The sequence below is a fragment of the Streptomyces sp. NPDC031466 genome, assembly GCF_055581265.1.
Genome location: NZ_JBVIJT010000006.1, coordinates 524,309 through 580,424, shown reverse-complemented (window position 1 = coordinate 580,424; position 56,116 = coordinate 524,309). Strand labels below are relative to the sequence as shown.

49 protein-coding genes, 1 tRNA gene, 1 pseudogene and 1 riboswitch (1 of these 52 only partly in view) are annotated in these 56,116 nt (G+C 71.6%); of the genes and pseudogenes, 18 read left to right on the top strand and 33 right to left on the bottom strand.

Features of this window, described 5'->3' with window-relative positions:
- Window positions 1-525, top strand: the final stretch of a protein-coding gene (locus ACZ5GP_RS17840; RefSeq protein ID WP_468751731.1) for an acyl-CoA dehydrogenase. The gene continues 633 nt to the left of window position 1, outside the view; only the last 525 of its 1,158 coding nucleotides appear in the window; its start codon lies beyond the left edge, outside the window; it ends in the stop codon at window positions 523-525.
- 92 nt (window positions 526-617) lie between these two features.
- Here ACZ5GP_RS17840 and ACZ5GP_RS17835 read toward each other — a convergent pair whose 3' ends face one another.
- From ACZ5GP_RS17835 to ACZ5GP_RS17825, 3 genes are read right to left on the bottom strand one after another with little or no spacing between them, the layout of a single operon-like run.
- Window positions 618-1,835, bottom strand: a complete 1,218-nt coding sequence (locus ACZ5GP_RS17835) for a dipeptidase (RefSeq protein WP_468751730.1) — start codon at window positions 1,833-1,835, stop codon at window positions 618-620.
- A gap of 4 nt (window positions 1,836-1,839) precedes the next feature.
- Window positions 1,840-2,373, bottom strand: a complete 534-nt coding sequence (gene purE / locus ACZ5GP_RS17830; protein ID WP_468751729.1) for a 5-(carboxyamino)imidazole ribonucleotide mutase — start codon at window positions 2,371-2,373, stop codon at window positions 1,840-1,842.
- A complete protein-coding gene (locus ACZ5GP_RS17825; RefSeq protein ID WP_468751790.1) occupies window positions 2,370-3,488 on the bottom strand; it encodes a 5-(carboxyamino)imidazole ribonucleotide synthase in 1,119 nt (372 codons plus the stop codon). The genes purE and ACZ5GP_RS17825 overlap by 4 nt, the downstream gene beginning before the upstream one ends.
- 249 nt (window positions 3,489-3,737) lie before the next feature.
- Here ACZ5GP_RS17825 and ACZ5GP_RS17820 point away from each other — a divergent pair, with 249 nt between their 5' ends.
- Window positions 3,738-4,286, top strand: coding sequence for a GtrA family protein (locus tag ACZ5GP_RS17820; RefSeq protein ID WP_468751728.1), 549 nt, complete (start codon window positions 3,738-3,740; stop codon window positions 4,284-4,286).
- Window positions 4,287-4,316: 30 nt separating this feature from the next.
- Here ACZ5GP_RS17820 and ACZ5GP_RS17815 read toward each other — a convergent pair whose 3' ends face one another.
- Together ACZ5GP_RS17815 and ACZ5GP_RS17810 are read right to left on the bottom strand one after the other, a co-directional pair.
- On the bottom strand, window positions 4,317-5,585 hold the full coding sequence (locus ACZ5GP_RS17815) for an ATP-binding protein (protein WP_468751727.1): 1,269 nt from the start codon (window positions 5,583-5,585) through the stop codon (window positions 4,317-4,319).
- 281 nt (window positions 5,586-5,866) lie between these two features.
- The gene (locus ACZ5GP_RS17810) at window positions 5,867-6,544 is read right to left on the bottom strand and encodes a response regulator transcription factor (RefSeq protein ID WP_055534262.1); all 678 of its coding nucleotides are present in this window, start codon (window positions 6,542-6,544) and stop codon (window positions 5,867-5,869) included.
- 473 nt (window positions 6,545-7,017) lie between these two features.
- On the opposite strand from ACZ5GP_RS17810, the gene ACZ5GP_RS17805 reads away from it, so the two are divergent.
- Together ACZ5GP_RS17805 and ACZ5GP_RS17800 are read left to right on the top strand one after the other, a co-directional pair.
- Complete coding sequence (locus tag ACZ5GP_RS17805; RefSeq protein ID WP_468751726.1) at window positions 7,018-8,514, top strand: peptide MFS transporter; 1,497 nt, start codon at window positions 7,018-7,020, stop codon at window positions 8,512-8,514.
- Window positions 8,515-8,630: 116 nt separating this feature from the next.
- The gene (locus ACZ5GP_RS17800; protein ID WP_468751725.1) at window positions 8,631-9,470 is read left to right on the top strand and encodes an alpha/beta hydrolase; all 840 of its coding nucleotides are present in this window, start codon (window positions 8,631-8,633) and stop codon (window positions 9,468-9,470) included.
- A 301-nt stretch (window positions 9,471-9,771) separates the two neighbouring features.
- Here ACZ5GP_RS17800 and ACZ5GP_RS17795 read toward each other — a convergent pair whose 3' ends face one another.
- From ACZ5GP_RS17795 to ACZ5GP_RS17780, 4 genes are all read right to left on the bottom strand, one after another.
- The gene (locus ACZ5GP_RS17795; protein WP_468751724.1) at window positions 9,772-10,809 is read right to left on the bottom strand and encodes a hypothetical protein; all 1,038 of its coding nucleotides are present in this window, start codon (window positions 10,807-10,809) and stop codon (window positions 9,772-9,774) included.
- A gap of 172 nt (window positions 10,810-10,981) precedes the next feature.
- The gene (locus tag ACZ5GP_RS17790; protein WP_468751723.1) at window positions 10,982-11,710 is read right to left on the bottom strand and encodes an LPXTG cell wall anchor domain-containing protein; all 729 of its coding nucleotides are present in this window, start codon (window positions 11,708-11,710) and stop codon (window positions 10,982-10,984) included.
- A 209-nt stretch (window positions 11,711-11,919) separates the two neighbouring features.
- Window positions 11,920-12,429, bottom strand: coding sequence for an ATP-binding protein (locus ACZ5GP_RS17785; protein ID WP_468751722.1), 510 nt, complete (start codon window positions 12,427-12,429; stop codon window positions 11,920-11,922).
- 249 nt (window positions 12,430-12,678) lie between these two features.
- Window positions 12,679-13,047, bottom strand: coding sequence for an STAS domain-containing protein (locus ACZ5GP_RS17780; RefSeq protein ID WP_468751721.1), 369 nt, complete (start codon window positions 13,045-13,047; stop codon window positions 12,679-12,681).
- Between the two features lie 323 nt (window positions 13,048-13,370).
- Here ACZ5GP_RS17780 and ACZ5GP_RS17775 point away from each other — a divergent pair, with 323 nt between their 5' ends.
- Entirely contained in the window at window positions 13,371-14,228 is an 858-nt protein-coding gene (locus ACZ5GP_RS17775; protein WP_468751720.1) for an RNA polymerase sigma factor SigF, read from the top strand.
- A 109-nt stretch (window positions 14,229-14,337) separates the two neighbouring features.
- Entirely contained in the window at window positions 14,338-14,994 is a 657-nt protein-coding gene (locus tag ACZ5GP_RS17770) for a class I SAM-dependent methyltransferase (RefSeq protein WP_468751719.1), read from the top strand.
- Here the strand turns inward: ACZ5GP_RS17770 and hutI are convergent.
- The 4 genes from hutI to hutU form a co-directional block, all read right to left on the bottom strand.
- Entirely contained in the window at window positions 14,991-16,181 is a 1,191-nt protein-coding gene (gene hutI, locus ACZ5GP_RS17765; RefSeq protein WP_468751718.1) for an imidazolonepropionase, read from the bottom strand. The genes ACZ5GP_RS17770 and hutI overlap by 4 nt on opposite strands.
- A gap of 124 nt (window positions 16,182-16,305) precedes the next feature.
- Window positions 16,306-17,667, bottom strand: coding sequence for a formimidoylglutamate deiminase (locus ACZ5GP_RS17760; RefSeq protein WP_468751717.1), 1,362 nt, complete (start codon window positions 17,665-17,667; stop codon window positions 16,306-16,308).
- Entirely contained in the window at window positions 17,664-18,866 is a 1,203-nt protein-coding gene (locus tag ACZ5GP_RS17755; protein WP_468751789.1) for an allantoate amidohydrolase, read from the bottom strand. The genes ACZ5GP_RS17760 and ACZ5GP_RS17755 overlap by 4 nt, the downstream gene beginning before the upstream one ends.
- Window positions 18,867-18,916: 50 nt before the next feature.
- Window positions 18,917-20,581, bottom strand: a complete 1,665-nt coding sequence (gene hutU / locus ACZ5GP_RS17750) for a urocanate hydratase (RefSeq protein WP_468751716.1) — start codon at window positions 20,579-20,581, stop codon at window positions 18,917-18,919.
- 127 nt (window positions 20,582-20,708) lie between these two features.
- Here hutU and ACZ5GP_RS17745 point away from each other — a divergent pair, with 127 nt between their 5' ends.
- Window positions 20,709-22,169, top strand: coding sequence for a type III PLP-dependent enzyme domain-containing protein (locus ACZ5GP_RS17745; RefSeq protein ID WP_468751715.1), 1,461 nt, complete (start codon window positions 20,709-20,711; stop codon window positions 22,167-22,169).
- Window positions 22,170-22,374: 205 nt separating this feature from the next.
- Window positions 22,375-23,742 carry an APC family permease gene (locus tag ACZ5GP_RS17740; RefSeq protein ID WP_468751714.1) on the top strand — a complete coding sequence of 456 codons (1,368 nt, stop codon included), beginning with the start codon at window positions 22,375-22,377 and terminating at the stop codon, window positions 23,740-23,742.
- 3 nt (window positions 23,743-23,745) lie between these two features.
- Here ACZ5GP_RS17740 and ACZ5GP_RS17735 read toward each other — a convergent pair whose 3' ends face one another.
- Both ACZ5GP_RS17735 and ACZ5GP_RS17730 read right to left on the bottom strand, forming a co-directional pair.
- Window positions 23,746-24,336, bottom strand: a complete 591-nt coding sequence (locus ACZ5GP_RS17735; RefSeq protein WP_468751713.1) for a hypothetical protein — start codon at window positions 24,334-24,336, stop codon at window positions 23,746-23,748.
- A gap of 124 nt (window positions 24,337-24,460) precedes the next feature.
- Entirely contained in the window at window positions 24,461-25,294 is an 834-nt protein-coding gene (locus tag ACZ5GP_RS17730) for a MurR/RpiR family transcriptional regulator (protein ID WP_468751712.1), read from the bottom strand.
- A 117-nt stretch (window positions 25,295-25,411) separates the two neighbouring features.
- Between ACZ5GP_RS17730 and ACZ5GP_RS17725 the strand changes: the two genes are divergently transcribed.
- Together ACZ5GP_RS17725 and ACZ5GP_RS17720 are read left to right on the top strand one after the other, a co-directional pair.
- A complete protein-coding gene (locus ACZ5GP_RS17725) occupies window positions 25,412-26,839 on the top strand; it encodes a purine-cytosine permease family protein (protein ID WP_468751711.1) in 1,428 nt (475 codons plus the stop codon).
- 11 nt (window positions 26,840-26,850) lie between these two features.
- Complete coding sequence (locus ACZ5GP_RS17720) at window positions 26,851-27,276, top strand: hypothetical protein (protein WP_468751710.1); 426 nt, start codon at window positions 26,851-26,853, stop codon at window positions 27,274-27,276.
- Between the two features lie 277 nt (window positions 27,277-27,553).
- Here ACZ5GP_RS17720 and ACZ5GP_RS17715 read toward each other — a convergent pair whose 3' ends face one another.
- Window positions 27,554-28,945 carry a cystathionine beta-synthase gene (locus tag ACZ5GP_RS17715; protein ID WP_468751709.1) on the bottom strand — a complete coding sequence of 464 codons (1,392 nt, stop codon included), beginning with the start codon at window positions 28,943-28,945 and terminating at the stop codon, window positions 27,554-27,556.
- Between the two features lie 163 nt (window positions 28,946-29,108).
- Here ACZ5GP_RS17715 and ACZ5GP_RS17710 point away from each other — a divergent pair, with 163 nt between their 5' ends.
- From ACZ5GP_RS17710 to ACZ5GP_RS17700, 3 genes are all read left to right on the top strand, one after another.
- On the top strand, window positions 29,109-30,128 hold the full coding sequence (locus ACZ5GP_RS17710) for an SGNH/GDSL hydrolase family protein (protein WP_468751708.1): 1,020 nt from the start codon (window positions 29,109-29,111) through the stop codon (window positions 30,126-30,128).
- Between the two features lie 512 nt (window positions 30,129-30,640).
- Window positions 30,641-31,861, top strand: coding sequence for an acetyl-CoA C-acetyltransferase (locus ACZ5GP_RS17705; protein ID WP_468751707.1), 1,221 nt, complete (start codon window positions 30,641-30,643; stop codon window positions 31,859-31,861).
- Window positions 31,862-32,173: 312 nt separating this feature from the next.
- Window positions 32,174-33,013, top strand: a complete 840-nt coding sequence (locus ACZ5GP_RS17700) for a hypothetical protein (protein ID WP_468751706.1) — start codon at window positions 32,174-32,176, stop codon at window positions 33,011-33,013.
- Window positions 33,014-33,035: 22 nt separating this feature from the next.
- On the opposite strand, the gene ACZ5GP_RS17695 is transcribed toward ACZ5GP_RS17700, so the two are convergent.
- Entirely contained in the window at window positions 33,036-33,347 is a 312-nt protein-coding gene (locus ACZ5GP_RS17695) for a hypothetical protein (RefSeq protein WP_468751705.1), read from the bottom strand.
- Between the two features lie 102 nt (window positions 33,348-33,449).
- On the opposite strand from ACZ5GP_RS17695, the gene ACZ5GP_RS17690 reads away from it, so the two are divergent.
- Window positions 33,450-33,680, top strand: coding sequence for a DUF4287 domain-containing protein (locus tag ACZ5GP_RS17690; protein ID WP_358586611.1), 231 nt, complete (start codon window positions 33,450-33,452; stop codon window positions 33,678-33,680).
- Between the two features lie 97 nt (window positions 33,681-33,777).
- Here ACZ5GP_RS17690 and ACZ5GP_RS17685 read toward each other — a convergent pair whose 3' ends face one another.
- The 6 genes from ACZ5GP_RS17685 to ACZ5GP_RS17660 form a co-directional block, all read right to left on the bottom strand.
- A complete protein-coding gene (locus ACZ5GP_RS17685; protein WP_468751704.1) occupies window positions 33,778-34,668 on the bottom strand; it encodes a Bax inhibitor-1/YccA family protein in 891 nt (296 codons plus the stop codon).
- A 185-nt stretch (window positions 34,669-34,853) separates the two neighbouring features.
- The gene (locus tag ACZ5GP_RS17680; protein WP_468751703.1) at window positions 34,854-35,984 is read right to left on the bottom strand and encodes a hypothetical protein; all 1,131 of its coding nucleotides are present in this window, start codon (window positions 35,982-35,984) and stop codon (window positions 34,854-34,856) included.
- On the bottom strand, window positions 35,981-36,892 hold the full coding sequence (locus ACZ5GP_RS17675) for a lactate/malate family dehydrogenase (RefSeq protein ID WP_468751702.1): 912 nt from the start codon (window positions 36,890-36,892) through the stop codon (window positions 35,981-35,983). The genes ACZ5GP_RS17680 and ACZ5GP_RS17675 overlap by 4 nt, the downstream gene beginning before the upstream one ends.
- Window positions 36,893-36,903: 11 nt before the next feature.
- Complete coding sequence (locus tag ACZ5GP_RS17670; RefSeq protein WP_468751701.1) at window positions 36,904-38,145, bottom strand: phosphotransferase; 1,242 nt, start codon at window positions 38,143-38,145, stop codon at window positions 36,904-36,906.
- A 27-nt stretch (window positions 38,146-38,172) separates the two neighbouring features.
- Window positions 38,173-38,496: a hypothetical protein gene (locus ACZ5GP_RS17665; protein WP_468751700.1), complete on the bottom strand. Its 324-nt coding sequence runs from the start codon at window positions 38,494-38,496 to the stop codon at window positions 38,173-38,175.
- Entirely contained in the window at window positions 38,493-38,948 is a 456-nt protein-coding gene (locus ACZ5GP_RS17660) for an ATP-binding protein (protein ID WP_468751699.1), read from the bottom strand. Before ACZ5GP_RS17660 ends, ACZ5GP_RS17665 begins: the two co-directional genes overlap by 4 nt.
- Before the next feature lie 132 nt (window positions 38,949-39,080).
- Between ACZ5GP_RS17660 and ACZ5GP_RS17655 the strand changes: the two genes are divergently transcribed.
- Window positions 39,081-40,472 (top strand): hypothetical protein, encoded by a 1,392-nt coding sequence (locus ACZ5GP_RS17655; protein ID WP_468751698.1) that lies wholly within the window; start codon window positions 39,081-39,083, stop codon window positions 40,470-40,472.
- A gap of 269 nt (window positions 40,473-40,741) precedes the next feature.
- On the opposite strand, the gene ACZ5GP_RS17650 is transcribed toward ACZ5GP_RS17655, so the two are convergent.
- A tRNA-Leu gene (locus tag ACZ5GP_RS17650) sits at window positions 40,742-40,824 on the bottom strand.
- Window positions 40,825-41,230: 406 nt separating this feature from the next.
- Between ACZ5GP_RS17650 and ACZ5GP_RS17645 the strand changes: the two genes are divergently transcribed.
- Window positions 41,231-42,001: an ABC transporter ATP-binding protein gene (locus ACZ5GP_RS17645; RefSeq protein ID WP_468751697.1), complete on the top strand. Its 771-nt coding sequence runs from the start codon at window positions 41,231-41,233 to the stop codon at window positions 41,999-42,001.
- Between the two features lie 157 nt (window positions 42,002-42,158).
- Entirely contained in the window at window positions 42,159-44,684 is a 2,526-nt protein-coding gene (locus tag ACZ5GP_RS17640) for an ABC transporter permease (protein WP_468751696.1), read from the top strand.
- Between the two features lie 69 nt (window positions 44,685-44,753).
- On the opposite strand, the gene ACZ5GP_RS17635 is transcribed toward ACZ5GP_RS17640, so the two are convergent.
- Window positions 44,754-46,052: a class I SAM-dependent methyltransferase gene (locus tag ACZ5GP_RS17635; protein ID WP_468751695.1), complete on the bottom strand. Its 1,299-nt coding sequence runs from the start codon at window positions 46,050-46,052 to the stop codon at window positions 44,754-44,756.
- A 167-nt stretch (window positions 46,053-46,219) separates the two neighbouring features.
- Window positions 46,220-47,623 (bottom strand): NAD(P)/FAD-dependent oxidoreductase, encoded by a 1,404-nt coding sequence (locus ACZ5GP_RS17630; protein WP_358586620.1) that lies wholly within the window; start codon window positions 47,621-47,623, stop codon window positions 46,220-46,222.
- 531 nt (window positions 47,624-48,154) lie between these two features.
- Here ACZ5GP_RS17630 and ACZ5GP_RS17625 point away from each other — a divergent pair.
- Window positions 48,155-48,604, top strand: a pseudogene (locus ACZ5GP_RS17625) (GtrA domain-containing protein); the annotation flags it as partial.
- On the opposite strand, the gene ACZ5GP_RS17620 reads toward ACZ5GP_RS17625, so the two are convergent.
- The 7 genes from ACZ5GP_RS17620 to ACZ5GP_RS17590 form a co-directional block, all read right to left on the bottom strand.
- A complete protein-coding gene (locus tag ACZ5GP_RS17620; protein WP_468751694.1) occupies window positions 48,577-49,551 on the bottom strand; it encodes a Ppx/GppA phosphatase family protein in 975 nt (324 codons plus the stop codon). The pseudogene ACZ5GP_RS17625 and the gene ACZ5GP_RS17620 overlap by 28 nt on opposite strands.
- Entirely contained in the window at window positions 49,548-50,081 is a 534-nt protein-coding gene (locus ACZ5GP_RS17615; RefSeq protein ID WP_468751693.1) for a DUF501 domain-containing protein, read from the bottom strand. The genes ACZ5GP_RS17620 and ACZ5GP_RS17615 overlap by 4 nt, the downstream gene beginning before the upstream one ends.
- Window positions 50,082-50,122: 41 nt before the next feature.
- Complete coding sequence (locus ACZ5GP_RS17610; RefSeq protein WP_468751692.1) at window positions 50,123-50,599, bottom strand: FtsB family cell division protein; 477 nt, start codon at window positions 50,597-50,599, stop codon at window positions 50,123-50,125.
- Between the two features lie 129 nt (window positions 50,600-50,728).
- Window positions 50,729-52,015, bottom strand: a complete 1,287-nt coding sequence (gene eno / locus ACZ5GP_RS17605; RefSeq protein ID WP_468751691.1) for a phosphopyruvate hydratase — start codon at window positions 52,013-52,015, stop codon at window positions 50,729-50,731.
- 305 nt (window positions 52,016-52,320) lie between these two features.
- Window positions 52,321-53,067 carry a transglycosylase family protein gene (locus ACZ5GP_RS17600; RefSeq protein WP_468751690.1) on the bottom strand — a complete coding sequence of 249 codons (747 nt, stop codon included), beginning with the start codon at window positions 53,065-53,067 and terminating at the stop codon, window positions 52,321-52,323.
- A 4-nt stretch (window positions 53,068-53,071) separates the two neighbouring features.
- Window positions 53,072-53,260: riboswitch (cyclic di-AMP (ydaO/yuaA leader) on the bottom strand.
- Between the two features lie 195 nt (window positions 53,261-53,455).
- Window positions 53,456-54,511 (bottom strand): transglycosylase family protein, encoded by a 1,056-nt coding sequence (locus ACZ5GP_RS17595; protein WP_468751689.1) that lies wholly within the window; start codon window positions 54,509-54,511, stop codon window positions 53,456-53,458.
- Between the two features lie 148 nt (window positions 54,512-54,659).
- Window positions 54,660-55,964 (bottom strand): cytochrome P450 family protein, encoded by a 1,305-nt coding sequence (locus tag ACZ5GP_RS17590; protein ID WP_468751688.1) that lies wholly within the window; start codon window positions 55,962-55,964, stop codon window positions 54,660-54,662.
- Window positions 55,965-56,116 lie beyond the last annotated feature (152 nt).

The following is a 56,116-nucleotide window of genomic DNA, read 5'->3' as shown; positions in this document are numbered from 1 at the left end:
GGCTCCCCCACCCGCGAGGTCTACCTCGACAACGTCCGCATCCCCGCCGACCGCATGATCGGCGAGGAGGGCACGGGCTTCGCGACCGCCATGAAGACCCTGGACCACACCCGCATCACCATCGCGGCGCAGGCCCTCGGCATCGCGCAGGGCGCCCTCGACTACGCCAAGGGCTACGTCCAGGAGCGCAAGCAGTTCGGCAAGCCGATCGCCGACTTCCAGGGCATCCAGTTCATGCTCGCCGACATGGCGATGAAGATCGAGGCGGCACGTCAGCTGACGTACGCCGCCGCGGCCAAGTCGGAGCGCGGCGACAAGGACCTCACCTTCCAGGGCGCGGCCGCCAAGTGCTTCGCCTCGGACGTCGCGATGGAGGTCACCACGGACGCCGTCCAGCTCCTCGGCGGCTACGGCTACACGCGGGACTACCCCGTGGAGCGCATGATGCGGGACGCGAAGATCACGCAGATCTACGAGGGCACGAACCAGGTCCAGCGCATCGTGATGGCGAGGAACCTGCCGTAGCGGGAAGCGCGCCGAGCCCGCCGTGGGCGCGGGGCATATGTCGATGGGGGTGCCGCCCGCTCGGGTGGCACCCCCATCTGCGTGCGGGAGGGTCAGCCGTCCAGCTGGTCCAGGGTGGCCACGGACGGCCCCCGGCGGGACTGCTCGTCCCTGGCCACGGCCTCCGCCGCGCCCAGGACCCGTACCGCGTTCTGCCACGTCAGCTTGGCGAGGTCGGGCCTCGACCAGCCCCGGGTGAGCAGTTCCGCGATCAGGTTCGGGTAGCCCGCGACGTCGTCCAGGCCGGCCGGCGTGAACGCCGTGCCGTCGTAGTCGCCGCCGATGCCGATGTGGTCGATGCCCGCCACCTCGCGCATGTGGTCCAGGTGGTCGGCGACCGTGGCCGCCGTCGCGATCGGGCGCGGCGTCGACTCCTCGAAGGCCGCGTGGACCTTCATCGCCTCGGGCGTGGTGTCGAGGTGGTGGAAGCCGTGCGCGCGCATGTTCTCGTCGGCCGCCACCGTCCAGTCGACCGCCGCCTGGAGCACGAACTTCGGTACGAAGGTCGCCATCGCCACGCCGCCGTTGGCGGGCAGCCGCTCCAGGACGTCGTCGGGGATGTTGCGCGGGTGGTCGCACACCGCCCGCGAGGACGAGTGCGAGAAGATCACCGGGGCCACCGAGGTGTCCAGCGCCGCCCGCATCGTCGTCGCCGCCACGTGCGAGAGGTCGACCAGCATGCCGACGCGGTTCATCTCGCGCACGACCTCGCGGCCGAAGGCGGACAGGCCCCCGACGCGGGGCTCGTCCGTCGCGGAGTCCGCCCACGCGATGTTGTCGTTGTGCGTGAGCGTCATGTAGCGCACGCCGAGCGCGTGCAACGCCCGTAGCGTGGCGAGGGAGTTGTTGATGGAGTGGCCGCCCTCGGCTCCCATCAGGGAGGCGATGCGGCCCTCGCTCCGGGCCTGCTCCATGTCCGCCGCCGTCAGCGCGCGGGCCAGGTCCGCCGGGTGGCGGGCCAGCAACCGCTCGACGCAGTCGATCTGTTCGAGCGTGGCGCTGACCGCCGCGTCGCCCGTCAGATCGGTGCGGACGTACACCGACCAGAACTGCGCGCCGACCCCGCCGGCGCGCAGCCGGGCCAGGTCGGTGTGCAGGCTGCCCGTCTGGTCCGAGGCGATGTCGAGGCGGTCGAGGTCGTAGCCCGCCTTCTCGCGCAGGGCCCATGGCAGGTCGTTGTGCCCGTCGACGACGGGGAAGTCGGCGAGGAGAGCGCGCGCCGCGTCGAGCGGGGCGCCGAGGGAGATCGCGGGATCACCGGCAGAAGTCATGCGCTCACTTTCCCGGACCGAAGCCGAATCCGGCACCCGCTCCCTCGACCTTGGCGCGCAGCCGCTTGCCCTTCTCCGTCGCCTGGTCGTTCAGTTCCTGCTGGAACTCCCGCATACGGGTGAGGAGTTCGGCGTCGTGCGCGGCGAGGACGCGGGCCGCGAGCAGGCCCGCGTTGCGCGCGCCGCCCACCGAGACCGTCGCCACCGGGACGCCCGCGGGCATCTGCACGATGGAGAGCAGGCTGTCCATGCCGTCCAGGTACTTCAGCGGGACGGGGACGCCGATCACCGGCAACGGCGTCACCGAGGCCAGCATGCCGGGCAGGTGGGCGGCGCCGCCCGCGCCCGCGATGATCACCTTGAGGCCGCGGTCCGCGGCCTGCTCGCCGTACGCGATCATCTCGCGCGGCATGCGGTGCGCGGACACGACGTCGACCTCGAAGGGGATCTCGAACTCGTCCAGGACCTTGGCGGCGCCCTCCATGACGGTCCAGTCGGAGTCGGAGCCCATGACGATGCCAACAACGGGGGAGGTCATTCGGTGATCGTTCCTCTGAGGTAGCCGGCTGCGTGACGGGCGCGCTCCAGCACGTCGTCGAGGTCGTCGCCGTAGGTGTTGACGTGGCCGACCTTGCGGCCGGGCTTCACGTCCTTGCCGTACATGTGGATCTTGAGCTGCGGGTCCCGGGCCATGCAGTGCAGGTACGCCGCGTACATGTCGGGGTAGTCGCCGCCCAGCACATTGGCCATCACGGTCCACTTGGCGCGCGGGCGCGGATCGCCGAGCGGCAGGTCCAGGACGGCCCGTACGTGGTTGGCGAACTGCGAGGTGATCGCGCCGTCCTGGGTCCAGTGGCCGGAGTTGTGGGGGCGCATCGCCAGTTCGTTGACGAGGATGCGGCCGTCGCGCGTCTCGAACAGCTCCACGGCGAGGTGGCCGACCACGCCCAGCTCGTCGGCGACGCGCAGCGCCAGCTCCTGCGCCTCGCCGGCCAGGGACTCGCTCAGGCCGGGCGCCGGGGCGATGACGGTGTCGCACACGCCGTCGACCTGCCGGGACTCCACGACGGGGTAGGCGACGGCTTGGCCGTGCGGCGAGCGGACGACGTTCGCCGCCAGTTCGCGCACGAAGTCGACCTTCTCCTCGGCGAGCACCGGAACGCCGGCCCGGAAGGGGTCCTCGGCGTCCTCGACGGAACGCACGAACCACACCCCCTTCCCGTCGTAGCCGCCCCGCACCGTCTTCAGGATGACCGGGAAGCCGTCGCCCTCGGCCGCGAAGGCGGCCGCGTCGGCCGGGTCCCTCACGATCCGGTGGCGCGGGCACGGCACGCCGATCTCCGTGAGCTTCTCGCGCATCACGCCCTTGTCCTGGGCGTGCACCAACGCGTCGGGCCCCGGGCGCACGGGGATGCCGTCCGCCTCCAGGGCCCTGAGGTGCTCGGTGGGTACGTGTTCGTGATCGAAGGTGATCACATCGCAGCCCCGCGCGAAGTCACGCAGCGTGTCCAGGTCGCGATAGTCGCCGATCACGACATCGCCGACGACCTGCGCCGCGGAATCCTGCGGGGTGTCACTGAGGAGCTTGAATTTCAGGCCGAGGGGGATGCCCGCCTCGTGGGTCATGCGGGCGAGCTGACCGCCGCCGACCATGCCGACTACCGGGAACGTCACACCCCCAGGGTATCGGCCATTCCCGGCCACCCGGGAACGGCGTTGCCCCCCGGGCCGCGCGGGCCCCTCCCGGCACAGCGGCGCCGCGGTCACCGCGGGCCCGCGCGCGGCCGTGGAGCGCGCTGGTTAGCATGGCTGGGTCGACATGACCGAATCACCTATCCGTCGGCGCGTACACGACCGGGCCGCGGTGTCCGGTACGAATCGACGGGGGCTGGGGCGACCACCATGACGGAACGGGGCGCACTGCGCGTGCGACTGGACCAGCTGGCCCGGGAGGTCGCCAAGTTCGGGGCCGTGGGAGCGGTCGGCACCTTGGTCAACTTCGGTGTCTTCAACCTCGTACGGCATGTGACCGATCTGCACGTGGTGCGCGCGAGCGTGATCGCCACGCTGGTCGCCATCGTCTTCAACTACGTGGGGTTCCGCTACTTCACGTACAAAGACCGTGACAAGAGCGGGCGCACCAAGGAACTCACACTGTTCCTGCTGTTCAGCGCGGTCGGCCTGGTGATCGAGAACGGCGTGCTCTACGCGGCGACGTACTGGTTCGGCTGGGACGGCAGGCTCCAGGCCAACTTCTTCAAGTTCCTCGGCATGGGCATCGCCACGCTCTTCCGGTTCTGGTCGTACCGCACCTGGGTGTTCAAGGCGCTGCCCGCGCGCGAGGCCGTCGCCCATGCCGAATCGTTCCTGGCCAAGGAGCCGTCCCTGCGCCAGGAGCCGTCCCTGCGCCGGGACCCGGACGAGCGGCCCGTGGCGCGCCGCGTGCGCTGAGCGGGCCCTCGCGCGCGCTCCGGCGGGATCTCACCTGACGGTCTCGGCCATGGTCTCCGCCGCGGAGATCGGCGTGCGCGACAGGAAGAGCCCGAAGACCGGCGGCTTCGTCTGGAGCATCTCCAGGCGGCCCCCGTCCGCCTCGGCCAGGTCGCGGGCCACGGCGAGGCCGATGCCCGTGGAGTTGCGGCCGCTGATGGTCCGCTCGAAGATCCGCGCACCGAGGTCGGCCGGTACGCCGGGGCCCTCGTCGGTGACCTCCACGACCGCCTGGTTGCCGGTGACGCGGGTGCGCAGGGCGACGGTGCCGCCACCGTGCATCAGGGAGTTCTCGATCAGCGCCGCGAGGACCTGCGCCACCGCGCCCGGCGTGCCCACCGCCTCCAGGTGCCGCTTGCCGGAGCTGACGATGGCGCGGCCCGCGCTGCGGTAGGCGGGCCGCCACTCCTCCAGCTGCTGCTTGATGACCTCGTCCAGGTCGAAGGCGACGGCGGAGCCGGTGCGCGGGTCGCGGGAGTTGGTGAGCAGCCGCTCCACGACGTCGGTGAGCCGCTCCACCTGGGCCAGCGCGATCGTCGCCTCCTCCTTCACCGTGGTCAGGTCGTCGGTGACGGTGATCTCCTCCAGCCGCATGGACAGCGCGGTCAGCGGGGTGCGCAGCTGGTGCGAGGCGTCGGCGGCCAGCCGCCGTTCGGCGGTGAGCATGCGGCCGATGCGGTCGGCCGAGGCGTCCAGGACGTCGGCGACCCGGTCCAGCTCCGGCACGCCGTACCGCTTGTGGCGGGGCCGGGAGTCCCCGGAGCCGAGGCGCTCCGCGGTCTCCGCGAGGTCGGTGAGCGGGGAGGCGAGACGGTTGGCCTGGCGCACGGCGAGCAGCACGGCGGCGATGATGGCGAGCAGCGCCACGGCGGCGATGATCAGCAGGGTGCGGCCGACCTCCCGGGTGACGGCGGCGCGCGGCTCCTGGACGGTGACCCTCTCGCCCTGCTCGCCGGGGCGGGTGGCGCTGATCACGTCGCCGTCGGGCCGCTTGCCGATCTCGATGGACGAGCGGCCGGGGATCTCGATGCGGGCGTAGCGCGCGGTGGCGACCTGGTCGCGCAGGATGGCCGAGCTGATCCGCTCCTGGCTGATGAGCCGGCTGTCGACGATGCTGGCGAGGCGCATGGCCTCCGAGTCCACGCGTTCCTGGGCGCTGCTGCTGATGGTCCTCGTCTCCACGATGACGAGGCTCACGCCGAAGACGGCGATCACGACGAGGACGACGGCGAGGGTGGAGTTGATCAGTCGGCGACGCATCTACTCAGTGTCGCGGATCCCGCCGATGTCATGGGCGACGCCCGAAAACTCCCTGGGCGGCGCCCGTGCACAGCGCCCTAGGTGCGACCCCCCCAGGGGCGCGGGGAACTGCGCGACCAGCCACGGCCGACCCGCAGCGGCCCTTCGACAAAGACCCCGCAGACGCGTCTGCGCACGGCGGTGTCCCAGCGGGTGCGGCCCGCCCCCGGGTTGCGCGCGCAGTTCCCCGCGCCCCTTAGGGGGCACTCCAGGGGCCGCCAAAAAACCGCCCCCGGCGAGACTCAGCTCTTCTCGAAGCGGAAACCGACGCCCCGCACGGTGGCGATGTATCGGGGATTCGCCGCGTCGTCACCCAGCTTCTTGCGCAGCCAGGAGATGTGCATGTCCAGCGTCTTGGTGGACGACCACCACGTCGTGTCCCAGACCTCGCGCATCAGCTGGTCGCGCGTGACGACCCGGCCCGCGTCGCGCACCAGGACCCGGAGCAGGTCGAACTCCTTGGCGGTGAGCTGGAGTTCGTCGTCGCCCATCCAGGCGCGGTGCGACTCGACGTCGATCCGCACGCCGTGCGTGGACGGCGCCTCCTTGTGCTCCGTGGCGCCGCGCCGCAGCAGGGCCCGGACCCGGGCCAGCAGCTCGGCGAGGCGGAAGGGCTTGGTCACGTAGTCGTCGGCGCCCGCGTCCAGGCCGACGACGGTGTCCACCTCGTCGGCGCGCGCGGTCAGGATGAGGATCGGCACCGTGAGCCCGTCGGCGCGCAGCCGGCGTGCGACCTCCAGGCCGTCCATGCCGGGCAGCCCCAGATCGAGTACGACCAGGTCCACGCCGCCCTGGAGTCCGGCGTCGAGAGCGGTCGGGCCGTCCTCACGCACTTCGACCTCGTAACCCTCCCTGCGCAGGGCGCGGGCCAGCGGCTCCGAGATGGACGCGTCGTCCTCGGCGAGCAGTACACGGGTCATGGGGTGATGGTAGTCCGGACCGGACGGGGGCTGTGCGGTGATCGCACAGTGGAGGGGAACGCCTGCGGCTATGGGATGCGATCCTGAGGAACACCTTTGATTGTGTGCTGTTGGTTGCAGCGAAACCTGTGATCCATCTCTCAAGTCCTTCCATATGCATCCCTGCCGTGTCGTATGGTGACCCAACGCCTGATGCACTATTGAAGGACCTTTGGCCCACTGTGCGCGCCTTAGGTCTCTTTTATGTGCGGGCCGGCTTCGGCCAGCCTTGAAAGGAATGACCTGTGGTCGGGCCCTGCGCGCGAGGATGCGCCCAGGGTGTGGATCCCGGAGTCCGCGTTCCCTCACCCCCGTGAACCGGGGGTGAACCTCCCCCGGGCGTGGGGCGGGGGAGGCGCGGAACCGGTGCCGACCGCCCCCCACCGGGCGCGCTCACGCGTCGTCGCGCGTCCCGAACCCACGAGGATCGACCCATGGCGTCCAGCCTGACGAAGGACTCCGCCAGTACCCCTGGCTCCCAGAAGACCTTCTTCGGCCACCCCCGCGGACTGGCCACACTCTTCATGACCGAGATGTGGGAGCGGTACAGCTTCTACGGCATGAAGGCACTGCTCCCGCTGTACTTGATCGCCCCCGGCGGCATGAACATGAGCGCCACGACGGCGACGGCGATCTACTCCGTCTACATGTCGATGGTCTACCTGCTCGCCCTGCCCGGCGGCTGGATGGCCGACCGCTTCTGGGGTCCGCGCAAGACGGTCGTCATCGGCGCCTGCGTCGTCATCCTCGGCCACATCACCCTCGCGCTGCCCAACTCGGGGTCCTTCTTCGCCGGCCTCGCGCTCGTCGCGCTCGGCTCCGGCCTGCTGAAGGCGAACATCTCCGTGATGGTCGGCCACCTCTACGACGGCCCGAAGGACCCGCGCCGCGACGGTGGCTTCACGCTCTTCTACATCGGCATCAACCTCGGCGCCTTCCTCGCCCCGCTGACCATCGGCACCGTCGGCGAGAACGTCAACTGGCACCTCGGCTTCGCGCTCGCCGCGGCCGGCATGGGCCTCGGCCTCGCCCAGTTCATGCTCGGCTCGCGCCACCTGAGCGCCCAGAGCAGCGTGATCTCGCAGCCCGCCACGCCGGAGCAGCGCGCCTCCGCCCTGCGCACCGGCCTGATCTGGCTGATCGTCGCGGCCGCGCTCTACACGCTGATGGGCGTCACCGGGAACTTCGCCGACTGGGCGCTGATGCCGCTGATCATCGCCGGTCTGGTCATCCCCGTCGCCGTCCTCGCCCGCATGAAGCGCGACAAGGACCTGTCGCAGCTGGAGCACTCCAAGCTGTCCGGCTACATCTGGTTCTTCGTGGTCGCCGCCGTCTTCTGGATGATCTACGACCAGAACGGCTCGACCCTGTCGATCTTCGGCGAGACCTCGACGACGAACAACCTCCTCGGGTTCGACTTCCCGACCTCCTGGTACCAGTCGCTGAACCCGATCTTCATCATGGCGCTCGCCCCCGTGGTCGCCTCGGCGTGGCTGTGGCTGAACAAGCGGGGCAAGGAGCCGAGCACGGCCGTCAAGTTCGCCTCCAGCCTGACGCTGATCGGCATCTCCTTCGCCGTCTTCCTCATCCCGCTGATCGACACCGCCGCCAACGGCGGCCGGGTCAGCCCGATGTGGCTGGTCGCGATCTACTTCATCCAGACCGTCGGCGAGCTGTGCCTGTCCCCGGTCGGCCTCTCCCTCACCACGAAGATGGCCCCGGAGAAGTACAGCGCCCAGATGATGGGTGTCTGGTTCCTCGCGGTCACCGCCGGTGACTCCGTGACGGGCCTGCTGACGTCGCCGCAGCTCGGCGTCGACCTGAACAACTCGGGCGCCGTCGCCATCGAGGCGATCATCGCGGTCATCGCGGGCTTCGGCATCTGGACCTCCCGCAAGAAGGTCAAGCAGCTGATGGGTTCCGTCAACTGACGCACCCCGGTCCGGGCCCCCGCCCGAACCGAACGAAGGGCCGCCGCACCACCCGGTGCGGTGGCCCTTCGCGTTTCTGCGCGCCTGACGGCCCGCGCCGATGGAACATCTGCCCCATGCGCCGAACCTTGCTGCTGCCCCTGGCCCTCTGCGGAGCACTGCTGTCGCCCGGTGCCGCCGCCGAGGCCGCGCCCCGGCCGCCGGCCGGGCAGGTCTTCTCGTACGGGGGCCACGCCCGCCAGAACATCACCGTGTACGGGCCCCCGTCCGCGCGGCGGCCCGCCCTGGTGATCGTGCACGGCGGCTCCTGGGCCAGGGACACCGACTGGAGCGGGCGGGCGCGGTGGTTCGCCGCCCGGGGCTTCACCGTCTACGACACCGACTACCGGCTGACGTCGGACGCCGCGTGGCCCGCGCAGCGCGACGACGTGCTGGCCGCGTTGCGCTGGGTGCGGCACCGGGAGCACGGGGAGCGGCCGCTCGTGCTCGGTTCGTCCGCGGGCGGGCACCTGGCCGTGCAGGCCGCCTCCTACGGGGCGGGGGCCTCGCGGGCGCGGGCGGTCGTGGCCCTGTCCCCCGTCGCCTCGCCGTACCGCGCGTGGGCGGACGGCGGGGCGCGGGGGGCCGACGCGGACCGCAGGGCGCTGCGCCGGGCCGCCGTGCGGCTCGCCGGGTGCTCGCCGGATCTCGGTGGGATCCGCTGCTGGGCGCGGTGGGACGATCTGGCGGCCAGGACGCATGCGTCGGGCGCGGAGGACGCGCCGCTGTTCCTGCTCCACTCCGCCGGTGACTTCGTGGCCCCGGCCCACTCGGCCGAGCTTGCCTCCGCGCAGCGTCGGGCGGGGCTCACCGACGTGACGGTCCGCACGCTGCGTGGCTCCGCGCACGGGGGCGCCCTCCTCAAGACCCCGGGCACGGCCCGGTCGGTACTCCGCTGGCTCCGCTCCCACGCCTGACGCCCCTCGGGTACGCCCCTGGTCGGTACCGCACTGGTCCCGGCCCACGCCCAACCCCGCCAGGGGCGCGGGGAACTGCGCGCGCAACCCGCGAACGGCCCGCACCCGCCAAGGCACCGCCGTGGGCAGACGCGTCTGCGGGGTTGCGGTCGTCGGGCGACCGCGGACCGGCTGTGGCTGAGCGCGCAGTTCCCCGCGCCCCTGGGGGGGGTCGTTCCTGACGGGGGCGGTCAGGGCACCGAGGGTGCGGGCGCTGTGGGGTGGGTGGGGCTGGGCACGCCGTTTCCCGGGCCCCTGGGGGTTAACGGTCGGGGGTGAGCCACGGTGTCGGGTGGGTCGGGGGACGGGGGGTGCGGTGGCGGCCCGGGGGGCGGTGTGGGCGGAGGCGGGCGATCGCGGTCATGGCGACGCGGAAGACGGCGGTGGGCACCACGACCACGAGCATCAGCCAGAAGACGGTGACGCCCCACGGGCGCCCCACGCCCCACGGCTGCTCGGCGAGGATCCGCCCGTCGAGCTTCACCGAGACGAGGTAGTCGCCGTGCGCGCCCGCCGCCAGCTCCACCGGCAGCTCGATCCGCGCCCTCCCGCCGGGCGCGACGGTGCCGCGCCACTGCTGCTCCTCCCACCGCGGCGCGAACACGCCGTGGGAGGTACCGATCTGGAAGACGGGGTCCTTGACGGGCTCCGCGCCGACGTTGCCGACCGTGAACGTGAGCGTGCGTCGCGGCGGTGCCCCGAACCAGGTCAGCAGCCCGTCCGAACCGTCGAGGCGGGCGCCGGTGAGGACGGTGAGCCTGCCGTCGCCGCCCGGCGGGGGCAACGGCTTCACGGGGTGGCCCGTGACCTTGAACGCGGTGTCCGTCCGCGCCTTCTCACCCGTCACCGTGGCGACCCGGACGACGCAGGGGCACGGCTCGGGCGGCTCGACCACGGGGAGCTGCCTGCTGAAGGCGCCGTCCTCGTCCGTGGTGACGGCGCGCCCCTCGGAGTTGGCGCACGCGTCGGTGGTGCCGGCGGCGCCCCGGCCGGGCTCGGCCCGACCGCAGATGAGCAGCATGAGCAGGGCACCGGGCCGCCAGCCCGCACCCTTGACGGTGACGTGACCGCCGGGGCCCGCCCGGGGCACGGACAGCCGCACGCCCGGCTCGTCGGACGCCGGCGCGGGCGCCTGCGGCAGCAGCGCGAGGGCGAGCCCGGTCAGGACCGTGACGAGGACGGCCGCCCGCCGCCGTCGCACCCTCCGCGTCACGGCGTGTCCCGCCCGGCCGCCGGACCGCCCGCCCCGCACACCCGCCACTCGCGCACCGGCCACCCGCTCGCCCCGCCTGCCGTTCACCGCGACCCTCCCCTCCCGCTCGCCGCCAACTCCCGTGTGCCGTCCGGCGCTTGTCCGCCCGCCGGCTCCGCCTCGCGTCTGCGGCGACGTACGAACAGGACCGCCGCCCCCGCCACCCCGGGCGGACCGCGCGGGCGGGCCGGACCAGGGCTCGGTCAGGGGTCCGGCGGGACTACCGCGAGCGCGCGGCCTGGTTCCTGCGGGTCAGCCAGAGCGTGCCGGCCGCGCCCGTGAGCAGCACGGTGCCGCCGAGGGTGCCGAGCGCGATCGTGGAGTCCGCGGGGCCGGTCTGCGGGAGCCCTCCGCCACCAGAACCGGTGCCGGAGCCGGAGCCGGAACCCGTGCCGGTGTCGGCCCCGGACCCGGTGTCGGACCCGGACCCCGAGCCGGCCGAGCCTTTGACGTCCAGTTCGAGCGACGGCTTCGGGTTGTTGGACGGCGTGCACGTGGTCGTCGTACCGAGCGCCTTGATGGTGAGGACCCCGGCGGTGAACGTGACCTTGCCGCTCTTCTTCGGCGTATAGGTGCCCGACAGGTCACTGATCCTGATCGGGGTGTTGGCGGGGATCGCCTCGGAGTTCACCGGACCGGAGACGGGCACGGTGCCGCTCTCGGCCCCGCCCAGTTCGATCACCGCGCTCGGCTTCATCGCGCCCTTGCCCAGTTCCACGGGGCTGGAGGAGACGCCCTTCCGGAAGGACATCGTGAGCCGGTAGCCGCCGCCGCTCCTGACGCTCTTGATGTCGATCGGCGAGACGGCGCTCTTGTCACCGATGGGCGTCTTGCACTGGTAGTTGACGTCCTGGACCGCGGCCTGCGCGGCAGGGGCGGCCATCAGCACCGCGGAGCCGCCGGCCAGGGCGGTGGCACACGCGAGCGCGGCCGCTTTCTTGTACGACACCTCGTGATCCCCTCATGCCGGTCCTCGTGGCGTGCCGCGGTGCGGAGTGACGCCGCATTGCTGACGGCACATCAGATTGGGCGCCAAGGTACGCCCGGGACCGTGCCGAGGGAAGACAGAAGACGCGCCGGATCGCGGTGATCCGGCGCGCATGCGAACCGTGGGTAACACCCTTGGCCCAGGCCCTGTCCGGCCCAGGCCCTTGCCGCCTAGGCGGGGGCGCCCAACTCCGCCCAGACCGTCTTGCCCGCGCCGTCCGGGGCGCGCACGACGCCCCAGTCGAGGCAGAGCCGCTGGACGATGAACATGCCGTGACCGCCGGGCCGCCCGGCGCGGTGCGGGGTGCGGGGTGCGGGCTGCCCCGCGCCGCGGTCGGAGACCTCGATGCGCAGCACCTTGCCGTCGCAGAAGAGCCGGAGCGCGTCCGGACCCTCCGCGTGCAGGCAGGCGTTCGTGACCAGCTCGGAGACGACGAGCAGGACGTCCTCCGCGGCGGCGCGCCGGTCGGCGCCCTCCGCGGGCAGCCAGCCCCATGCGCGCAGCGCCTCGCGGGTGTAGTCGCGGGCGAGCGGGACGACGCCGCTGGCACCGTCGAGACTCAGTTCCCGGACCTGGCGAGCCGAGGGCGCCCCGGAAGCCCGGTCCGCGGAGGCGTCCGCGACGGCGGCCTCGGACTCCGGGCCACGGTCGCCCGGCGAATAAGGCCGGGTGGTGCTCATCAGCGCTTCACCTCACCGACAAGATGGCTGAGCACTCTGGACACGCAGAGGACTCTGGACAAGTGGGGGACTCTGGAGGAGTAGGGGACATCGGCTGCTTGCCGTTCTGACAGATGACGGATCCAGGTCTCTCCTGCCCGGTCGAACCGTGAGAACACCCACTTCTTCGGGCCGGTCCGTGTGACGCTGGTAACGCCTTGATAACAGGGGGAGAACTGACGCGTAACTTTCGCGTCGACCGTCACGGGCTCAGTCGGCGAGGGCCGCTTCGAGCGTGTCGTGGACAGTGAAGACGGCCTCCGCACCGGTGATCTCGAAGACGCGGGCCACCACCGGCAGCATTCCGGCCAGGTGGACGCCGCCCCCGGCGGCCTCGGCCTTGAGCCGGGCCCCGAGCAGCACGTTCAGCCCCGTGGAGTCGCAGAACTCAAGGCGCGAGCAGTCGACGACGAGTCGCGAGAACCCGTCGGCGAGGCAACTTTCCAAGGGTTCCCTCAGGAGATCGGCGGTGTGGTGATCGAGTTCCCCCGCCGGGGTGACGACGGCGCTGGTGCCCGCCTTCCGCACTTCGACCAGAAGCCGGCCCCTATGCGCACTGCCGACCGTGCCGCGGTCCATGCCGTCTCTCTCTTCCGACCCGTCGTGGCTGTTGATGACGCCCCTGAACATTACGCCCTCTCCGGAGTTCCCGGTAGCCGAACATCCCCCCGAATTCGGACATTTCGCCTACAACGGCACTTGCGACCGGCAAGCGGAAGCGGGTAGGGGTAGAAGGGACAGCAATCGAGACGGACGGCTTTGGAGGCGCCGCACACCGCAGTGCACGTATGGGCATCGGCAGCCATATGCCGAGAATGATGGAGGACACCATGTCACCCCGGCTCGACGAATCGCATACTGACCAAGCGACGTCGACACCCCCGCCGTCCCACTCCGCCGCCGTGATCCCGGGTCCCGCCCGTGAGCCGCAGCCGGCTCCGCAGACCCCGGAAGGGCTCCACGACCTTCCCGAGATCCCGCCGTTCGCCGAGGTGGGGGCGCTGGACGCGCGGGCCCTGTCCAAGACTCTCTTCGAGCGCCTCGAAGCGCTTGAGGAAGGTACCCACGAACACTCTTATGTACGCAACACCCTGGTCGAGCTCAATCTCGCCCTGGTGAAATTCGCCGCCTCCCGGTTCCGCTCCCGCAGTGAGCCGATGGAGGACATCATCCAGGTGGGCACGATCGGCCTCATCAAGGCGATCGACCGCTTCGAACTCAGCCGCGGCGTGGAGTTCCCCACCTTCGCCATGCCGACGATCGTCGGCGAGATCAAGCGCTTCTTCCGCGACACGAGCTGGTCGGTGCGCGTGCCGCGCCGTCTCCAGGAGCTCCGGCTGGACCTCGCCAAGGCGGGCGACGAGCTCGCCCAGCAGCTCGATCGCGCCCCCACGGTGGGCGAGCTGGCCGAGCGCCTCGGCATCTCCCACGACGAGGTCGTCGAGGGCATGGCCGCGTCCAACGCCTACACGGCGAGCTCGCTGGACGCCCAGCCCGAGGAGGACGACTCCGAGGGCGCGCTCGCGGACCGCATCGGTTACGAGGACCACGGCCTCGAAGGCATCGAGTACGTCGAGTCGCTGAAGCCGCTGATCGCCGAGCTGCCGCCGCGCGACCGCAAGATCCTCTCCCTCCGCTTCGTCGCCAACATGACGCAGTCGGAGATCGGCGAGGAACTGGGCATCTCGCAGATGCACGTGTCGCGCCTGCTCTCCCGCACCCTCGTCAAGCTCCGCAAGGGACTGACGGTCGAGGAGTGAGCCGGCCCGGCGCCCCGCGCCCCAACGGCCCGGTGGGGCCCGCTCCTTGACGGGGGCGGGCCCCACCGGCGTTCCCCGCTCCGGCATGTCGCGCACTACTGTCGCGGGCATGCTCGAACACGATGCCCTCAGTGCCACCCGCGATGCCTACGACGCCATCGCCCCCACGTACGCGCGGCTGTTCGCCGACGCGCTGCGGGAGCGGCCCCTGGACCGCGCCGCCCTGGGCGTCTTCGCCGAGGTCGTCCGCGCGGAGGGACAGGGCCGGGTCGCGGACCTGGGGTGCGGGCCGGGCGACATCACCGCGCATCTGGCCGGGCTCGGCCTGCGCGTGTCCGGCGTCGACGCCTCCCCGGAGATGATCCGCCTGGCCCGGCAGGCCTGCCCGCACCTGCGGTTCGAGGTGGGGTCGATGGCCGCGCTGGACATCGCCGACGGCACGCTGGACGGCGTCCTCTCGCGGTGGTCCATCATCCACACGCCGCCGGTGGAACTCCCCGTCGTCCTCGCGGAGTTCCACCGCGTACTGGCCCCCGGCGGTCACGCCCTGGTCGGTTTCTGGGCGAGCGAGGGCCCGGCCCATCCGACGCAGGCCTTCGACCACACCGTCGCGCCGGCCCACCGGTGGTCACCCGACCACCTCGCCGCGCTGCTGCGCGAGGCCGGTCTCGCCGAGGTGGCCCGCATGACGCGCAAGCCCGAACCCACCGACCGCCGGCAGTTCCAGGAGGTCCACCTGCTCGCCCGCAAGACCGGCACGCGCTAGAGCAGGCCTGCCGGCCGCGTCCGCAGGACTCCCCGCTGCCACACCTCGGCGACCAGCGGGACGCCCGGCCGGTAGGCCAGGTGGACGTGGCTCGGGGCGTCCAGGAGGGCCAGGTCGGCGCGGGCGCCCTCGCGGACGGTGCCGATGTCCGTGCGGCGCAGGGCCCGCGCGCCGCCCGCCGTGGCCGACCAGACCGCCTCGTCCGGCGTCATGCCCATGTCCCGTACCGCCAGCGCGACGCAGAACGGCACGGAGGACGTGAAGGACGAGCCCGGGTTGCAGTCCGTGGAGAGCGCCACCGTCACGCCCGCGTCCAGCAGGCGGCGGGCGTCCGGCCACGTCGCGCGGGTGGAGAACTCGGCGCCGGGGAGCAGGGTCGCCACCGTGTCGCCCTGGGCCAGGGCGTCCACGTCCGCGTCCGTCAGGTGCGTGCAGTGGTCGGCGCTCGCCGCGTCCAGTTCGACGGCGAGCTGGACGCCGGGGCCGTACGAGAGCTGGTTGGCGTGGATCCGGGGGTGCAGGCCCTTCGCCTTGCCCGCCGTCAGGATGGCGCGGGCCTGGTCGCCGTCGAAGGCGCCCTTCTCGCAGAAGACGTCGATCCAGCGGGCGTGCGGGGCGCAGGCGTCCAGCATCTCGCCGGTGACCAGCTCCACGTACGCCGCCGGGTCCTCGGCGTGGTCGGGCGAGACGATGTGCGCGCCGAGGAACGTCACCTCGTCCGTGTGCCGGGCCGCGACGCGCAGGGCGCGGGCCTCGTCGTGCGTGGTGAGGCCGTAGCCCGACTTGGTCTCGAAGGTGGTGGTGCCCTGGCGGAGGGCCTCGGCGAGGTAGTGGGTGACGTTCGCCTCCAGCTCCTCGTCGGTGGCGGCGCGGGTCGCGGCGACCGTGGTGCGGATGCCGCCGGCGGAGTAGGCGCGGCCCGACATGCGGGCGTTGAACTCCTGGGTGCGGTCGCCCGCGAAGACGAGGTGGGAGTGGGAGTCGACGAAGCCGGGGAGCGCGGCGCGGCCCGCCGCGTCGTACCTCTCGTCGGCCGCCGGGGCCTTGGCCGCCGGGCCCACCCAGGCGATCTTCTCGCCGTCCAGGACGACGGCGGCGTCCGTCAGCAGGCCGAGGGGGCCGCCGTCGCCCTGCGCGGGATCGTTGGTGACGAGGCTCGCGATGTTCGTGATGAGGGTGGTGGTCATGGGGTGCTCCGTGGTGGCTGGGGTTTCGGCGGTCCGTCCGCGGTCACCGGAGGGGGTCGGTGTCAGCCCCTCCGGCGGGCGCGGGGCGGAGCCCCGAGGCGGCCGGCGACAGGTGGGGCAGGGGTCACTCGCGTAGCGCGGCGATCGCCTCGGTGAGCGCCGACGGGACGTCGGGCACCAAGGCGTGCGCGCCGTCCCGTACGACGGTGCGGCCCCCGGCCACGACATGGCGGACGTCGGCCGCCGTCGCCGCGAAGACCGCCGTCTCGGCGGCCAGGCGGGGCACGGGGCCGGCCGTGCGGACCGAGTCCAGGGCGATGGTCGTGAGGTCCGCGAGGGCGCCCCGCTCGATGACGCCCGCCTGCGGCCAGCCCAGCGCCGCGTGCCCTTCGGCGGTGGCCGCCCGCAGCAGGGCCGCCGCCGTCCAGTGGCCCCGCGTGTGCGAGCGGAGCCGTTCGTTCAGCTCCATGGCCCGCGCCTCTTCGAGGATGTCGATGACGGCGTGGCTGTCGCTGCCCAGGGACAGGGGGCTGCCCTCCTGTTGGAGGCGCAGGGCGGGGCCGATGCCGTCGGCCAGGTCCCGCTCGGTCGTCGGGCACATGCACGTGCCGGTCGTGGTGCGGCCCAGCAGGCCGATGTCCTCGTCCGTGAGATGCGTGTTGTGGACCCCGGTGGTGCGCGCGCCGAGCACGCCGTGGTCGGCGAGGAGCCGTGTCGGCGTACAGCCGTGCACGGCCTGGCAGGCGTCGTTCTCCGCCGTCTGCTCGGAGAGGTGGACGTGCAGCGGGGCGTCCCGCTCGGCCGCCCACCGCGCGACCGTGCCGAGCTGGCGCGCCGGGACGGCCCGTACGGAGTGGATCGCCGCGCCGATCCGGGCGTGGGCGCGGTCCTTGAGGGCCGAGGCCCGCTCGGCCCAGGCCTCCGCCGTGCCGTCGGAGAAGCGGAGCTGATGGCGGTCGGGTTCCTTGCCGCGTGTCTCGGAGAGCAGTCCCGAGGCCACGTACGCCGTGTCCAGGAGCGTGATCCGCACGCCCGCGTCGGCCGCCGCCTGGATCAGTGCCTCGCCCATCGCGTTGGGGTCGGCGTACGGCGTGCCGCCGGGCGCGTGGTGGAGGTAGTGGAACTCCCCCACCGTCGTGATGCCGGCCAGCGCCATCTCCGCGTACACCGCGCGGGCCAGCGCGTGGTAGGTCTCCGGCGTCAGGCGGTCCGCCACCCCGTACATGACCTCGCGCCACGTCCAGAACGTGCCGGAGCCGACCTGGACGGTGCCGCGCAGCGCGCGGTGGAAGGCGTGGGAGTGCGCGTTGGCGAGACCGGGCAGCGTCAGGCCGCGCAGGACCGTCGCGCCGGGCTCGGGCCGGTCCACGCCCTGGCGGACGGCCGTGATCCGCTCGCCCGTCACCTCCACCGCCACGCCCGGCTCCACATGGGTGCCGAGCCAGGCGTGCTCCAGCCAGTAGGTGTCCGTGCGCTCGGTCGTCACGTGCGGACCAGCCCTTCCAGTACGTCGGCGAGTGCGCTCACCCCGGCCAGGCAGTCGTCCTCGGCGGCGTGCTCGGCCGGGGAGTGCGAGACACCGGTGGGGTTGCGTACGAACAGCATGGCGGTCGGGATGGCGCCGGACAGGATTCCGGCGTCGTGTCCCGCGCCGGTGCCGAGGACGGGGACCGGCCGGTCGGCCCCGCCCCGCAGGATCCTGCCCAGCTCGTCGCGCAGGGCGTGCTCGAACTCCACCACGGGGGTGAAGGACTCGCGGACGACGTCGAGGTCGATGCCGTGCCGGTCTGCGTACTCCCGGGCGGCCTTCTCGATGGCGGTGACGACCGTGTCGAGGGTCGCCTGGTCGGCGGCGCGGGAGTCCAGCCAGCCGCGTACGAGGGACGGGATGGCGTTGACGCCGTTCGGCTCGACGGAGATCTTGCCGAACGTGGCCACCGCGCCCGCGAGTTCGGCCTCGCAGCGGGCGGCGAGGACCGTCTCGGCGTAGGTCGGCATCGGGTCCCTGCGGTCCACCAGGCGGGTGGTGCCCGCGTGGTTGGCCTCGCCCCGGAAGTCGAAGCGCCAGCGGCCGTGCGGCCAGATGGCCGACGCGATGCCGACGGGGTCGCCGGACAGGTCCAGGGCGCGGCCCTGTTCGACGTGCAGCTCCACGAAGGCGCCGATCCGGGCGAGGCGTTCGGGGTCGGGGCCGATCGCCTCGGGGTCGTGGCCCGCCGCCTCCATCGCCTGGGGCAGCGTGATGCCGTCACCGTCCCGGAGCTTGTGCGCCGCCTCGACGGTGAGCTTTCCCGCGGTGAGCCGCGAACCCACGCAGGCCAGGCCGAAGCGGGCGCCTTCCTCGTCGCCGAAGTTGACGATGGCGAGGGGCTTCGTGAACTGGGTGCCGCGGGCGCGCAGTTCGTCGAGGGCGGCGAAGGCGGAGACGACGCCGAGGGGGCCGTCGAAGGCGCCGCCGTCGGGGACGGAGTCCAGGTGCGAGCCGGTGACGACGGCGTTTCCCTGGCCCGGGTCGCCCAGCCAGGCCCACTGGTTGCCGTTGCGGTCCAGCTCGTAGGTCAGGCCCCGCTGCCGCGCCTGCTGCTCGAACCAGGCGCGGCAGTCGGCGTCCGCCGCCGTCCAGGCGTAGCGGCGGTAGCCGTGGGAAGCGGAGTCCCGGCCGATCGGCGCGAGCTCCCGCCACATTTCCCGGAACGTCGGCGCGGACACCGGCGGGGCTGCTTCTCCAGCGCCGGTCACTTGCCGTCACCCTCCCGCATGGGAACCCGTACGCCCTTGTCGTCCGCCACGGACTCCGCGATGTCGTACCCGGCGTCCACGTGCCGGATGACGCCCATCCCGGGGTCGTTGGTGAGGACGCGGCGGATCTTCTCGCCGGCGAGCTTCGTGCCGTCGGCGACCGAGACCTGGCCCGCGTGGATGGAGCGGCCCATGCCGACGCCGCCGCCGTGGTGGAGGGAGACCCAGCTGGCGCCCGAGGCGACGTTCACCATGGCGTTCAGGAGCGGCCAGTCGGCGATCGCGTCGGAGCCGTCGAGCATGGCCTCGGTCTCGCGGTACGGGGAGGCGACCGAGCCGCAGTCCAGGTGGTCGCGGCCGATGGCGAGGGGGGCCTGGAGTTCGCCGGAGGCGACCATGTCGTTGAAGCGCTCGCCGGCCTTGTCGCGCTCGCCGTAGCCGAGCCAGCAGATGCGGGCGGGCAGGCCCTGGAAGTGGACGCGCTCGCCGGCCATCTTGATCCAGCGGTGCAGCGAGTCGTTCTCCGGGAAGAGGTCGAGGATCGCCTTGTCGGTCTTGTGGATGTCGGAGGCCTCGCCCGACAGGGCCGCCCAGCGGAAGGGGCCCTTGCCCTCGCAGAAGAGGGGGCGGATGTAGGCGGGGACGAAACCGGGGAAGGCGAACGCGCGCTCGTAACCCGCCAGTTGGGCCTCGCCGCGGATGGAGTTGCCGTAGTCGAAGACCTCGGCGCCCGCGTCCATGAAGCCGACCATGGCCTCGACGTGCCGCGCCATCGACTCGCGGGCCCGCGTCGTGAAGCCCGCCGGGTCCTTCGCCGCGTACGTCTGCATCTCGTCGAAGTCGACGCCGGTCGGCAGGTACGCGAGCGGGTCGTGGGCGGACGTCTGGTCCGTGACGATGTCGATGGGGGCGGACTCGGCGAGCATGCGCGGCAGCAGGTCCGCGGCGTTGCCGAGCAGGCCGATGGAGAGCGGGCGGCGCGCGTCGCGGGCCTCGACGGCCAGCTGGAGGGCGTGCTCCAGGGAGTCGGCCTGCACGTCGAGGTACTTGTGCTCGATGCGGCGCTCGATCGCGCGCGGGTCGCAGTCGACGCAGATGGCGACGCCGTCGTTCATGGTCACGGCGAGCGGCTGGGCGCCGCCCATGCCGCCGAGGCCGGCGGTGAGGGTGATCGTCCCGGCGAGGGTGCCGCCGAACTTCTTCGCCGCGACCGCCGCGAACGTCTCGTAGGTGCCCTGGAGGATGCCCTGCGTGCCGATGTAGATCCACGAGCCGGCCGTCATCTGGCCGTACATGGTCAGGCCCAGCTGTTCCAGGCGGCGGAACTCCTCCCAGTTCGCCCAGTCGCCGACCAGGTTGGAGTTGGCGATCAGGACGCGCGGGGCCCACTCGTGGGTCTGCATGACGCCGACGGGGCGGCCGGACTGGACGAGCATCGTCTCGTCCTGCTTGAGGGTGCGCAGGGTGCGGACCATCGCGTCGAAGGAGCGCCAGTCGCGGGCCGCCTTGCCGGTGCCGCCGTAGACGACGAGCTTGTCCGGGTGCTCGGCGACCTCGGGGTCGAGGTTGTTCTGGAGCATCCGCAGGGCGGCTTCCTGCTGCCATCCCAGGGCGCTCAGTTCCGTGCCGCGCGGTGCCCGTACGGGGCGGGGTCCTGACATGGCGGGGCCTCCTCGGTACCGTGAGTCTGTTATTCACATCCTGGAGTTCTGAATAGAACTAGTCAATAGCGAACGAATGCGCGAGTACGCGCCCTGGGGGCGCCGCTTGGGTGGTTGGCTGGATCGCATGGCCCACGACGCGGACGACCAGCAGACCAAGGCCCTCCGGGCGGAGGAGCGGGAGGCCCCGGCCCTCCCTGCGGACGAGCAGCAGACCCAGGTTCTCCCCGTGGACGTGGACGTGGACGCGGGCGCGAGCGCCGGTGCCCCCGCTCGCCGGGAGCGGGCCGTCCGTGCCGCCGTGGTGCAAGGTGTCGTCGGCCCGGCCGCCCCCCTCGCGGGGCTGCTCGACATCGCCGGCGTCCGCGCGAGCGCCGCCGCCCTGCGGGCCGCCTTCGCCGCCGTCACCCCGCCCGGCACCCCCGTCCTGCACGCCTTCGCCGTGAAGGCCACCCCGCTCGTGCCGGTCCTGCGGCTGCTGCGCTCGGCGGGGATCGGCGCCGAGGTGGCGAGCCCCGGTGAGCTGGCCCTGGCGCGGGCCGCCGGTGTCGCGCCCGCCGACACGGTCCTGGACTCCCCCGCCAAGACCCCGGCCGAACTGCGCCAGGCCCTCGCCCTCGGCATCGCCGTCAACGCCGACAACCCGCAGGAGCTGGCCCGCCTCGACGCCCTCGTCCGGTCGGCGCCGACCGCCTCCCCCCTCGGGCTGCGGGTCAACCCGCAGATCGGCGGCGGCTCGATCGGCGCCCTGTCGACGGCGACGCCCACCGCCAAGTTCGGCGTCCCGCTGCGCGACCAGGACGCCCGGGAGTGGGTCGTCCGGGCCTTCCTGGAGCGGCCGTGGCTGACCCGGCTGCACGCGCACTCCGGTTCGCAGGGCCTGCCCCTGGAGATGATGGCGCGCGGCGTCGAAGCCACGTACGACCTGGCCGAGGAGATCAACGAACGCGCCGGGCGGCGGCAGATCGACGCGATCGACATCGGTGGCGGCCTGCCGGTCGACTTCGGCTCCGACGAGGAGAGCCCCACGTACGCGCAGTACGCGCGCCGCCTCAAGGCGAGGGTGCCGGGGCTGCTCGACGGGCGGTACGGCCTGGTCACCGAGTTCGGCCGCTCGCTGCTCGCCAAGCACGGGACGCTCCTCGCCCGCGTCGAGTACGCGAAGCAGGCGGGCGGCAGGCGCATCGCGGTGACGCACGCGGGCGTGCAGGTGGCGACCCGGACGGTGTACGCGCCGCAGGCGTGGCCCCTGCGGATCGCCGCCTACGACGCGCAGGGCCGGCCGAGGAGCGGGCCGGCCGTGGGCCAGGACATCGCGGGCCCGGCGTGCTTCGCGGGCGACCTGCTCGCGGAGAACCGCCCGCTGCCGCTGCTCGAACCGGGCGACCACGTGGCCGTGCTGGACACGGGCGCCTACTGCTTCACGGCGCACTACGGCTACAACAGCCTTGCCAGGCCCGGCATTTACGGTTACTCGGTGCACGGCGACGACGTGCGGTTCGCCGCCGCCCGCGAGCCGCAGACGCTCGACGAGATCGTCGCGGAGGCGGGCGGCGGCGCGGAACGGGACGCGCTGCGGTACCTCTGAGGCCCCTGCAGGTTCCGGGTCCTTCAGGTCTCCTCGGGCTCCATCAGGTCCCCTCGGGCTCCTTCAAGTACCTCCACGGGCGCCGAAGTCCCGTGCCAGGCTCAGAGGTTGCTCAACTCGCGCATGGTGACGTGGCTCACGGGCAGACCCTGACTCCAGAACGTGTTTTCGGTCAGACGTGTTCCCGGTCTCGGGGGAGGCTCCCATGACGGCATCCGGCACACCCACCACCGCGCCACCGCCCGCCGAGGACGGCGCGCTGCACCGCGCCATCGGCCCCAAGCTGCTGATCCTCTTCGTGATCGGCGACATCCTCGGCACGGGCATCTACGCCACCACCGGCAAGGTCGCGGGGAAGGTCGGCGGCGCGCTGTGGCTGCCGTTCGCGATCGGGTTCGTCGTGGCGATCCTGACGGCCGCCTCGTACGTCGAACTGGTCGGCAAGTACCCGAAGGCGGCCGGCGCCGCGCTCTACACGCAGAAGGCGTTCAAGACGCCGTTCCTCACCTTCATCATCGCCTTCATGGTGATGTGCTCGGGGCTCTCCTCGGCGAGCGCCGCCGCCCGCGCCTTCAGCGGCGACTACCTCGCCGAGCTGACCGGCGACGCGCTGCCCCCGACGCTGATCGCGATCACCTTCATCGTGCTGCTCGCCGCGCTGAACATGCGGGGCGTCTCGGAGTCGGTGAAGACCAACGTGGTCCTGACCCTCGTCGAACTGACCGGCCTCGTGATCATCCTCGGGATCGGCGCGTACGCCGTGCTCACCGGCGACGGCGAGCCCTCCCGGCTGACCGACTTCGAGGCCGGGGGCGGCACCGGGTACGCCCTGATGACGGGGGTGCTCGGCGCGACCGCGCTCGGCTTCTTCGCCTTCGTCGGCTTCGAGGACTCGGTCAACATGGCCGAGGAGACCAAGGACCCGGAGCGCACCTTCCCGCGCGCGATCTTCATCGGCGTGGCGGTCACGGGCACGATCTACGTCCTGGTGGCGCTGGTCTCCTCCCTCCTGGTCGACTACAAGACGCTGGAGGGGTCGAGCGGCCCGCTGCTGGAAGTGGTGAAGGCCGGCGGCGTCGACTTCCCGCACAAACTCTTCGCGCTGATCGCCCTGTTCGCGGTCACCAACTCGGCGCTGATCAACATCATGATGGCCTCGCGGCTCTGTTACGGCATGGCCAACGAACGCATCCTGCCGCGCGCCATGGGCCGCGTCCTGTCCAAGCGCCGCACCCCGGTCGTCGGCATCGTCTTCGTCTCGCTGCTCGCGATCGGCCTGGTCTCGACGGGCGAGATCGAGGGGCTCGGCGACACCACGGCGTTCCTGCTGCTGTGCGTGTTCGCGGTGGTCAACGTGGCGGTGCTGGTCCTGCGCCGGGACCGCGTCGACCACCACCACTTCCGCACCCCGACCGCCCTGCCGGTCCTCGGCGCGCTCACGGCGCTGATCCTCGCGAGCCCGCTCGCCGACCGCCCGGCGGAGGTCTACGTCCGCGCGGGCGTCCTGCTCGTCATCGGCATCGCCCTGTGGGCCGTCAACAAGGTGGTCCTGAAGGCCGGCGGCGAGGAGTGAGGCTCAGCGCCGCGCACCCGCGGCGGTGCGGCGCCGGGCCCCGCCGGGCGCCGCGTCGCCCGCCGCCGGGCCCGTCATCCGGTAGGCCCGCACCGCCTTGCCCGCGGGGGCGCCCGCGCCACGCCCGAGCCAGTCGACGCGCACCCACAGGAGTACGTCGCCGTCCTGCTCGCGGCGGCCGAGGCGGGCCGCCTTCGCCCAGAGCCCGGCGCCCGCGCCCGCGAGGACGGCGCCACCGGCCACGGGCAGCAGGAACGCGCTGCCGAGCGCGGCCACAAAGGCGGCCAGGAGCCACCACCGGTGCCCGCGCCGCCAGTTCCGCACGGTCACGGCGCGGCTCTGGAGCACGTCGTGCTTCCCGGCGCGGACGGCCTCGCGGGCCAGCGTGTCGTACCGCTTGGCCCGGACGTACGCGACGACGGCGGCCGTCACGAGGAACAGCGCGGCCCCGGCGAGCGCGCCGACGCGCCGCCCGGTGAGCCCCTCCGGCAGCGCCCCGGCCCCGGCGGCGACCACCCCGAGCCACCACAGGGGCGCCGCCCCGGCCCGCACGACCACCGACACCCTCGCCAGCCCATGTCCACCGCGTCCCACGTCGCCTCCCACGCCTCCTGCCGCGCTGCTCCGGCACCGTTCCGGCACCGCTTCGGCGCAGCAGGTTAGCGGCGGAATCTGAGGAGAGGGTGAGAGCCCGGTGGCCCGTCGGCCCCTGGAGGGCTCACTCCACGAACAGGCCCCGCGCCGCCGCCCCCGCGTCGAACTCCTCCAGGCGGGCCTGCGCGTCCGGCAGGCCGTCGCACATGGCCTCCAGGAGGACGCGGCCGAGCAGCATGGGGGCACACGCCGTGTCGAAGGCCAGGCCGGTGCCGACGGCCGCCGGGAGCAGGAGGTGGGAGTACGCGGCCACCGGGGCGAACGGCGAGTCCGCCACGGTGATCACCGTGAGGCCCGCCTCCCTCGCGTGGGCCAGCGCCTCCACGACCTCCCGGGGGTGGCGCGGCAGCGCGAAGCACAGGAGCGCCGTGGCGCCCGCCCGTACCGCCGCGTCGACGCGGTCGATGAGCATCGTGCCGCCCTCGTCGAGGAGGCGTACGTCGGGGTGGACCTTCGCGGCGAAGTACGAGAAGCCGTACGCCTGGGAGGCGGCGGCCCGCAGGCCGAGGACCGGCAGCGGACGGGAGGCGGCGAGGAGGCGGCCCGCCCGCTCCACCGGCGCCGGGTCGGCGAGGGCCTCCGCGAGGTGGCGGAGGTTGTCGATCTCCGCCTGCACCGCCTGCTGGTACTCGTTGAGCGCGTCCCCGGCGGCCGTCCCGGCGGGCGCCACGTCCCGCAGGTGCTTGCGCAGGGCGGGGTAGCCGTCGAAGCCGAGCGCCACCGCGAAGCGGGTGACGGAGGGCTGGCTCACACCGGCCAGTTCCGCCAGCTCGACGCTGGAGAGGAAGGGGACGTCCGCCGCCCGCCGCACCATGCAGTGCGCGATGCGGCGCTGCGTGGGCGTCAGCCGGTGCCCCTCGAAGAGCACGTGCAGCCGTGCCGCAGGACTGTCACTCATACCGTTCCTTGTCACCGGTGACGCACGCCGGACCATTGACAACCTATTCAGTCAGCAAGAACTCTGCATGACGATATGCAGCCGAGCAAGACGCGCGAGCAGCGGAGGGCAGTCGTCATGGCAGCTGAAGACCTGGTGGAGCGGCGCTCCATCGACGTCGTCCCCGACGACGAACGGCACGGCACCGCGTTCAGTCAGTTCACGCTCTGGCTCGGTGCCAACCTCCAGATCACCGCGGTCGTCACGGGCGCGCTCGCCGTCGTCTTCGGCGGCGACGTCGTGTGGTCGATTCTCGGCCTCGTCGCCGGCAACCTCCTCGGCGGCGCGGTGATGGCGCTGCACTCGGCGCAGGGCCCGAGGCTCGGCCTGCCCCAGATGATCCAGTCCCGGGCGCAGTTCGGCGTGAAGGGCGCGGCCGTCCCGCTGTTGCTCGTCATCCTCATGTACGTCGGCTTCTTCGCGAGCGGCAGCGTCCTCGCCGGGCAGGCCACGGCCGAGTTGACGCACACCGACGACACCACGGGCATCGTCCTCTTCGCCGCCGTCACGGCGGTCATGGCGGCGGTCGGTTACCGCGTCATCCACGTGCTCGGCCGGGTGGCGAGCGTGATCTGCGCGCTCGCGTTCGTCTACCTCGGTGTGCGGCTCCTGGACCGCGTGGACCTGTCCGCCCTGCTGGGCAACGCCCATTTCGACCTGCCGATGTTCCTGCTCGCCGTCTCCCTCTCGGCGTCCTGGCAGCTGGCCTTCGGGCCGTACGTCGCCGACTACTCGCGCTATCTGCCGCGTACGACCTCCGCGAAGGCCACGTTCTGGTGGACGCTCTCGGGCTCGGCCATCGGGTCGCAGTGGTCCATGACGTTCGGCGTGCTGGTCGCGGCGAGCGCGGGGGACGCCTTCCTCGCCGACCAGGTCGGCTACGTCGTCGGCCTCGGCGGGAGCGGCCTGATCACCTCCTTCCTGTACTTCGTGATCGCGCTCGGCAAGCTGACCATCAACGTCCTCAACACCTACGGCGGCTTCATGTCGATGGTGACCGGCGTCAGCGGCTTCCGCGGCCAGAAGGTGCTCGGACCGCGCGGCCGGACCGCGTACATCGCCGTGATCATGGTGGCGGGCACGGTGGTCGCGCTGCTCGGCAAAGACAGCTTCCTGACGTCCTTCAAGGACTTCCTGCTGTTCCTGCTGACCTTCTTCACGCCCTGGTCGGCCATCAACCTCGTCGACTACTACCTGATCTCGCGCGAGCGGTACGACATCCCGGCGCTCAGCGACCCGCACGGCCGCTACGGCGCCTGGCGCCTCGCCGCCCTCGCCGTCTACGGGATCGGGCTGCTGGCCCAACTCCCGTTCCTCGTGACGCACTTCTACACGGGCCCGCTCGTCGAGCCGCTGGGCGGCGCGGACCTCTCGTGGATCGTGGGCCTGGTGGTGCCCGCGGTGCTGTACTGGGCCCTGGCCCGGCACAGCAGCGTCGCACCAGGGGCTGGTCCCCAGGCGGATACGGGGGTTATCCCCAGCGCCGACGAGGCCCCGGCCCCGTAACGTGGTCGGCCATGGAAGCCCGTGACGCCGAACTGAAGAAGGAACTCGACGCCACTCTGCACGCCCGCAGAGAGCTCGGCGAAGAGTACGACTCCGCCCTGGTCGAATCCTTCCTCGGGAAGATCGAGCAGCGCCTGGACGGCACGGTCGACCGCCGCCTGCGCCGTCACCTGGCCGAGCAGCAGATGACCGTCGCCCGCGGCGCCCGCTCCCCGTCCGGCGGCGCCGTGGACGCCTGGAGCGAGCGGTTCGGCTTCGGCCTGGTCTCCCTGATCCTCGCGGTCCCCCTGTCCGGCATCGGCGCGGCCACCGCCGGCCTGCCCGGACTCCTCACCACCTGGATCGGCATCGTCGGCGTGAACGCGGCGCAAGCGCTCCACGGCACGGACTTCGGCCGCCGCCGCAAGGACCGCGGCACCTCGGAGTGGGACGACTGACGGAGGCCGACGTGCCGGGCGGTCGAAGGCGGTGAGTGGCGCGGGGACCGCCGCACCCCCGGTTGCCCAGGGGGCGGGACGACGGCGGTCCCCGCGAGGGACGTGTGCCGGGTCAGGACCGGGCCACGTCCCGGCGTCCAGAGGTCCGGGAGCCGCTCCGGAGTTCCTGACGCCGACACCCATCACTGTGCCGGGCCAGTGTTAAGCGGGTGCTGCGCGCACGTGTCGCGCTCGTACCACTTGCGCGAAGCCCCCGGACCGGGCCGGGCCCGCTGCGCTAGTGACCCTGCTGCTCCGCGAGGAACGCGAGCAGGTCCTGGCGGCTCACGACGCCCGTCGGCTTGCCCTCGACCAGGACGATCGCCGCGTCGGCGCCGCCGAGCACCGACATCAGGTCGGCCACCGGCTCACCGGAGCCGACCTGCGGCAGCGGGTCCGACATGTGCTTCTCCAGCGGGTCGCCGAGCGAGGCGCGCTGGGCGAACAGGGCGTCGAGCAGCTCGCGTTCGACCACGGAGCCGATGACCTCGGCGGCCATCACGTCGGGGTGTCCCGCGCCCGGCTTCACGATCGGCATCTGCGAGACGCCGTACTCGCGCAGCACCTCGATGGCCTGACCGACCGTCTCCTCGGGGTGCATGTGCACCAGCGAGGGCAGCGCGCCGCCCTCCTTGCGGCGCAGCACGTCGGCGACGCGCGGCTGGTCGCCGGGCTCCTCCAGGAAGCCGTAGTCGTTCATCCACTCGTCGCTGAAGATCTTGCTCATGTAGCCGCGCCCGGAGTCGGGCAGCAGCACCACGACGACGTCGTCCGGGCCGAGCCGCTCCGCGACCCGCAGCGCCGCCACGACCGCCATGCCGCAGGAGCCGCCGACGAGCAGCCCCTCCTCCTTGGCAAGACGTCGCGTCATCTGGAAGGAGTCCTTGTCGGACACCGCGATGATCTCGTCGGTCACGTTCCGGTCGTACGCGGTCGGCCAGAAGTCCTCGCCGACGCCCTCCACGAGGTAGGGCCGCCCGGAGCCGCCGGAGTACACGGACCCCTCGGGGTCGGCGCCGACGACGGTGACCTTGCCCCCGGAGACCTCCTTCAGGTAGCCGCCGGTGCCGGAGATGGTGCCGCCGGTCCCGATGCCCGTGACGAAGTGGGTGATCTTCCCCTCCGTCTGCTCCCACAGCTCGGGGCCGGTGGAGTGGTAGTGCGAGAGCGGATTGTTCGGGTTGCTGTACTGGTCGGGCTTCCAGGCGCCGGGCGTCTCGCGCACGAGGCGGTCGGAGACGTTGTAGTACGAATCCGGGTGCTCGGGGTCGACGGCGGTCGGGCAGACGACCACATCGGCGCCGTACGCGCGCAGCACGTTGATCTTGTCGAGGGACACCTTGTCCGGGCAGACGAAGATGCACTTGTAACCCTTTTGCTGGGCCACGATGGCGAGCCCGACGCCGGTGTTGCCGGACGTCGGCTCGACGATCGTCCCGCCGGGCTTCAGCTCCCCGCTCTGCTCGGCCGCCTCGATCATGCGCAGCGCGATGCGGTCCTTCACGGATCCGCCGGGGTTGAAGTACTCGACCTTGGCCAGGACGGTCGCCTGGATGCCCGCGGTCACATGGTTGAGCCTCACGAGCGGGGTATTGCCGACGAGGCTGATCATCGAGTCGTGGAATTGCACCGTTGTCTCCGGGCTGCGATGTAGTGCGACGAATTGGTGCGGTCAGCCTAAGGGTCCCTCTCATCCGTTCACCTCCGCCCACGATTGGCCGACCGTGCTTTCGGGGCAATGAGTGGGTGTACGGCTATACGGCGGTTCGGCTACGAGGAGGTGGCTGCGGGGCATGTCGAGGGCGAGGGTGGCACGGCGGATCGCGGCGGGAGCGGCGTACGGCGGCGGAGGGATCGGGCTGATCGGGGCCGCGGCGGTCGGCGTGGTGCTCGCCGAGGTGCAGCTGGCGAAGCGGTCCGTGGGCGGGTCGCACGCGGATCCGCCGCGGGCGGACGGCCGCTACGGCAGGGCGTACGGCGAGATCTCCGGCCTCCCCGACTGCTCCGAACCGGTGCGGTTCGCGATGCTCGGGGACTCCACGGCCGCGGGGCAGGGCGTGCACCGGTCGGGGCAGACCCCGGGGGCGCTGCTCGCCTCGGGGCTCGCGGCGGTCGCGGAGCACCCCGTCGACCTGCGGAACGTGGCGCTGCCGGGCGCCCAGTCGGACGACCTGGACCGGCAGGTGACGCTGATCCTGTCGGACCCCTCCTGGGTGCCGGACGTGTGCGTCATCATGATCGGCGCGAACGACGTGACGCACCGGATGCCGCCGACCCGTTCGGTGCGGCACCTCTCCGGGGCGGTGCGGCGGCTGCGGACCGCAGGGGCGGAGGTGGTCGTCGGCACGTGTCCCGACCTCGGCACCGTGGAGAACGTCTACCAGCCGCTGCGGTGGCTGGCCCGCCGGGTCTCGCGGCAGCTGGCCGCGGCGCAGACGATCGGCGTGGTCGAGCAGGGCGGGCGGACGGTGTCCCTGGGCGATCTGCTGGGCCCCGAGTTCGCGGCGAACCCGCGGGAGCTGTTCGGTCCCGACAACTACCACCCCTCGGCGGAGGGCTACGCGACGGCGGCCATGGCGGTTCTCCCCACGCTGTGCGCGGCGCTCGGCCTCTGGCCCGAGGAGGAGCGGCCCGACCTCTCGCGGCGCGAGGGTTTCCTGCCGGTGGCGCAGGCGGCCGCGCAGGCCGCGGCGGAGGGCGGCACGGAGGTCACCCCGGCGATGCCGGCCGGCCCCCGGGGCCCCTGGGCCCTCATCAAACGCCGCCGCCGACGCCGCATCCACACCCCGGAACCCTCCCCCCTCCCCCAATGACTCCCGACCACAAACTCCCCCCGACAGCACGCTCCCGACGCCCCCGGGGCGCCCCCCTCAGGGGCGCGAGGAACGGCGCACCAAGCCACAAAGCACCCGCACGCCACAACGAAAGCGAAGCCCACCCAGGGGCGCGAGGAACTGCGCGACAAGCCACGACCCACCCGCACGCCACCACGCAAGCAAAGCCCCCCCAGGGGCGCGGGGAACTGCGCGAGCAACCACGACCCACCCGCACGTCACAACGAAACCGAACCCCCCAAGGGGCGCGGGGAACGGCGCGAGCAACCACAACCCACCCGCACGCCACAACAAAGGCAAGGCCCCCGGCCAGAGCAACGCCGCCAAGCCAAACCCCACCCGCACCAAGAACCCCCCGTACGCCCAGGGCCCTGCGACCTGAGCACCCGCTTAGAAATGCGTCCCGCGTCACACACCCCACCCGATGACCGACAGCATTACGCGGGGGTAACTTCCCAGGGAGTCCTGCCCCCTCGTCACCGGAGCGCCTGATGCCCGAAGCCGTGATCGTCTCCACCGCCCGTACCCCGATCGGCCGCGCCTTCAAGGGCTCGCTGAAGGACCTGCGCCCGGACGACCTGACCGCCACGATCATCGAGGCCGCCCTCGCCAAGGTCCCGGGGCTGGACCCCAGGGACATCGACGACCTGATGCTCGGCTGCGGTCTGCCCGGCGGCGAGCAGGGCCACAACCTCGGCCGCATCGTCGCCGTACAGCTGGGCATGGACCACCTCCCCGGCTGCACCATCACCCGCTACTGCTCCTCGTCCCTCCAGACGAGCCGCATGGCCCTGCACGCCATCAAGGCGGGCGAGGGCGACGTCTTCATCTCGGCGGGCGTCGAGATGGTCTCGCGCAGCGTGAAGGGGACCAGCGACGGCCTGCCCGACACCCACAACCCGCTCTTCGCCGACGCCGAGGCCCGCACCGCGGCCGTCGCCGAGACCGAGGGCTCCACCTGGCACGACCCGCGCGAGGACGGCCTGCTCCCGGACGCCTACATCGCGATGGGCCAGACCGCGGAGAACCTCGCCCGGGTCAAGGGCGTCACCCGCCAGGACATGGACGAGTTCGGCGTGCGCTCGCAGAACCTCGCCGAGGAAGCCATCAAGAACGGCTTCTGGGAGCGGGAGATCACCCCGGTCACCACCCCCGACGGCACGGTCGTCAGCAAGGACGACGGCCCGCGCGCCGGGGTCACCATGGAGGGCGTCCAGGGACTGAAGCCCGTCTTCCGCCCCGACGGCATGGTCACCGCCGGCAACTGCTGCCCGCTGAACGACGGCGCCGCCGCCCTCGTGATCATGAGCGACACCAAGGCCCGCGAGCTCGGCCTGACCCCGCTCGCCCGCATCGTCTCCACCGGCGTCACCGGCCTCTCCCCCGAGATCATGGGCCTCGGCCCGGTCGAGGCGTCCAAGCAGGCACTGCGCCGGGCCGGGCTCACCATCGACGACATCGACCTGGTCGAGATCAACGAGGCCTTCGCCGCCCAGGTGATCCCGAGCTACCGCGACCTCGGCATCGACATCGACAAGCTGAACGTGAACGGCGGCGCCATCGCGGTCGGCCACCCCTTCGGCATGACGGGCGCCCGCATCACCGGCACGCTCATCAACTCCCTCCAGTTCCACGACAAGCAGTTCGGCCTGGAGACGATGTGCGTCGGCGGCGGCCAGGGCATGGCGATGGTCATCGAGCGCCTCAGCTGACCCCGAAGACCGCGAGGACCCCGAGGCCTCCGGAGCCACTGAAGCCCGCGAAGACCCCCGAATCGCTGACGCAGAGTTGGCGTTCCTGACGCTCCGTTTCTGCACCGTTCCGTGACCCAATCTCCCCCAGGATGTGACCTATCTCCTGGGGGAGACGCATATGCCCAGCTCACAGCGGTCCATAGGGGTACACAGGGCCCAAAGACCTGCCCGTTTCGTGACGTTATGCACTGACAGCTGGATCGTGCAGGCTTCAAGCTGATGTAGGAAGTCGGGGGTCGACTTGAAACCGGGAGTACGTCAGTGAGCGCCATGCCTCTTGCCTTGCTGCTCTCCACGGCCGCTGCCACGGCCGTGGGCGCAGCCGCCCTGCACGCGGTGCGCGGCCTGCGCAAGCAGCTCGCCGAGATCACAGCCCTGCGCACCGAGCTGGCCGACAGCCGTGTCGCCGCCGCCCGCCAGCACCCCACGGTGCCGGGCGCCCGCACCGCCGTGGACGCCGACGAGATACGCGCGGCGGTGGCCGAGGCGCTCGCCGAGGAGCGGGAACGGGAGCTGGCCGAGGCCCGTGCCTTCTGGGCCGCCCAGGAGGCCCGTGAGGGCTCGGACGCGCCCTCCCTGCTGCACGGCCTGCCCGGCATCCCGGACGGAATCGCCGACGAGCTGTTCCTGCCGCGCCAGGCCGACTTCGCGGGCCTGGAGGCGGACAGCCTGGAGCCGGTGACCGAGCCCTTCACCGATCCGCTCGCAGACGATTTCGCGTCGGATTCCCCGGAGCTGGCCGCGGCCCGCCGCCGCCACCCCTCGCACCCGGACTTCGTGCCGGTGCAGACGCCCGCCTCCGAGATCTACGGCGACCACGAGCGCACGGTGGCCTGCCTCGAGGAGCTGGCCGGCGCCCGCACCGCGCTGGCCGACGTGCGCCCCGGCCCGCTGGGCACCCTGGACGTGTACGTCTTCACCGACGGCACGACCCTGTGCATGACGCCGGGCCACCGCGAGACCGCGGAGCTGCTCGCCGAGGCCCTGCGCGCGGGGCACGCCCCGGTGCTGCTCGGCGGCTCCGGGATCTCGGGCGCGTACGCCCTGACCTTCGAGTGCGGCACCGAGAACGTCTACATCCTCGCCGACCGCGTCATCGCCTCCGTCTGACCCGCCCGGGCGGGCCCGGCAGCTACACCGCGGCCCGCTTCTGCGCCTGGGCCACCAGTTCCAGGGCGCGCGCCAGCTCCTCGGGGTCCGTCAGCACGAGGGCCAGATCCCGCCCCGCGACGGTGATCTGGTCGGCGGCGGCGAACATCCCCGCGTCCGGCATCTCGCGCGGTGGCGCGTCCGGCTCCTCGATGGCTTGCGCGCGCGCCGCCAACTCCCTGGCCAGCGATAGCGCTTCGGTCGCGGCGCCGCGCTGCAGGCGGCTCTGCGGCGCGGCCCGCAGGCGGTCGGCGAAATGGTCCACTGCGGCCGTCAAAGGCGTCGTATCGAGCACCCCGCGACCTTATGCGGCTTTCCGGCACTGTTGCCAACGCCCGGACGCTCAGGCACGGTGACGGGAAGGACGGACCACATCGCGACGCGTCCGGAGGCGCCGATGTCCCAAGTCTTCTCCGAGGAGACCCACCGCAACCTGCTCGCCCGAATCCCCCAGTGCACCGGTCGTGAAGTCGCCGACTGGCTGCGCGCCGTGGACGAAGGACCCTCCCTCTTCCGCTTCGAGGAGAAGGTCAGCTGGCTGCGCGCCGAGCACAACCTCGCGTACGGCCATGCGAAGGCGATCATCCACGAGTACGACCTGAGGCGGGCCGCCCGCAAGTTCCTCTAACCCCCTACCCCCCTCCCGACACGCACGCGAAGGGCCCGCGGACCGGAATCGGTCCGCGGGCCCTTCGGCCGTCGGTTCAGCCGCTGAGCGGCTCGCGTCAGTCGTTCCCCTGAAGGATCGCGATCAGACGCAGGAACTCCAGGTAGATCCACACGAGCGTCATCGTCAGGCCGAACGCCGCGAGCCAGGCCTCTTCCTTCGGCGCGCCGTAGGCGATGCCGTCCTCGACCTGCTTGAAGTCCAGGGCGAGGAAGCAGGCGCCGAGCAGGATGCCGACGATGCCGAAGACGATGCCGAGACCGCCGCTGCGGAAGCCGAGGCCGTCACCGCCGCCGAAGACCATGAACAGGAGGTTCACGGCCGTCAGCAGCAGGAAGCCCATCGCCGCGGCCATCACGAAGCCGTAGAAGCGACGGTTGACGCGGATCCAGCCCGCCTTGTACGCCACCAGGACGCCGACGAAGACCGCCATCGTGCCCAGCACGGCCTGCATGGCCGCGCCGTCCGCGATGCGGTTGTCGACGACGCTGGAGACGACGCCGAGGAAGACGCCCTCCAGCGCGGCATACGTCATGATCAGCGCGGGCGAGGCCTTGCGCTTGAAGGACTGCACCAGGCCGAGCACCATCGCCACCAGGCCGGCGCCGATCGCAATGCCGTACGACTTGCCGATGCTGGCGTCGTCGACCGGCAGCAGCGCCCAGGCGAGCGCCGCCGTGACCAGCAGCGTGCCGAGGGTGGTGGCGGTGCGCATGACGACGTCGTCCATCGTCATGCGGCCGGCGCTTACGGGCGCCTGGGGCGCGCCGTGCTGCACGTCCTGCTGGGCGTACGGATTGGTGGCGTAGGGGTTGCCCTGCGCGTACGGGTTGCCCTGGGTCTGGGTCGCTGCTGCGGGTCCCCCGGCCTGCGGCTGCCCGCCGAAGCCGGCGTAGCCGCTGTCGCGGCTGAACCCCCGTCGCGAGAAGACCGGGTTGCTGCTCCTCATTTCACTCCTCCATGGCCACCGTGCGTGGCTTTGCCCTCAAGAGTAATGCGTAGGCAAAAGGATGGTCCTAGTGCTTGGGGAGGATCTTTCCCTCTCCTTGACCGAGAACGCGCGACCCGGCCCCTACTGTTCCCGGATCGGAATCGTTCCCCCGACCGGGTGGCACGCCCGCCCTCCCTCCCGAGTCAGGCACAGCCGGTCACCTTCGCCAGGAAGTCGGCGTTCGCCGCGACGTCCCACCCCAGAACGACAGAGTGGTGCGGCAGCTCGGCCAGGCGCTGGGCGACCGCGTGCCGGGCTTCCTCGGTGCCCCCGCCGTCAACCCGTGCGAGACCGAAGATGTCCGGGTAGCGGTCCTCCGTCCGCCCGCTCATGAAGTCGCCGTCATCCAATTTCCGGCCGGTTTCCTGCACAGAGGGTGCCGCGCCGGGCTCGATCCGAGGAAAGACCAGAGCCGCGGCCTCTCCTTCGGTCGCCAGAGGCACCCCGAACCAGGTGAGGAACTGGTCAGGGAACACCTGGACCTTCATCTCCTTGCCGTCCTCCCACAGCGGCTCGGCGCGGCCGGCGAGGAGTGCGTCCGTGACCCGCCTGTCCTGCGTCGGGTGCAGCGCCTCACCGGCTGCCAGGCGTTCACGGGCGATCTCGTCCCAGCCGAGTGCGTGGAGGAGGCCGAGGCCGAGTGCGGCGGCCGAAGGCCACGGCAGGACGTCCACGCCTCCACCGTCGTGGGGCCGGACGAACACGCGGTCGTTGGCCAGCAGGCCGCCCCCGTGGAGAGCGGCGAGGGCCAAGGCGGTCGTGGTCTTGCCGGCCCCCTTGCCGCCGAAGGTCAAGACGGTACGGCCGTCCTTGACGACCGCGGACGCGTGCAGCACGGCCCAGCCGTCGCGCAGCAGGATCCCGCGCATCACCTCACGGGCCAGGCGAGCCGTCGCCGTGGCCACCGGCTCGGTGTCACGACCGAGGATCAGCAGGCTTCCGGCCTCCGGTTCGGACCGGTAGGCGAGTGCCTGCTCCGGGGACACGGCCCGGATCAGGCCTGCTGCGGCGTCTTCGGCGAGGAGGGTCTGCGCCTTCGCGTAGACGACGCTGCGGTGCGGCGCCTGTGTCACCGCCAGCGACTCATCCGCGTACCGGCCCGGGTCCACCTCAGCGATGACCACCGGTCCCGCGCAGACGTCCTGCGGGGAGACCTTGCCGGCCTTCCACCACGGGCCGAAGTACCGGGCCGACCAGTCGGTGACGGCCTGCTCGGCAGAGACGACGGTCACGGCAGCGCCGGCACTCTCCAGGCGTACGGCGTGGGAGTTCATGAAGAGTTCCTCCTGTGCTGGAGCGGTTGTGAGGGGGTGCGCACGGCCTGATAAGCGGCGCGGAGCTTGGCGCGGGCAGCCTCTAGCTGTCCTTTTTCGGCACTGTCCAGCAAAGGCACTGACGGCAGGGGCAGGCCGCGGACGAAGCGCACCGGAATGCCGAGCCAGACGTCTCTGTGCGGGACGGACAGCTCACACATGCCGTCTTCGAGGCCGAGGGCCAGGCGCAGTGCGGATACGACTGCGCCGGCGGGGCCGCAACGGGTCCGGCCGATGCCGGCGCTGATCCGGCCGGGCCGGGTGATCAACTCGTCGCGAACCCAGAGCAGGGGGACGGAGGCGGGGTGCCCGTAGACGGTGGTCGTGGACGCGCAGACGACGGCGTTGTCCCCGTGCTCTCCGATGACGTGACCGGATACCGCCGCGGTCGGGACGTCCAGCAGCCGCGCCAACGTGTGCCGGTAGCGCGCGCTGTCGAGGCTGGAGCCGATGCCGAACACGCGTCGGCAACCGGACTCCTCGGCGAACAACCGCGACAACAAGTCGACCGGGTTGCTCACCACCAGCACCGTGCCCGGATAACCGGCGAGCTTCGCGGCCACATGACGGATCAAGGGCGCGTTGGCCTGCGCCCCGCCCAGACGTACATCCCTGCTGAGGGGGTTCGTGAACCGGGCGCGGAGGGCGACCACCACGGCGGTGCACTCCCGCAGGTCCGGAACCTCGGCGGCGTACGACCGCACGGGAGAGCCGAGGGCGGCGCGCATGTCCTCCAGATCGTCGGCCAGGGCCGCGGCCTGTTGGGCAGTGCGGGAGGTGACGAGCAACCGATCGCACACCCCAGCGGTCACCAGTGCCCCGCCCACGGCTTGACCGACGACCCCAGTACCGATGATGCCGACGGACACTGTCCGGGCCTTCACACGATCACTCCGGCGATCCGGGCCAAGGTGCGCTCGCCTTGGCCCTTGTGGAGACGGGGGTCGAGAAGATCAAGGCTTACCGCGTGGACCAGAGCGCACAGCGGAACGGCACGCTCGATGAGGGCGGGGCCCAGACCGGGCAGTGGCAGCTCGTCCGGCGCGGACAGATAGGTCGTGACGATATTGAGCGTGTCCATGAGCCACAGGACCAGCACGTGACGCAGCCATTGCCGCCGCTGCGGCCCCGACAGGTGAACCGCGCGGGGCCGGGCGGCCTGGGCGATGCCGTCGAGAATGAGACGCGCGGTTTCCGGGTCCGGGCGGCGCGCAGCCAAGAGCAGCACGGTGCGGCTCAACAGCTTCGCCACGTCACCCATGGTGCTCGCCCCCATGAGGCCGGGGTCGAGGAAGACAGGCCGCCCGTCCGGGCCGTCAGGGAAGTGAATGTGTTCGGGCTTCAGGTCGCCATGGACGAGGCTCGTGCCCACGGGAGAGGGCAGCGTCACCCGCAGCCCAAGCAGCCGATCCACGCTTCCCTGCACCAGCTCCGCGACTTCCTGGCCCTGTCCGGAGGAACGGCCGGCGTTGAGCTGGTCCACATAGGCGGCACCAGCCGGGCCCCCGAACTTTCGGCAGAACGTGCCGTCGATGCTGCGCTCCCCGATCGCACCGACCCGAGCGAGCCTTCGCGCGGAGCCCGTCCGGTGCAGCGGGCCCAGTTCAGCAAGGGAGCGATCCAGCAACACGGGCGCCTCACCGGGGTACTTGAGGAGCAGGTCCGCCAGGGAGGGGCCAGGGACGTCCTCGGTGAACAGGACGCCGTCCCGCAGGCCGGCGACCGGGCACACCTGCGGAGTGCCCAGGCAGGCAAGGGCCCGGAGCTGGGCCGCCTCTCGGGCGAGCAAGTTGTCGGAGCGCTGTTCGTATTCCGCTTGCGCCTGACGAACCGCTGGCCAGGGCCCGCAGGTGCCGCGCAGCAGGGAAACCAGGGAGACGCCGAGAAAGGAGGTCTTCGCGTACAGGCAACGGGAGCCGACGCGGACGCGGTGGACGTACCCGGTGACGCTGGGCACGTGCTCTTCGAGGACGACCGACTCGCCGGGCCAAAGGACGGCAGCGGACCGGTGGATCCGGGCGGCGGCATAAACGAACACGTCAGCCACGCCGGGCCTGGTGAGATGCGGTTGCGGCGGTGCAATAACACCGATGGTCACGAACGCCTCCTCGGGGCTGCTCATGGGCCGTAAACGCGGGTGTTCAGGGGCTCAGGTGGCGGTGGCCAGCAGCAGTGCTGAGAGCAGCGCCAGGCAGGTCAGTGAACACACGACCATCTGCGTTTGAAGGCTCACAGCGGGCCTTCCTCGACTGGGCGGAGGCGGCAGCCGGGACCGCCGCGGGCGATCTCTCGCCAGCAGATCAGCCGTGTCCTCCATGACGGGCCCGGAGCTTTCCGTCAGTACGTCCAGCACCAGGCGGCCCCAGGCGGCGGGCACGGTGATGGCGTTCCATGTGGCATCGACGGGGACCAGGCCCAGGGGCGTGCCCTCGCGCGGCAGGTACGGCGGCCGTGCGACGGCGTCGGTCGTCACGGTGTGGTCACCTCCGCCCACACCTGTTTGCCCCAGGGCAACGGAATGACGCCCCAGGCGCTGGACAGCGCATCCACCAGCCGCAGACCCCGGCCGGCCTCGGCCAGCGGGTCCTCCGTCTGGATCTGCGGCAGGTCCCGGCTCTTGTCCGTGATGGCCACGCGCACGCGGCACCGGCCGGTCCTCGTCACAGACATCCGTACGACCGGGCCCCGGGCGTGCCGGGCAGCGTTGCTCGCCAGCTCTGACGCCACCAGCTTGAGGTCACTCACCATGGGCTCCAGGTGCCACACGGCCAGCACCATGGCCACCATCTGCCGGGCGTCCTCGGCGACCAGGTCATCTCTCTGCAGGATCCCGCTGTAGGCCGGATTTCCGGTGGTGGAGGCGACCGGACGCCAGGTCGGCCGTAGTCGATCCACCATCTCGGTCTCGTGGGTGGTGCTCGCCATGCTGACGCCCCCAAGCGGCTTCGCGCGGTTGCTCGTACGGTGAGTACAACGGGGAATACGCTGAGTTCACCAGGACCGGTGGGCGCCGATGCGTTTACCGTGTTTAACGCCCTGCTTGGGAGGGTGAGCAGAATGGTGGAACACTCGCGCGTGCGCAACGCCGCGCTCGAACAGGCTGTTCAGCAGGCCGATCTGACGTACGAACAGGTCGCTGCTGCTGTCCGCGTGGTGGCTGCCGAGGCCGGCGAGCTACTCCGCACCAACCGGTCCGCGGTGGCCCACTGGGTGAACGGACAGCGACCGACCCTCACGACCGCCGCGTACATTGCTGAAGCGCTGTCGCGCAGACTCGGCCGTGCTCTGCGCCCGAGCGAACTCCAGTTGTGCGCCCCCGACCAGGACCCCGTCCACGAACGACTGGGCCTGACTCTGGGCGCCGATCCAGTGGACGTACTCAGGCAGATGGGGGAGGCGGACATTCACCGGCGGAAGTTCCTCACAAAGACGGCCTACAGCGTCGCAGCGGCTGCCCTGCCGCTGGGCATCGACCAGGCCATCGAGTACCAGCAGCGGGCCCAGGCCAGCCACACCCGAGCAGGTGACGCAGAAATCGCCGCCGTCCGAGACGTGGTCCAGATGTACACCCGCATTGACGAGCGGCACGGCGGTCAGCACGGCCGCAGCGCCGTGTGCCAATACCTGCGCAGCGACGTGGCCGACCTGTGCCGGGCCACGTTCGCTACCGACGCGCACCGCCGGGACGCCCTGGGCGCCGCCGCCTGTGCCTCGTACCTGTGCGGCTGGAAGGCATTCGACGCCGGGGAGCACGGTCTGGCTCAGCGCTACTACCTCCAGAGCTACGCCCTGACCAAAGAGGCCGGGGACGATCTGCAAGGGGCCTGGATACTGCGGATCATGGCCCACAACGGCATGGACCTCCGGCAGCCCCAGCAGACGCTGAGCCTGGCGGAGGCCGCACTGGCGCGTATCCGCGGGCGGGCGGACCCGGCTACGGAGGCCCTGTTCGTCGTCACCCGCGCCCGGGCCCTGGCCCACGCCAACCGTGGGCCCGAAGCAGTCGCCCAGCTCCGCCAGGCACAAGACCTGGTGCTGCGCGGTCAGGAGGAGGAGCTGCCGTTCTGGGCCTCCCTGTGGGGCTCTCCCCGCGCCACGGTCGCCTCCCACACGGCCAAGACATTCAGGGAACTCCGCGACCACGCCGCTGCCGAACACCACTACGAAGTGAGCGCGCGCAGTCGCGGGCACGGAGGTCGGACAGCCCAGCGGATCACCGCCCTGACTCTCGCCTCCCAGGGCCGCGAGCAGGCCGCCCAGGGTCACCTCGAGGCGGCGTGCGACACATGGGGCCAGAGCTTGGGCCTATTCGGCGGGGTTCGTTCCGCCCGCGCCGCTGACGAGGTACGCGGCATCCGCCAGCATCTGAAGGTGTTCGAGCGGCGCGGCGTCAAGGCAGCCGCCGAGCTGAACGAGCGCGCCCGGTCCTGGCAGCTCGCGTACGCCTGATCCACGGTACGGGCGGTGTCAGAGGCCGCCCGTACCTTGGCCCCATGCCGACTTCAACATGGTCTCCGGGCGATGCGTGCTGCCCTGCCCGGGACCACCTCGGCGACGCCATCCGCGACCTGATGAACGAACCGGTCGGCCGCGATCGCACGCAGTGGTGCGGCGAGTTACTGGAGCGGTGGGCGGGCACATGCCCCCACGCCGGCGCCTGATGGAACAAGAAGATGGCCCACAGGGCGCCGCAGGCCACGCCCCCCGACGGGTGGAGGTGCCCGGAGCCGGACTCGAACCGGCACGCCCCCGAGGGGCAGCGAGGTTTAAGCTCGCCGTGTCTGCATTCCACCATCCGGGCAGGCCATGGGCCCCGCAACAAGGATTCGACCCTATCGGGAGGCGTCCCCCGAACAGCGGAAGGTCGGCACGATGTTGTCTTATTTTATTGACGTCTGAGGGTGCATCAGCCGCCGGTACGGTCCATTGGTACATGCCGGAGGCCTTTCCACGGCTCCGGCCGGTCTCATGGCCCTCTGCGCGGAATGACGGAATTTAGCCTCCCGGCAGTTCCCGGCCCGCCTCCCGGATCCGCGCCGGCGCCCGCCTCCTCTCAGGGGCGGCCCTCATCCTGAGGTATGACATCGCCTCCCGGGGTCCGACCGGAGAGGGCCCCCGGAACCGGAACAGCGGCTGACTCCAGGACGGTGTGCGGCCGGGACGATGGAGTACGTCCCCACTCGTCGTACCGACAGGAGCACCGTCCCGTGACCACCACCCCCTTCGCCGCCCGTGCCACCAGTGTGGCCGCGCGTGCCGCGGATCTCTCCAAGGTGTACGGACAGGGTGAGACCCAGGTGGTCGCCCTGGACCGCGTCTCCGTCGACTTCGGGCGGGGCGAGTTCACCGCGATCATGGGCCCCTCCGGCTCCGGCAAGTCGACGCTGATGCACTGCGTCGCGGGCCTCGACAGCTTCAGCTCGGGGTCGGTCCGCCTCGGCGAGACGGAGCTGTCCACGCTCAAGGACAAGCAGCTCACCAAGCTCCGCCGGGACAAGATCGGCTTCATCTTCCAGGCGTTCAACCTGTTGCCGACCCTGACGGCCCTGGAGAACATCACGCTCCCCATGGACATCGCGGGCCGCAAGCCCGACAAGCAGTGGCTGGAGCAGGTCATCGACATGGTCGGGCTCTCCGGCCGGCTCAGCCACCGGCCGACGGAGCTGTCCGGCGGCCAGCAGCAGCGCGTGGCCGTGGCCCGCGCGCTCGCCTCCCAGCCGGAGATCATCTTCGGTGACGAGCCGACCGGAAACCTCGACTCGCGCTCGGGCGCGGAGGTCCTCGGCTTCCTGCGCAACTCGGTGCGCGACCTCGGCCAGACCGTCGTGATGGTCACGCACGACCCGGTGGCCGCCTCGTACGCGGACCGCGTGATCTTCCTCGCCGACGGGCGGATCGTGGACGAGATGCTCGAACCCACCGCGGAGGGCGTGCTGGACCGGATGAAGCACTTCGACGCCAAGGGCCGCACCAGCTAGGCGCCCGCTCGCCTCGTTCTTCGCCTGCGGGCCGCATGCGGCTGGTCGCGCAGGTCCCCGCGCCCTTCGGGGCGCCGGCCCAGCCCCGCGTTCTTCGGGGCGCTCCCCCGGCCCCGCGTCTTCGGGGCGCCCCCACCCCTCACCTGGACTCACACCCATGTTCCGTACCGCCCTGCGCAATGTGCTCGCGCACAAGGCCCGGTTGCTGATGACCGTGCTCGCCGTCATGCTCGGCGTCGCCTTCGTCTCCGGCACCCTCGTCTTCACCGACACCTTCGGCTCCGCCTACAAGAACAAGTCGGCCAAGAGCTTCGACCACGTCTCCGTCGCCATCACCTCCGAGAGCGGCTACCCCGGCGGCGAGGAGGGCCGGGGCGCCAAGCAGAAGCCCGAGCTGACCGACGCCCTCCTGAAGAAGGCCGGCACTCTGCCCGGCGCCGATTCGGCGATCGGCACCGTCTCCGGTTTCACCGCGCTCGCCGACAAGGACGGCAAGCTGGTGGGCGGCGAGTGGGGCACCACCGGCTCCAACTACTACCCGGGCAAGGGCGGCAAGGACCCGCGCTACGACTTCACCGAGGGCGCCGCCCCGAAGTCCGCCGGTCAGCTCGCCCTCGACTCCCGCACCGCGAGCCGCACCGGCTACCGGGTGGGTGACACCGTCCGCTACTCCACCGACGGCCCGGTGCGCACCGCGAAGGTCAGCGGCGTCTTCGACACCGACGACGGCAACGTCGTCGCGGGCGGCAGCCTGGTCGTCTTCGACAACCGGACGGCCCTGAAGGCGCTGAACAAGAACCAGTACGACGAGATCGACGTCAAGGCCGCCGCCGGCACCTCCGAGAGCGCGCTGCAGAGCGCGGTCGAGAAGATCACCCCCAAGGACTCGTCGACGAGGACGGGCGGCGAACTCAAGTCCCAGCAGGACGAGATGATCGAGACGCAGACCAAGTCGATGAGCCAGGTCCTGCTCATCTTCGCGGGCATCGCGCTCTTCGTCGGCATCTTCATCATCGCCAACACCTTCACCATGCTGGTCGCCCAGCGCACCAAGGAGCTGGCCCTGATGCGGGCCGTCGGCGCCTCGCGCCGCCAGGTGACGCGCTCCGTGCTGATCGAGGCCTTCCTGGTCGGTCTCGTCGCCGCCGTGACCGGCTTCGCGCTCGGCATCGGCGTCGCCGTGGGCCTGGAGTCCCTCATGAACTCCGCCGGCGCCTCGCTGCCCGACGGACCGCTCGTCATCGGCCCGACCACGATCCTCGCGGCCCTGCTGATCGGCGTGGTCGTGACGATGCTGGCCGCCTGGCTGCCGGGCCGCCGTGCCGCGCGCATCCCCCCGGTCGCCGCGATGAACAGCGTCCACGCCACCCCGACCGTGCGCGGCCTGGTGGTCCGCAACACCATCGGCGCGCTCATCGTCGCCCTCGGCGCGGTGATGCTGTTCATGAAGGACAACTACGTGAAGTCGGGCGGCGCGGGCGTCATGCTCGTCGGCGTCATCGTCCTCACGCCGCTGCTGTCCCGCCCGTTCATCGCCGCCTCGGCCCCGCTCCTGAAGCCGTTCGGCGTCCCCGGCAAGCTCGCGCGCCTCAACTCCGTGCGCAATCCGCGCCGTACGGCGTCCACGGCCGCGGCCCTGATGATCGGCCTGACCCTCATCACGGCGATGACCGTGGTCGCCACCTCCATGGGCAGCGCCATCAACAAGATGGCCGCCGGTTCCATGAAGGCCGACTACAGCGTCTCCATGGCGAACTTCCGGCCGCTGACCCCCGAGGTCCGCGAGAAGCTCGACAAGATCCCGGACGTCGAGGCGACGACCCCGCTGCGCGAGGCGTACGGCGAGGTCGACGAGAGCTACACCTCCGTCTACGGTGTCGACCCCAAGACCTTCGCCGACCTGGTCGGCCTGGACATCACCGGCGGCTCCATGGCCGGCCTGAAGTCCGGTGAAGCCCTCATCGACGACGAACTCGCCAAGGACCGGGGCCTGAAGGCGGGCGACACCTTCCCGCTCAAGTTCGAGGACGACGGCAAGACGGAGAAGATCAAGGTCGCCGGGGTCTACGAGCACAACGAGATGCTCAGCGGCGTCTTCGCCCCCACCTCCGTGGTCGACCCGCACCTGACCAAGGTCGTCGACAAGCAGGTGCTCGTGAAGATGAAGGGCGGCGCCTCCGACAAGGCCGAGGACGCCATCGTCAAGGCCCTCGGCGAGAACCCCGCGATCACCGTCCAGGACAAGGCCGCCATCAGCAACGCCGTGGCGGGCGCCATCAACATGTTGCTGAACATGCTCTACGGTCTGCTGGCCATGGCCGTCCTGATCGCGGTGCTCGGCGTCATCAACACCCTCGCGATGTCGGTCTTCGAGCGCAAGCACGAGATCGGCATGCTGCGGGCGATCGGCCTCGACCGCGCGAAGGTCAAGCAGATGGTGCGCCTGGAGGCGGTCATCATCTCCCTGTTCGGCGCGGTGCTCGGCATCGGGCTCGGCCTGTTCATGGGCTGGATCGCGGGCGGCACCATCTCCAACAGCGTCTCCACGTACTCCATGGAGATCCCGCTCGGCCGGATCGTGATCTTCCTCGGGATCGCGGCCCTGGTCGGTGTCCTCGCGGCGATGTGGCCGGCCCGCAGCGCGGCGAAGCTGAACCCGCTGATGGCCATCAAGGCCGAGTGAACGAGTAGCGGTACGAGAAGAGGCCCCGGACGGATCACCGTCCGGGGCCCTCTCGTCGTACCCGGGCGGCTACGCGCGCCACTCCCGGGTCCGCAGCGGCAGCCCCGAGGCGCCGCCCTCGGGGGTCTTCACCGCGAGGACCTGGTTGACGCCGATGCGGTGGTGCTCGAAGGCGAGGGCCGAGGCGGCCATGTAGAGCCGCCAGACGCGGGCGCGGCCGGGTGAGGTGAGGCGCTGGGCCCGCGACCAGTGCGCCTCCAGGTTGGCGACCCAGCGGCGCAGGGTCAGCGCGTAGTGCTCGCGGATGGCCTCCACGTCACGCACCTCGAACCCGGCCCGTTCCAGGAGCCCGACCGTCTGCCCGACCGGCGCCAGCTCCCCGTCGGGGAAGACGTAGGCGTCGATGAACTCGTCCACCGAGTACGCCGATTCGTCGTCCTGCGGGCGGCGGGCGATCTGGTGGTTGAGCAGCCGTCCGCCGGGTGCCAGCAGGGCGTGCAGGGTGTGGGCGTACTCCAGGTAGCGCTCGGAGCCGACGTGTTCGGCCATGCCGATGGAGGAGATCGCGTCGTACGGACCGTCGCGCACGTCCCGGTAGTCCTGGACGCGGATCTCGATCCGGTCGGTCAGGCCCTCCTCGGCGATGCGCTTCCTGGCGTAGGCGGCCTGCTCCTGGGAGAGGGTGACACCGACGACGTCCACGCCGTGCTCGCGGGCGGCGTGGATCGCCAGGGAGCCCCAGCCGCAGCCGACGTCGAGCAGGCGCGTGCCGGGCGCGAGGGCGAGTTTGCGGCAGACCAGCTCCAGCTTGTCGTGCTGGGCCTCCTCCAGGGTGGCTTCGGGCGAGGCCCAGTAGGCACAGGAGTAGACCATCGAGGGGCCGAGCACCAGCTCGTAGAAGTCGTTGCCCACGTCGTAGTGGTGGCTGATGGCCCGCCGGTCGCTGCCCTTGGTGTGCAGGTGGAGGCGGCCGTGCCGACGTGTCTCCTCCGGCGGCCGGGCGGGCGGCAGGAAGGGCGCGCTCAGGGCGATCAGCGAGCGGACGGCGGCACGGAAGCGGGGCTCGCGCAGCGCCTGCCGCAGATTCGGCCCGTCCTCGTCCCGCTCCCAGATGAACGCGGCGATCCGGTCCAGCGCCTCGTAGAGGTCCCCGTCGACGTCCAGGTCACCGGCCACCCAGGCGCGGGCCAGGCCCAGCTCACCGGGCTTCCACAGGAGGCGGCGCAGGGCGCGCCGGTCGCGTACGACGAGGGTGGGGGCGCCCGGCGGCCCGGCCTCCGAGCCGTCCCAGCCCCGGACGCGCACCGGCAGCTCGGCTCCCATGAGCTGCTCGGCGAGTCTCTCCAGCCGCAGTGCGGCGTTTCGCATGGCGCACACCTCCGTGAGGAAGACCGCTGGACGGTCCGACACCACGTAAACACCACGGGCACCCCGCGCACTCCCACGAGACGCCGAAAGGGGCCGCCCGCACCACGGATGGCGGACGGCCCCCTTCGGGGTGGATCAGTGACGCGTGGTCACCCGGTGACGCGAGGTCAGGAGGCCTTGGCCTTCTCCTCGGCCTTGACCGCCGGGGCGGGCTCGGCCGCGACCTGCGGCTTCGGGGCCGGCTTGGCGGCCTCGTAGAACTCCTCGCGAGGCGCTTCCAGAGCACCGAGGGAGACGACCTCGCGCTTGAGGAACATGGCGAGCGTCCAGTCCGCGAAGACGCGGATCTTGCGGTTGAACGTCGGCATGGCCAGGCCGTGGTAGCCGCGGTGCATGTACCAGGCGAGACGGCCCTTGAGCTTGATCTTCATCTTGCCCATGACGATCATCGCGACGCCCTTGTGCAGGCCGAGACCGGCGACCGCACCCTTGTTGGCGTGGCTGTACTCCTTCTGCGGGAAGCCCCGCATGCCGGAGATCACGTTGTCGCCGAGGACCTTCGCCTGACGCAGCGCGTGCTGGGCGTTCGGCGGGCACCAGGCGTTCTCGTTGCCGGCCTTGCGGGCGGCCATGTCCGGCACCTGGGCGTTGTCGCCCGCGGCCCAGATGTAGTCCGTGCCCTGCACCTGGAGCGTCGTCTGGGTGTCCACGTGACCGCGGGGGCCGAGCGGCAGGCCGAAGCGGGCCAGCGCCGGGTTCGGCTTGACGCCGGCGGTCCACACGATGGTGTTGGAGTCGACCTCGAGGCCGTTGTTCAGGACCACGTGGCCGTCCACGCAGGAGTCCATGCCGGTCTTGAGGTAGACCTCGACGCCGCGGCCTTCCAGGTGCTCCTTGCCGTACTGGCCGAGCTTGGGACCGACCTCGGGGAGGATCTTGTCCGCGACGTCGACCAGCACGAAGCGCATGTCCTCGCGCTTGACGCTCTTGTAGTACTTGGCCGCGTCGCGGGCCATGTCCTCGACCTCGCCGATGGTCTCCGCACCCGCGAAGCCACCGCCCACGAAGACGAAGGTCAGCGCCTTGCGGCGGACGTCCTCGTCGGTCGTGGAGTCGGCCTTGTCGAGCTGCTCGAGGACGTGGTTGCGCAGGCCGATGGCCTCCTCGATGCCCTTCATGCCGATGCCCTGCTCGGCGAGGCCGGGGATCGGGAAGGTGCGGGAGACCGCGCCCATCGCGATGACGAGGTAGTCGAAGGGCAGCTCGTACGCCTCGCCCACGAGGGGGGCGATCGTGGCGACCTTGCGGTCCTGGTCGATGGTGGTGACCCGGCCGGTGAGCACCTCTGCCTTGGGCAGCACGCGTCGCAGCGGGACGACGACGTGCCGCGGCGAGATGCTGCCGGCGGCGGCTTCGGGGAGGAAGGGCTGGTAGGTCATGTACGACCGGGGGTCGACGACCGTGACGGTCGCCTCTCCGTAGCGCATCTTCTTGAGGATGCGCCGAGCTGCGTACAGGCCTACGTACCCACCGCCTACTACGAGGATCCTGGGACGCTCCGTGGTGCTCATGCCATCGAGTATCCACCTGCCGGGCGGGGGTCGCTCGTGCGCCCCTTCACAAGCATGGGGAGAGCCTCTGCTACACTTCGCCGCCCACGTGACCGAGGTCATGCCGGATCAGGGGAACCACAGTGCCGCGCGAGTCGTTGTCCACCCCTTGTGAGCTGCCGCTCTGAGTCGGCAGCGGCGGTGAACCACTGCACCGCCCGCCCCACGGGCCCCGCGCCGGCAGCGCCGAGACCACCCCCGCGAGAACCCCTGGATGACCTTTTCGGGGTCCCGATGCCCCCGAACCTCGCTCCCCAGGGCCGAAATCCTTGTGAAGAACTTCACGAACTTTCCCGACGGACTGTCACGGCGAGGGCTCCGCACCCCCCTTCGACGCCACCAGACCGCAGGCATGGCGCCATAAATGGATACCCATGGCGCCACGCATGTGCCATGATGGCACCACTGCGGCACACCATGCTGTCCTCCCAGGTCAGAGGCGTGCCTTTCGCGAAGCGAGCCGGCACAACGAGCCAGCAAAGGGGTCGGGGCATGGAGAGAACAGGGAGCCAGGGACAGGCCGCCTCCGGTGCTGTCACCGCCTTCGCCCGCTTCGTGCTCTGCGGCGGCGGGGTGGGGCTCGCGGCCGGCTTCGCCGTGGCGGGTCTCGCGTCCTGGCTCCCCTGGGCGCTGGCCAACGCGGTGATCACCGCGGCCGCAACCCTGCTGGCCACCGAGCTGCACGCCCGGTTCACCTTCGGCGCGGGCCGCCGGGCGACCTGGCGCCAGCACGCGCAGTCGGCCGGCTCCGCGGCGGCCTCGTACGCGCTCACGTGCGCGGCGATGCTCGTCCTTCAGGAGCTGGTGGCGGCGCCCGGCGCGGTGCTCGAACAGGGCGTGTACCTCGGGGCCTCCGCCCTCGCCGGCGTCGCGCGGTTCGCGGTGCTGCGCCTGGTGGTCTTCGCCCGCGCGGGTCAGCCCCGCAGGCGCTCCTCCGCGACCTCCGCCGCCACCTTGTGGGCGATCCCGTCGAGGATGTCGTGCTCGCTCACCACGACCTCGCGGGCGCCGGTCCGGTCCATGATCGTGAGCAGGACGAGGGCGCCCGCCGCGATGACGTCGACGCGGCCCGGGTGCATCACGGGGATCGCGGCGCGCTCGGCGTGCGTGGCGCCCATCAGGCGCTCCGCGATGGCCGCCACCTGTTCGTAGGAGATCCGGGAGTGGTGGATCGCCCGCGAGTCGTAGGCGTCCAGGCCCAGCGCGATCGCGGCGACGGTGGTCACCGAGCCCGCGAGGCCGACCAGGGTGCGGGCCTCCTTGAGCGGGACCGCCTGCTCGGCGAGGTCCAGGGCGGCCTCGACGTCCGCCCTGACCGCGGCGAACCGCTGCGGCGAGGGCGGGTCGGCGACCGCGCCGTCGCGCACGAGGTGACGCTCGGTCATGCGGACACAGCCGACGTCCACCGAGCGGGCCGCCTCGACCGAGTCCGTGCCGACGACGAACTCGGTGGAGCCGCCGCCGATGTCCACGACCAGGTAGGGCCCGGCCAGGTCGTCGCGGCCGGCCAGTTCCCGGGTGGCGCCGGTGAAGGAGAACTCCGCCTCCTGCGCGCCGGTGATGACCTCCGGCTCGACGCCGAGGATGTCCAGGACGCCCCGGACGAACTCCTCGCGGTTGTCCGCGTCGCGGGAGGCGGAGGTGGCGACGAAGCGGACCCGCTCCACGCCGCCGTGCGCCTCGATGGCCTCGGCGTACTCGCGGCAGGCCGCGAAGGTGCGCTCCAGCGCCTCGGGGGCCAGCCGCCCGGTGCGGTCCACGTCCTGGCCGAGGCGCACGATCGTCATGCGCCGGTCCAGGTCGCGCAGTTCGCCGGTGACCGGATCGGCGTCCGCCACCAGGAGGCGGATGGAGTTCGTGCCGCAGTCGACGGCGGCGACGCGGGTCACGCCTCGTCCCCGGGCGCGCACGGCGTGACGCAGGGACCCTTGGCCCACCACTCGGGCAGCATCGCGATGGCCTCGTCGCCGAGGGGGTTCACGCCGGGCCCCGCGGCCAGGGAGTGGCCGACCAGGACGTGCAGGCACTTCACGCGGTCCGGCATGCCGCCCGCGCTCGGGAAGCCCTCCAGGACCTCGATGGCGTCCCGGCGGGCGATGTAGTCCTCGTGGGCCGCGCGGTAGGCGGCGGCCAGCTCGGGATCGCTCTGGAGCCGCTCCGACATCTCCTTCATCACGCCGTTGGCCTCGAGGGTGCCGATCGCGGACGCGGCCCGCGGGCACGTCAGGTAGTACGTGGTCGGGAACGGCGTCCCGTCCGGCAGGCGCGGCGCCGTCTCGACGACGTCGGGCTGACCGCAGGGGCAGCGGTGGGCGATGGCCCGCAGCCCGCGCGGCGGGCGGCCGAGCTGCTGCTTGAACGCCTCGACGTCGGCGTCGGTGGGCTCGGTGCGGTCGGTGGAGGGCGGGGGCGTGTGCATGCCTGTCTTTCGATCGGTTCTCTACGGGGGCCGTGCTGGGGTCAGTCGGGGCGGTCGGCCTTGTCGACGCCCTCCCAGACGTTCGAGTACCAGGGGCGCGAGGCCGCCCCCTGGTCCGCGCGCCGGCTCTTGGCCGCCGCCGGGTCGATGACCGTGAACCCGGTCTCGCCCGGCCGCACGTAGTGCAGGCGGTCCCGGATGCGCTGCTCGGCGTACGCGTCGTCCTGCCAGCGGGCCTTCTCGTCGCGCAGCTTCTCGACGTCCTCGCGCTGCTCGGCCTTCTGCCGGCGCAGGTCGTCGATCTCGGCGCGCTGCGAGACGTACTGCCGCATCGGGTAGGCGAGCGCCACGACCAGGGAGCAGAGCACCAGCGCGAGCAGGGCCGCGCGGCCGGTGAGCCGGGAGCGCCGGGCCTGGCGCTTGGTCTGGGACCGGTAGACGCGCTCGGCGGTCTGCTCGCCGAGCAGCCGCAGGCGGGTAGCGGTGGAGAACCGGTCCTTGGTCCCGGCCTTGGCCATGTTCCGCCTCCCCAGAGCAGCGCGGCGTGTAAACGTACCTACGTCCCCGCACACGGTACGGGACCGGGTGCGGGGACGTAGGTAACCACGGGCTCACGCGGCTGGGCGCGCGGGAGCCCCGGCGTCGTGCTACTGAGCGGTGCGGAACCGCGGGAACGCGCTGCGGCCGGCGTAGACCGCGGCGTCGTCGAGGATCTCCTCGATGCGCAGGAGCTGGTTGTACTTGGCGACGCGCTCGGAGCGGGCCGGGGCACCGGTCTTGATCTGGCCGCAGTTGGTGGCGACGGCCAGGTCGGCGATGGTGACGTCCTCGGTCTCGCCGGAGCGGTGGGACATCATGCACTTGAAGCCGTTGCGCTGGGCCATCTCGACGGCGTCCAGGGTCTCGGTCAGCGAACCGATCTGGTTGACCTTGACGAGCAGGGCGTTCGCGGAGTTCTCCTCGATGCCGCGGGCCAGGCGCTCGGGGTTGGTGACGAACAGGTCGTCGCCGACGAGCTGCACCTTGTCGCCGAGCTTCTCGGTGATGGCGTTCCAGCCGGCCCAGTCGTCCTCGAACAGCGGGTCCTCGATGGAGACGAGCGGGTACGAGGCGACGAGCTCCTCGTAGTACTCGGTCATCTCCGCGGCCGAGCGGGACTTGCCCTCGAACTCGTAGGAGCCGTCCTTGTAGAACTCGGAGGCGGCGACGTCGAGCGCGAGCGCGATCTGCTCGCCGGGGACGTAGCCGGCTTCCTTGATGGCCTCCAGGATGAGGTCCAGGGCGGCGCGGTTGGAGTCGAGGTTCGGGGCGAAGCCGCCCTCGTCGCCGAGGCCGGTGGCCAGGCCCTTGCTCTTCAGGACCTTCTTCAGCGTGTGGTAGACCTCGGTGCCCCAGCGCAGCGCCTCGGAGAACGACTCGGCGCCGATCGGCGCGATCATGAACTCCTGGATGTCGACGTTGGAGTCGGCGTGCGACCCGCCGTTGAGGATGTTCATCATCGGCACGGGCAGCAGGTGCGCGTTCGGGCCGCCGAGGTAGCGGAACAGCGGCAGGTCGCTGGCCTCGGAGGCGGCGTGCGCGACGGCGAGCGAGACGCCGAGGATGGCGTTGGCGCCGAGGGAGCCCTTGTTGTCGGTGGCGTCCAGGTCGAACATGGCCTGGTCGATCAGCCGCTGCTCGGTGGCGTCGTAGCCCACCAGCTCCGGGCCGATCTGCTCGATGACGGCGAGGACGGCCTTCTCCACGCCCTTGCCCTGGTAACGGTTGGGGTCACCGTCACGGAGTTCGATGGCCTCGAAGGCACCGGTGGAGGCACCGGACGGGACGGCGGCACGACCGGTGCTGCCGTCGTCGAGGCCGACCTCGACCTCGACCGTGGGGTTGCCTCGGGAGTCCAGGATTTCCCGGGCTACGACGACGTCGATGGACGGCACGAGCATCTCCTTCTGGGATGTGACGCGTTTACGAGAGCCGCTTCGGCCCTGCGTCTCCTGAGCCTAACCGGCCCGGAGCCTTCGGCCAGCCGACCGCCCGTCCCCTGGGACGGACAGTTGCGCAAACAGCCGGGAAACGGGGCGTAAGGCCACGTTTTCTACTCGCTGGTAGCGAACAAGGCGGGCCGGGTGTGACGCGGACATGCCCCCGCCCCGGTGCGTACGGGGGTACGCGCACCGGGGCGGGGAGCCCGTGGGGACGGGGCGGGCGGCCGTGCGTCCGCCGAGGCACGGCCGCGGGCGGGTCAGCTGAGGTGGAGCTGCTGGCCCGGGAAGATGAAGTCGGCGTTGTCGATGATGTCGCCGTTCAGCTTGTAGACCTTCTGCCAGCCGCCCTTGACGTCGTGCGCCGCGGCGATCTTGGACAGCGTGTCGCCGGTCTTGACCTTGTACTCGCCGTCGCCCTTCTCGACCTTCTTGCCGGTCGGGGTCTCGACGGTCTTCTGCGACTCGGTCTGCGGCGCGGGCTGCGGCTTCGGGGCCTGCTGCGCCCGCTGCTGGGGGGCGGCCTGCTGCTGGGGGGCGGCCTGCTGCTGCGTCTGCTGCGGCTGCGGCTTGGTCTGCTGCTGCGGGGCCTGCTGCTGGGGGGCCTGCTGCTGCGCGCCGCCGCCGTTGTACGCGGCGCCCGAGAGGCCGACGCCGCAGCTCGGCCAGGCACCCTTGCCCTGGCCGGCGAGGACCTTCTCGCCGATCTCGATCTGCTGGGCCTTGGAGGCCTTGTCGGCGGTGGGCGCGTACTTCGTACCGCCGTAGGCGGCCCAGGTGGAGGGCGAGAACTGCAGACCGCCCTGGTAGCCGTTGCCGGTGTTGATCGACCAGTTGCCGCCGGACTCGCACTGGGCGACGGCGTCCCACTCCTGGCCGGTGGCGGCGCTGGCCGAACCGGCGGCCATCAGCGGGGCGGCCACGGCGGCACCGGTGACACCGGCGAGCGTGACGACACGGGTGGCCTTGGACGGACGGCGGTGCTTGCCCTTGCTGGAAAACAGCATGAGTTCATCCCCTCACCGACGCCTGCGAGGTGAGCTGTCGGGTTCGGGCCAGTGAAGTTGCCCGGTCGCACCGACTTCGGTGCGACTTCACCCCTAGCCGGTCCCGTCCGCGGCGCTCCCTCGCGGAAGCCCCAACGTCCGGACCCGGCACTTACCTTGGGTCCCCCGCTCCTGCCCACGGCGCTCGAAGCGACGACTGTTCCCGTCCGGCCGTTGGCAGGATTCGGCGTACCGACCGGCGGGGCCCACGAGTGGCGGGCGATGACGACCGTAGTCACGCGATCGCCACAATTTCAAAGACGATCAGGCCTTCTGAGACCCATCTCTCACTTGCGCCAATGCGGACATACGGTTGCGAAGCGCCCGGCGGACGCTTCGTCAACTACCGCTACTTTTCGCCCAAATCGAGGCTCTGACCGGGGAGAATGAGGTCCGGGTCGGCTCCGACGGTCTCCTTGTTCTCGGAGTACAGCTCGTGCCAGCCGCCCTTGACGTCCAGGTCGTCCGCGATGACCGAGAGGTTGTCCCCGGAGCGGACCTCGTAGGTCCCGTCGGCGACCTTCTGGGTGCGTTCGCCGCCGCGCGAGGCGTGCCGGCCGGTGCGGTCGCCGTCGGCGTTCCGCGCGTCGGCTGCGGAGGTCTCGTCCGCGTCGCCGGCGCGGTGGCGGCCGGCGGCGGAGTCCTCGGAGCTCTCGGAGGGGTCGGAGGAGTTCTTCGGGTCGCGGGAAGTGCCGTCCTCGGCGCCGGACTTGCCCGCCTCGGACGCCCCGTCCTTGCCGTCCGATGTGTCCACGACGTCCGTCCCGTCGTGATTCTTGTCTCGGGAGGCGCGGTCCGATCCGGGCGTGTCGCCCGCGTGGCCGGAGGACTTCCGCTTTTCTGACGTGTCGTCGGAGGTGTCGGTGGAACCGGCACCCTTCCCGGCCGCGGACTCGCCCTTGCCGGCCTTCTCGCCGGTCTTCTCGCGGGCCTTCTCGTCCGCACCCTTGCCACTTGCTCCGCCGGCGCCCGACGTGTCCGAGGGCTCGGGGAGGATCGGGTCGCCCGGGTCGACGTCGGCCGCGGCGCCGCCGTCGGTGAGCCCGGCGATCGGCCCGCAGCTCGGCCAGGCCTTCGGTCCCTTGGCGTCCAGGATGTCCTCCGCCACGGCGATCTGCTGCGACTTGGAGGCCTCGTCGGCGCTCGGCGCGTAGTTCAGGCCGCCGTGCTGCTCCCACGTCTCCTGGGAGAGCTGGAGCCCTCCGTAGTAACCGTTCCCGGGGTCGGCGCTCCACTCACCGCCGCTCTCGCACTCGGCGAGCTTGTCCCACGTCACCGTCTCGGCGGCGCTCGCGCTCGTGGCCCCGAGGAGCGGGATGGCGATGGCTGATCCGGTGACTCCGGCCGCGACGATGAGGGCCGGGGCCTGGCGGGGGCGTCGGTGACGACCATTGCCGGAGAGCATGCGGTTGCCTTTCGGGAGACTGTGACGACGACCCGGGCACCGGGGTGCCCGAGTCGACGTGAACGTAGCCGCACTCGAACACTTGTCACAAGTCGATGCAGCGGAGATCACGCGAAGATCACAGTCGTGACACGCCGTCAGTCCTTACTCATCCGGCAGCCGTTTCATGTGCGGGTGTGAACTCCACCGGCAGGGTGCGCAGTCCCCGCATGATCAGCCCGCCGCGCCAGCGCAAATCAGCGGGATCGCCCGCGAGTTGCAGATCGGGAAGGCGCCGCAGCAGCGTCGCGAGGGCGGTCTGGCCCTCCAGGCGGGCGAGCGGCGCGCCCAGGCAGTAGTGGATGCCGTGCCCGTATCCCAGGTGCTGGTTGTCGCGCCGGGACAGGTCCAGCGTGTCGGGCCGCTCGAAGCGCGCGGGGTCGCGGTCGGCGGCGGCCAGGACGACCAGGACGGGGTCGCCGGCGGCGATGTCCTGCCCGCCGACGGTCAGCGCCTCGGTCGCGAACCGCCAGGTGGCCAGCTCCACGGGGCCGTCGAAGCGCAGCAGTTCCTCCACGCCCGTCTCCAACAGGGCCGTGTCGCCCCCCGCCAGGGCCTCCTGGAGCCGTGCCCGCTGCTCGGGGTGGGTCAGCAGGGCGTACACGCCGTTGCCGATGAGGTTCACGGTGGTCTCGAAGCCGGCGAACAGAAGGATGAAGGCCATGGCGGCGGCCTCGTTCTCCGTGAGGTGCTCGCCGTGGTCGGAGGCGCGGATCAGGTCCGAGATGAGGTCGTCGCCGGGATCGAGTCGCTTGCGGTGGATCAGTTCGGCCAGGTAGCCGCGCATCTTCTTCACCGACCGCGCCACACCGCCCCGGGGGCCGCCGCCGTGGCGGATCATCATGCCCGCCCAGTCCCGGAAGTCGTCCTGGTCCTCGCGGGGGACGCCGAGCAGGTCGCAGATGGCGTAGATGGGGAGCGGGAAGGCGAACTCGTGGATGAGGTCGGCGCTGCCTCTTTCGACGAAGGCGTCGATGAGGTGGTCCGTCAGCTCCTGGACCCGGGGCGCGAACCCGGCGACGCGGCGCGGGGTGAACGCCTTCGACACGAGGCGGCGCAGACGGGTGTGGTCCGGCGGGTCGATGTTGAGCAGATGCGTCATCAGCTCCGCCTTGCGCTCGCCCGGGATGCCGGTCTTGCCCTTGGCGTGCGCTGGCTCGGCGTGGTGCGCCGGGTTCTTGCTGAGCCGCTGGTCGGCGAGCGCCTGCCGGGCGTCCGCGTAGCGGGTGACCAGCCAGGCCTCGACGCCGCTGGGCAGCGTGGTCCTGTGCACCGGGGAGTTCTCCCGCAGCCAGGCGTAGGCGGGGTAGGGGTCGGTGGCGAACTCCCAGCTGAAGAGTTCTGGCCCCTGGGCCTTGGGCGGGCGGTGCGAGGGGTCTCCGGCGGCGGGGGGTCGGGGGTGCGGGTCTTGCATGCGGTGACCGTACCCGGCGGGGGCTGGCCCCTGGGCCTTGGGCGGTTTTCCTGGGTGCGGGTCCGCTGTGGCTGGTCGCGCCGTTCCCCGCGCCCCTGGGCGGGGCTGCGCCCGCCCTTTTCGCCTGCGGCGGGCCCTTTCCGTGCGTGCGG

Excerpts from the sequence above, each read along its gene's own strand:
- ACZ5GP_RS17835 (WP_468751730.1), bottom strand. The coding sequence starts at position 1,835 with ATGACTTCTGCCGGTGATCCCGCGATCTCCCTCGGCGCCCCGCTCGAC.
- purE (WP_468751729.1), bottom strand. The coding sequence starts at position 2,373 with ATGACCTCCCCCGTTGTTGGCATCGTCATGGGCTCCGACTCCGACTGG.
- ACZ5GP_RS17825 (WP_468751790.1), bottom strand. The coding sequence starts at position 3,488 with ATGGTCGGCGGCGGTCAGCTCGCCCGCATGACCCACGAGGCGGGCATC.
- ACZ5GP_RS17820 (WP_468751728.1), top strand. The coding sequence starts at position 3,738 with ATGACGGAACGGGGCGCACTGCGCGTGCGACTGGACCAGCTGGCCCGG.
- ACZ5GP_RS17815 (WP_468751727.1), bottom strand. The coding sequence starts at position 5,585 with ATGCGTCGCCGACTGATCAACTCCACCCTCGCCGTCGTCCTCGTCGTG.
- ACZ5GP_RS17810 (WP_055534262.1), bottom strand. The coding sequence starts at position 6,544 with ATGACCCGTGTACTGCTCGCCGAGGACGACGCGTCCATCTCGGAGCCG.
- ACZ5GP_RS17805 (WP_468751726.1), top strand. The coding sequence starts at position 7,018 with ATGGCGTCCAGCCTGACGAAGGACTCCGCCAGTACCCCTGGCTCCCAG.
- ACZ5GP_RS17800 (WP_468751725.1), top strand. The coding sequence starts at position 8,631 with ATGCGCCGAACCTTGCTGCTGCCCCTGGCCCTCTGCGGAGCACTGCTG.
- ACZ5GP_RS17785 (WP_468751722.1), bottom strand. The coding sequence starts at position 12,429 with ATGAGCACCACCCGGCCTTATTCGCCGGGCGACCGTGGCCCGGAGTCC.
- ACZ5GP_RS17780 (WP_468751721.1), bottom strand. The coding sequence starts at position 13,047 with ATGGACCGCGGCACGGTCGGCAGTGCGCATAGGGGCCGGCTTCTGGTC.
- ACZ5GP_RS17770 (WP_468751719.1), top strand. The coding sequence starts at position 14,338 with ATGCTCGAACACGATGCCCTCAGTGCCACCCGCGATGCCTACGACGCC.
- hutI (WP_468751718.1), bottom strand. The coding sequence starts at position 16,181 with ATGACCACCACCCTCATCACGAACATCGCGAGCCTCGTCACCAACGAT.
- ACZ5GP_RS17755 (WP_468751789.1), bottom strand. The coding sequence starts at position 18,866 with ATGTGGCGGGAGCTCGCGCCGATCGGCCGGGACTCCGCTTCCCACGGC.
- hutU (WP_468751716.1), bottom strand. The coding sequence starts at position 20,581 with ATGTCAGGACCCCGCCCCGTACGGGCACCGCGCGGCACGGAACTGAGC.
- ACZ5GP_RS17745 (WP_468751715.1), top strand. The coding sequence starts at position 20,709 with ATGGCCCACGACGCGGACGACCAGCAGACCAAGGCCCTCCGGGCGGAG.
- ACZ5GP_RS17740 (WP_468751714.1), top strand. The coding sequence starts at position 22,375 with ATGACGGCATCCGGCACACCCACCACCGCGCCACCGCCCGCCGAGGAC.
- ACZ5GP_RS17730 (WP_468751712.1), bottom strand. The coding sequence starts at position 25,294 with ATGAGTGACAGTCCTGCGGCACGGCTGCACGTGCTCTTCGAGGGGCAC.
- ACZ5GP_RS17725 (WP_468751711.1), top strand. The coding sequence starts at position 25,412 with ATGGCAGCTGAAGACCTGGTGGAGCGGCGCTCCATCGACGTCGTCCCC.
- ACZ5GP_RS17720 (WP_468751710.1), top strand. The coding sequence starts at position 26,851 with ATGGAAGCCCGTGACGCCGAACTGAAGAAGGAACTCGACGCCACTCTG.
- ACZ5GP_RS17710 (WP_468751708.1), top strand. The coding sequence starts at position 29,109 with ATGTCGAGGGCGAGGGTGGCACGGCGGATCGCGGCGGGAGCGGCGTAC.
- ACZ5GP_RS17705 (WP_468751707.1), top strand. The coding sequence starts at position 30,641 with ATGCCCGAAGCCGTGATCGTCTCCACCGCCCGTACCCCGATCGGCCGC.
- ACZ5GP_RS17700 (WP_468751706.1), top strand. The coding sequence starts at position 32,174 with ATGCCTCTTGCCTTGCTGCTCTCCACGGCCGCTGCCACGGCCGTGGGC.
- ACZ5GP_RS17690 (WP_358586611.1), top strand. The coding sequence starts at position 33,450 with ATGTCCCAAGTCTTCTCCGAGGAGACCCACCGCAACCTGCTCGCCCGA.
- ACZ5GP_RS17685 (WP_468751704.1), bottom strand. The coding sequence starts at position 34,668 with ATGAGGAGCAGCAACCCGGTCTTCTCGCGACGGGGGTTCAGCCGCGAC.
- ACZ5GP_RS17680 (WP_468751703.1), bottom strand. The coding sequence starts at position 35,984 with ATGAACTCCCACGCCGTACGCCTGGAGAGTGCCGGCGCTGCCGTGACC.
- ACZ5GP_RS17670 (WP_468751701.1), bottom strand. The coding sequence starts at position 38,145 with ATGAGCAGCCCCGAGGAGGCGTTCGTGACCATCGGTGTTATTGCACCG.
- ACZ5GP_RS17660 (WP_468751699.1), bottom strand. The coding sequence starts at position 38,948 with ATGGCGAGCACCACCCACGAGACCGAGATGGTGGATCGACTACGGCCG.
- ACZ5GP_RS17655 (WP_468751698.1), top strand. The coding sequence starts at position 39,081 with ATGGTGGAACACTCGCGCGTGCGCAACGCCGCGCTCGAACAGGCTGTT.
- ACZ5GP_RS17640 (WP_468751696.1), top strand. The coding sequence starts at position 42,159 with ATGTTCCGTACCGCCCTGCGCAATGTGCTCGCGCACAAGGCCCGGTTG.
- ACZ5GP_RS17635 (WP_468751695.1), bottom strand. The coding sequence starts at position 46,052 with ATGCGAAACGCCGCACTGCGGCTGGAGAGACTCGCCGAGCAGCTCATG.
- ACZ5GP_RS17630 (WP_358586620.1), bottom strand. The coding sequence starts at position 47,623 with ATGAGCACCACGGAGCGTCCCAGGATCCTCGTAGTAGGCGGTGGGTAC.
- ACZ5GP_RS17615 (WP_468751693.1), bottom strand. The coding sequence starts at position 50,081 with ATGCACACGCCCCCGCCCTCCACCGACCGCACCGAGCCCACCGACGCC.
- ACZ5GP_RS17610 (WP_468751692.1), bottom strand. The coding sequence starts at position 50,599 with ATGGCCAAGGCCGGGACCAAGGACCGGTTCTCCACCGCTACCCGCCTG.
- ACZ5GP_RS17600 (WP_468751690.1), bottom strand. The coding sequence starts at position 53,067 with ATGCTGTTTTCCAGCAAGGGCAAGCACCGCCGTCCGTCCAAGGCCACC.
- ACZ5GP_RS17595 (WP_468751689.1), bottom strand. The coding sequence starts at position 54,511 with ATGCTCTCCGGCAATGGTCGTCACCGACGCCCCCGCCAGGCCCCGGCC.
- ACZ5GP_RS17590 (WP_468751688.1), bottom strand. The coding sequence starts at position 55,964 with ATGCAAGACCCGCACCCCCGACCCCCCGCCGCCGGAGACCCCTCGCAC.